Raw genomic sequence first — 56,568 nt, forward strand, 5'->3', positions numbered from 1 at the left:
CGGCTTCCTGATTTTCATCGTCGTACAGTCAACGTAGGAGACAGAGCCTGATGAATGACGATGACGAACATCCCGATTTGCACAGTCGTAGATTCCCTGTCCGCGAAGACATGGCTTACCAGCTAAAGGTCTGGCGCTTTGAACGCTGTGGTTGGTACCTGTTGGTTTTACTGGTTGTGTTAGGGCTGGCGGGGCTGTTTTCCCGTGGGCTGCTCAGTACCAGGGATGTACGCAGCGATGATGGCAGGATCAGAGTGCAATACGAGATGTTTCATCGCAACGGCTCAACCAACTCGATGAAAATCAGCGTGAATGGCGCTCCAGAGTCCACGGTTGAACTGGAACTGGCCGGAGAGATACTGGAGGGGTTCAGCATCGAGACATTGCAACCTGAACCGGCGCGGGCCCGCAGTTCTGCTCAAGGCATTAGGTTATGGGTTCAGACCGATACCCAAGGCCAGGCCGAGTTGTTCGTTACGCTGAGAGGCGATGGACTTGGGTTGTTCCACAGCCGCGTCGTTCTGCCGGGTTCGAACGATGTAAAACTCGCTCAGTTCATATTCCCCTAGGTGACTTATGGATTCGGTATTGCGTGCAGCAGCGATGTACTTGGCGCTCATGGTGCTATTCAAGATTGCCGGCCGACGGTCATTGGCCGAGCTGACGACCTTCGATTTCGTCTTGTTGATGATGATTGGTGAGGCCACTCAGCAAGCGCTGCTGGGCGACGACTTTTCCGTGACCAACGGGATACTGGTCATCGTAACGCTGATCGCGATCGACGTCGGCCTATCCCTGCTCAAACAGCGTTCCGGCTGGGTATCACGGCTGATCGATGGCGAACCAACGATCATCGTCGAGAATGGCAAGCTTTTGCGCCAGCGGTTGCGCCACGCCCGGTTGGTGGAGGCCGACATCATGGAGGCAGCACGATCCAGTCAGGGCATCGAGACGCTGGAAGAAATCAAGTTCGCGATCATTGAGCGCAATGGCAAGATTTCCATCATTGCCCGTGAGGATTAATTTCTGACGCTCGCCTGCGTTTTCGAGATTTTCTTGGAACACCCTGATTGGTCTGAGGCCTAAGAATTAACAATCTGAGGAGGGTTACATCATGTCTGAAGCTACCAGCTATTTCGTGATTGCTATTGCTGTGATCATTCTGCTCGTCGATCTTTGGGCAATTGTCAGCGTGTTTCGCAGCGACAAAACGGTTGGGATAAAAGCCGGTTGGGCTATCGGGCTCATCATCTTCCCAGTCATTGGTTTAATCGTTTGGGGTGTTGCGGGGCCTCGTGGGATCAAAGAAGGCCCTTCGTCGCCAGAACACAGTAAGGGGTAGTCAGCATCCGTCTGTCGCTAGCGCAGAAGGTTTTTGAAATTTACCCAGATGCATTTGCTTCAGATGATTGTGGGTTGGCATTCGGTCTCTTACCGAGTGAATCGCAGCCCGTATTCGCCTGAGGAGAATGTCATGTTTCTACATAACAAACGACTTCAATACACCGTGCGGGTTGCCCAGCCAAATCCTGGGTTAGCAAATTTATTATTGGAGCAGTTTGGGGGAGCTCAGGGCGAGCTTGCAGCCGCCTCACGCTACTTCACCCAAGCCTTGGCAGAAGATGATCCAGGCAGAAAAGATCTGCTTATGGATATCGCCACCGAGGAGCTCAGTCACCTTGAGATCGTCGGGTCGATCATCGTGATGTTAAACAAGGGTGCCAAAGGACAAATGGCTGAAGGTGTGGAGGAAGAAGGAGAGCTGTATCGCGCCATTAATGGTGCCGGCAACGACTCTCACATCACCAGTTTGTTGTACGGCGCGGGTGCTCCGTTGACTAACTCGGCGGGCGTACCTTGGTCGGCAGCTTACGTCGACACCATCGGCGAACCCACAGCAGACATGCGCTCAAATATCGCCGCTGAGGCGAGAGCGAAAATTGTCTATGAACGGTTGATGAATGTTACCGATGATCCGGGTGTGAAAGAGGCCCTAGGATTTCTGATGACGCGTGAAATCGCCCACCAGTTATCTTTCGAAAAAGCACTGCATGCCATCCAGCCAAATTTCCCTCAGGGCAAACTGCCGGGCATGCCAGAGTTCACCAACGTCTACTTCAACATGTCACAGGGCGAAGGCAGCACTCGCGGCCCTTGGAACGAAGGGGACGATTGGGACTTCGTGGAAGATCCGGCGCCTGCAGTGGATGGTGGGGACGGCACCGCCTCTGTGCAATTGAGCGCTGAGGACGAGGCGCTGCTCATGGATATGAAAGCAAGGACGATGTCCGACCCAGACAGCAATCCGATCACAGGGGCGGATTTAGGGGCGGGGGTACAAGGCGAACCTCAACCTTGAAGAGCAGCCGCACGCCCTCTGGCGTGCGGTCTTCCATCTTATTCAGAGGGGAATCACATCATGGTTAACAAAAAATCAGCGCGTCAGAATTTAACTGGCCCTGAGATGCTTTTTGCCACCAGCGTCGCTTACGAACGTGACGCGCAACGCGTATCCAGGCAGTTCCTACGGTCGCTTTCCGTATCTACTGAAAAGTACGATTCAAAAAAATAGGAGGTATCCGTGCCCGATCCGTTGACCTCATCAGGCGCACCGCCTCGCTCCTGGTTCGCCCGGTTCTCAGGAACTGGGTGGGGCGGGCGCGCCTTCTGGTCAATTTTGATTGGCGTAACATTGTTCTTACTCATATGCGGGTATGGCGCCTTTGTCGGCGCCAACAAACAAAATCTGCACTTCGCTTTTCTCGGTGGCATGTCAGGTTTCGCTGCGACGGCAATGGGAGCTGTCGTAGCGATTGCGTTACGAGACATCGCCGCCCGCACACAAGACATCATGTTGGGCTTCGCCGCCGGCATGATGCTGGCCGCCAGTTCCTTCTCGCTCATTCTCCCTGGTATTGAAGCAGCTCAGGCCCTGTGCGAAAACCAGTCGCTCGCAGCTTGCGTAGTTGTTGCGGGATTGGGACTGGGCGTAGCGTTGATGGTTGGCCTTGATCGTTTCGTCCCTCACGAACATGAGAAAAGCGGACGCCGGGGGCCGGACGCGCAGCGTATCAATCGTGTTTGGTTGTTCGTCCTGGCAATCACTCTACATAACCTGCCGGAAGGCATGGCTATTGGAGTGAGCTTCGCCAATGGCGATATGAAGGTCGGACTGCCACTCACCACTGCCATCGCCATTCAAGACATTCCTGAAGGTCTGGCAGTCGCCTTGGCGTTACGCGTGACCGGTATATCCGCACTGCGCGCGGCGCTGATTGCAGTGGGTTCTGGGTTGATGGAGCCGATTGGCGCAGTCGTCGGCTTGGGTATTTCCAGCAGCTTTGCATTGGGCTACCCAATTGCACTCGGTTTGGCAGCGGGCGCCATGATTTTTGTGGTTTCCCATGAGGTCATTCCCGAGACTCACCGCAACGGTCATGAGACCCCCGCTACCTTAGGACTGATGCTCGGTTTTGGGGTAATGACGTTTCTCGATACTGCTTTGGGTTAGCTACCAACCTTTTATCCGTCGCTCTAAAAATTTTCGGAACACCGCTTGACTGCGACTGGTCAGTCTTCATGCACGGCAAGTTTTGCATGCTTGTTGATCCCATGCGGACGCCCATCAGGCGTCGCCAATACTGACCAGAAGGAAGTTTGGAAATGGCTAGAAAAACTGTAGAAGACTTGTTTATCCATGAACTCTCTGATGTTTACAGTGCGGAAAAACAAATCACCAAAGCATTGCCGCGCTTGGCGAAAGCAGCGACTAATCCACTGTTGGCAGACGCGTTTACGTCCCACTTGGAGGAGACCCATGGGCAGATTGAACGCATTGATCAACTGGTCGAGCTGACCGGTATCAAGCTGAAGCGCATGAAGTGCGCGGCCATGGAGGGACTTGTCGAAGAGTCGAAAGAGCTGCTGGAAGAAATTGACAAAGGGGCTGTCCTCGACGCCGCACTAATCGGTGCGGCGCAAAAGGTGGAGCACTACGAAATTGCCGCCTATGGCACGCTGATAGCGATGGCCAAGCATCTCAAACTAGACGATGCAGCGGCTTTATTAGCCGCAACCCTTGCTGAAGAAAAAGGGGCTGATGAGAAGCTGAGCAAGATCGCGGAGCAAGGCGGCAATCAAGCGGCGACCATGGAAGCTAAATAAACAGGCGTAGCAAGTATTCTGGTCGACGAAGACAGGTTCGCCGACCAGATTCTAAAGGAAAATCATGATCGATCCGATCAGATCCGATCCGAATTAATCTCACGCGAGTCTGGTGCGCATGAGCCATGATGCTGAATTTTCCTCGCACGCATTTCTGGAGCAGTCTTGGAGGAGAAGACGATGATCGATGAATCGATAATTCGCGAAAGAGCGTATGCACTCTGGGAAAAGGATGCGTGCCCGGAGGACGCTGATCTTTTCTATTGGTTTCTCGCACGCGAACAGCTAGAGACTGCGCTTAAACGGAGTTCCGTCGAGAAGGCCGCGTGCGAAGGGAGAAGTCTCTTTGTTAGTAAAGTCACCGCAACCGCAGATGAAATAAAACTACGTTTCCGGAAGCGAGATACAGCTTGAGAACGATTTTCCGCGTCTCGCTTTGACCACCATGTGCTATGGCGATGTCCCTTACGTGCCGATGGAAAGGCTCAGATTGAAACGGCGGCCTTCCAATTTATAGGCATCCCTACCTCGACTCCCCGTGATTTGCAGTGCGACACTAAAAAAATGCCCGCAAATAGATGCGGGCAAGTCAGGAGGTACACAGGCAGCCTGGCAAACTTGCTCAGGCGTAACATTATGATTCTTGGCAGGGGACTGGAGTTCGCTTCATTTTTTGCGAATACGGGAAATGCTGATAAACGGTATAGGCCATGTTTCACCTACAAGCTGTAAATTGGGTGCGGCAAAACTTCATACGCAATTTTAGGAACACAATGCTGATTATGACTCTCTATCGGATACCCACTAGGGAGTCATTGCCATGTACGAAGATCGAAAAGACCAAGCATTAACGACTTGGCACAAGCTTTTGGAAAGGCCAGAAATTCGAATGACCGCCCAAGAGCAGTATGAGGAGCTACTCCGACTCGCGGAGGAGTATTTGAATCAAGGCTTCATTGATCGCGACGAGAGAAAGCGCCTGGTCACGGAAGCGGCTCGGCGTTATGCCCGAGCTGTCGATGGAGTGGGAAGTGGCACGTAAAGGCACGGTCAGCTGATATCGGTGAACGCAAAACGACAAGGGATAGGCAGATCAGGCTGCCCCGTTTCGCACTGTCTGACCAAGACTAATCCCACTTTTTCGCGTCGCTAACCGACTGAATAGAAATATCGCTTTTGGACGACTTTCTACCTACGTAGTAAAATCAGTTTCTCTTTTGCGTAGAGCAAGCACTCGGTCATCAGGTATTGGAACCCTGCGCTCAACAGCTACGTGGCCTCATTCACGAAGACTCTCGCTTGCATGCCTCCTCAATGACATCGATGAATTCATCATGGGAAATCGGCTTGCCTACGTGGTAATTGAATCCTGCTGATTTGGTTTTTTTCTGATCAGCCGATGTGTTATAGCCACTTAACGCAATGGCTGGGGTGTACTTCAAATGGGGGATTTGACGAATTGCCTGAATGAATTGATGCCCGTCCATGATGGGCATGCCGATGTCCGAAATGATCACATCGTAGTTGCTATCTTTCGAGACCGTTAACGCCTTCAACGGGTCGGTGAACGCTTCGACAAAGGCATCTTCCATCTCAAGCAACATCTGGAGGATTTCCAGCACGTCTTGAGAATCATCTACCAAAAGCACTTTTTGACCAACCAGACGCCCCGAGTTATCTGATGCTGGATGTGGGTCATCAGGAAGTCGATCAGGCTGGGACAAGGGCAAACGAACGGTGAAAGTACACCCACGACCAATGCCTTCAGAGAAAGCTATAACCGAGCCGCTATGCGCCTCTACCAGCTGTCGCACTAGGGAAAGGCCAATGCCGAGTCCTTCCCGTTGATGGTTCGCATGTTGGTTTTCGGCCTGGCTGAACAAATCAAACACCTTGTGGATACTGTCTTGATCGAGGCCGATGCCGCTGTCTATGACTTCCAGCTGCGCCATATCCTCGTGGCGCGAGGCAATCAACCGGACGCGACCTCCTTTAGGCGTAAACTTCAGTGCGTTGTACACCAGATTCCAAATGATTTGTTCGAGACGAGTGGTATCCGCCTCGATCACCAAGGGTCGCTCCGTTGATTGCGGCAACTGCAAATGGATTTCGCAAAGATGCTGATCATTGCTCACCACGGTGTGAATATCTTGAAGGACTCGACCCAGATCGACGGCCTGCTTTTTCAGTTTGAGCTTGCCGGTGCGTACCCGAGCCACATCCAGCAGATCATCAATAATCCGGGCCTGGCTAGTCACCGCATCACAGATGGTATTCACAGCCTTCATTGCCGGGCCAGCAGTCTTGGCCATTGGTAAGCGACGCAGCAACTCTGCATTAAGTTGGATGAGATTCAGCGGATGTTTAAGCTCGTGTGACATAACCGCGAAGAATTCGTCTTTGAGATGACTGCTGTTTTGAGTCGCTTGCAGATGCTGGCTCTGTTCATCCTGTTTGCGCTTGTGACCAGTCAAATCGCGCGCGATTTTGACGTACCCTTTCAAGCTTTCCCCCTGAAGGCGCGTTACTTCTCCGCTGCAATAAAAACGGCTGCCGTCCTTACGCTGATGCCACCGTTCGTCCTCCCCACGCCCTTGTTCGCGCGCCGCACGCAACTCAGTCTCGGGCACGCCTGTGGCACGATCTTCAGGTAAGAAGATCAGGTCGTAGTAAGCGCCCATAACCTCCTCTTTGGTAAAACCGAAAATAAACTCGGCGCCCGTGTTCCAACCGGTGATCACACCCTGCTCATCGAGAATAATGATGGCAAAATCGTGCGTGCTTTCAGCCACGAGTCGCATCCGTTCTTCGCCCACGCGCAAATCTTCCTCTGCAGCACGGCGTTTAGTGATATCGATAAATGTGAGTATCGTCCCGTCAATATGATCTTCGCTGGAACGGTAAGGCAATAAGCGGACAATGTACCAGCGATGGTCATTGCTGCTGACCTCACGCTCGATCATATTGAGTGATTCGAAGACGGTTGCAGCGTCTTCGGCCATCTCGGGGTAGTCCAGCCTATGGGTGATGTCCAATAACGAGCGCCCCGTATCGACAGGCAACATGCTAAAGATTTCGGCTGATTTTGGTGTAAACCAGCGAATGCGCATGTGGCGGTCGATAAACACCGTAGCAATATCGGATGAGCTGATCAGGTTGGTAAGGTAGTCATTGACCTTGTCAGTTTCCTCGACCTTTATCTTCAGTTCGTGATTGACCGTCAGCAATTCTTCATTGATTGATTGCAACTCTTCCTTGCTGGTTTCCAACTCTTCAGTGGCCGACCGCAGCTCTTCGTTGACGGCTTGCATTTCTTCGTTGGAAGCTTTGAGTTCTTCGCTTGAAACCTCTGATTGCTCGATGGTTTCCTGTAAATGCAGCTTGGTGCGCTGTAGCTCTTCCTCTAGGCTAATGAGTACCTGATTTTCAGTCTGGGTTTGAGCTAAAGGATCTTGCGAGTCGACTTCCTGCTCCTCAAAAAGTACCAGTACAAAGTCATTTTCGGTTTCCTCGTCCTTGTACGGATGGGCGGTCAAATTGATGAGATAACTGCGCTGCTCACGTTCGATACGAACCCTGCGCGAAGTGAAAGCAGCCCCAGACTGCTGCACTTGAAACAGCGTGGTTCGGATTTCTAGCCGCAAGTCCGGATGGGAAATAGCGAGCAAATTTCGCGACATCTCGCCAGCGACATACCGGAGGAAGCGTCCAGCGCCTTCGCTCATATGCAAGATATTGGCATCGCTATCGACGATCACACTCGGTGGCGCGGTTTTACCGAGTGCCCGCAAATGAATATCTGCCAATGCCACCTTGTGTGTGGCGGACGGTTTCAGGGGGAGAGATACGGAAGCCGCAGCGATAGTTCGCCCATAACCCCCTCGGGGAATGGTGGGCGCTCGTCGGGCACTGTTAACGGCGCTTTTGGCACGGAAGATACGGTTGCGTTTGTCGACCGGTGTGAAAAGATCCAGGCAATCGTCAATCGACTCGCTGCTACCCAGAAAGAGGTATCCACCTGGTCGCAATGCAAAATGAAACATTTGCATGATTTCCCGTTGGACTTTGCGATCCAGATAAATCAGCAAGTTTCTGCACACAACCAAGTCGATCTGCGAGAACGGCGGATCCAACAGCAAGCTGTGCTGAGCGAATAGCACCCTTTCGCGTAAATCCTTGCGGATCCGAAACTGCTGGTTTTCCTTAGTGAAATTTTGCCGCAGCCGATTAGGGGGGACGTCCGTCAAGATCGCTTCGGGATACAGCCCAGTGCGCGCAGTCGTGATCGCGCGATCATCAATGTCCGTGGCGAACACCTGTAAATTGGCGGAGCTGGGTTCCTGGGCCATGTATTCAGACAACAAAATGGCAAGGCTGTACGCCTCTTCGCCAGTCGAACAGCCCGCTGACCAGACACGTACCTCTTCGCGATGCGGGAGGGTCTCTTGAAGTGACTGCAAGAGACTGGGAATGACATGCCGCTCCAAGGCCTCAAAAGCTTCCCGGTCGCGAAAGAAGTTGGTAACGCCAATCAGCATGTCGCCCAGCAACGCTCTCGTTTCTTCGGGGTGCGTTTCCAAGTAGTCGTAATAAGCGCTCAGATCGGACTGTGCCGTGACTTGCATCCGTCGTTCGATACGGCGCAGGACAGTGGCACGTTTATAATGTTTGAAATCGTGCCCAGTCCCTGCGCGCAACTGATGCAAGATGTCTTGCAATCGCTGTTCAGCGACGACCGCTTCGCGCTCGGTGGCAGGAGGGGTTGTTCTGATTTCAGGATCATTGGCGGTGGGCAGGATAATCGATCGGGAGTTGCGCCATAGCTCCAGCAACTTTTGTGGCATTTCCACCACGGGCAAAACGATATCGACCATCTGCGTTTCGATAGCTGCGCGGGGCATGCCGTCATATTCGGCATCTTCCGGCGTCTGGACGAGAGTAATCCCGCCTTGCTCCTTAATCCGCGATAATCCCACAGCGCCATCCGAACCGGTGCCCGATAGGACGAGGCAAAAAGCGCGTTCCTTGTGCACGTCTGCCAGATCCCGGAAAAACAGATCTATGGCAATGTGCATGCCTCGCGGCCGCTCCAGAGCGGTCGCCGAGATATAGCCATCATTCATCATCAAATGGTGCGCTGGCGAGATGACATACACTGTATTTTTTTCGATGGGTGTCGTGCTGCTTACCTGAAGCACGGGCATCTTAGTCGCTTGCTGAATGATCTGGTCAGCCAAGCTCTGATGGTCGGGTGAGAGGTGAAGAATGACGACAAACGCCATGCCATTATCACTGGGCATGTGTTCGAAGAATGATTTGACCGCTTGAAGTCCCCCAGCAGAGGCGCCGATACCGACCACAGGAAACGGCAACGTGCTTGGAATCAGTTCGTTGCGCTGTGGAACGCTGGACGATCGTTTGATGGAGGACGTCATAAATAAGGGCCTTTTCTAGCAGCGGCAATAAACTGCCAGTGCTTTCGCATCATAGCTCCTTTTGTCATCAGCCAGTGGTAGAACAATTGCCGGTTAAACCCGCTATCGGAAGTATCATCGCGTGTAGCCAGGCCGAAAGACTGCTAATCAGCCGCCGTTAACCGATGGCGTTCGATTGGACAGAAGATTCGATAGTGCAATGAAGAATGTCGTCCGTTATCAATTCTCCGTCTCTGCTAATACTGTTAGTTCGTAGGAAAATCCGATGACCTCAAGCCTTTTCGATGCAACCGCATCCAAGCTTGATAAGCCTGCGTTCGTAGGGCGTCGGCAGAGAACTTGATTTCGTTGAAGCGACGCCAAAGCACGGCGTCGCGACAGCCGTCAGCAAACAGACCGTAGGCGATATCATCGAGCCTATTCGCTTCGTAAAGAAGCGCATTAATTCTCGCGAGTTCGCCTTCATCTTCCGTTTGATCGAAGTCCTCGCTCATGGCTACGCCTCAGTCCATACCAAGGCGTTTGTTTCGCGCCATTTGACATCCGTCACCCCAAATCTTTCAGCCTGAGGTTTCGACATGACCTTCAAAGGCGGTTTACCAGGTTTAGGAATGGGAGCTAAACCGGCGTCGCAACTCGCCCAGTGCCATGCGTCCACATTACGCATCGCCTTAGCGCGAATGACGAACGACTTTGGCTGCCCATAAAGCTTGTAATCGATTACAAAAATATCTGTTTGGCTCATGAGTTCCTCCGTACGCTCATAGGCAAAAGAGTGGTGCTCACCGAAAAAATTCCAACGTTTTTCAGCGTTACTTTGAGCCCTTTTCTCCTCATGCCGTCCTGAGGTCGAAATCGCCCTATTGTTTGATACGTCTCCCTGAACAGCAGCGCCCTAGAACGGTCAGAGCGAGGCGTATGTTTTTCAACACCGCTCAGCAGCGTGCTCAGGCGGGTGCACCGTTTCAGCTATTAGTCCTGAAATGCCTTGTCGAATAATGCTTTGGCGAATCGTTGACTACTTCCACATTTGAACAACACTAAATGAACACTGCTCCTAGGACGAATACGATGATCTCTGCTCTTGAGCTCCGACATATCATTGAGTGTGGCTTCCTACCATTGTCCTGCTCATGCACGACAAATGCGGATGGCTCGTTGATGATTAAGGTTACCGATCCTTCAACAGGCAGTGTGGAGCTTTTGGTGACGGGGGTTTCGACTGCGGCGCTCACGTCTAGCAGAGCTATTGCCGGTTTAATTGGCGAGCTACGCAGTGAGATGGCAGCACGCAAAACCAGTTTCGAGTCGAGTGAGCGCAGAGCGCAAGAACGTTGAGCAGATTGATGCACAAGGATAGCTGTCAAACGCTGCCTTTGATGTCAAACTGATATCGGCCATACTATGGCTTCATTTTCATGGAGCCCGCCCCGTGTCCTCCGATAGAACACAGCAACTTGAGCAAGCACTTCTAGCCGTTATAGCGGCAGCCACAAAGATCGGTTTGAGCTGTGATGCACTATGTGCAGAAGCGGTTGGCGGCCTGATGGCAGATCGTTACTGGAAGTGGTCGCTCACGGAACATAAACACGGCGCTGCTGATGAGATAGAGGAAGCGCTCACCAAGCTTCTGATGATGGGAGTAACGAAGTCGAGCCCGGCCTACCTCGGATCTCCGATCCCGTGATTCAGGCTTTGTGAATCGCAACGCCAGGCTGCAGTAAAGTCGCCATAGCGATAACGAAATCATCCAGTGACCACGGCTTGTGGAGATAGATGTTAGAGGCTGGAACAGCTTGAGGATCTATCAAATATCCAGAGGTCAGGATTGCTGCAATTGATGGCCATCGACTACTTACCATCTCGATGAACTCGATCCCCTGGATCTGGCCAGGTACGCCGTGGTCTGCGATCACCAAACGACACTGTTCATGAGTTTGAAGCAGATAGGTTAACGCATCATCTGCAGTCGCAAAGGGGATTGCCTTCCCTCCGACCTCCGATACGATTTTTTCCATCAATGCTCGCAAGGTCGGATCGTCTTCGATGACGATCACCGATCCCTCAATAGGCAAAAAACCTTCCCACTGGACGATCAATCAAAGATCCCTTAGCCGAGCGCACTTGCCGGCGTCTGATGAGTCAGTTTCTGAGTTTATTCGCATTTCGGTATTTTGTGACCATTCTTCCGATTGGTTTGATGACACAGATCACATCTAGACTTGAGCACCTGAACGAACTGAATAGGGGAGGCCGACCAGGGTGGAAAACCGTTAACATTTTCGGATCGCCCCCCCAAATGAAAAAAGGACGAGAGTTTTCGGTAAAAAACCGAACCATCTCGTCCTTTTCACTTACCGGTAGACCTTAGGTAGTCAACAGTGTTGCGCTGCTATCGATTTCCGGAATGTCCATGTGGCTATCGCCGGGTGTCAGAATGACTTTTCGGCAGTCCTCTTCTTTTTTATCAAAGATTTTATATCCCTCAGCGGCCTGTTCCAGTGACATGCGATGGCTGATGATGACTTCCGGTGAAAGACGACCAGTCTCGATGTGTTCGAGGAGCTCAGGTAGGAAACGGTGCACATGGGTCTGGCCCATTTTGAAGGTCAGCCCCTTGTCGAATGCGTCTCCGAACAGGAAGCCATGAATGAACCCTGAATAAACGCCAGGAACACTGACGATGCCGCCGCGTCGAACGGCGGCGATGCACTGACGTAAAGCCTTGCCGCTGCTGCCCTCAAGCTTGAGTGTCGCGAGAACTGTTTCCGTGGTACTACCCTTTGCTTCAAACCCGACCGCATCCACGACGCCATCAACTCCGCGCATTCCTTTGGTTTGTCGAATGATCGTATCTGCGGGATCGTCGTCTTCATCGAAGTTGATCGGAATTACACCGTATGTTTTCTGCGCGTATGCCAAGCGGTAAGGATGGTGATCGACCATGAAAATTTGGTCGGCACCGAGCATCCTTGCACAGGCCGCGCTCAACAACCCAACGGGGCCTGCACCATAAATGGCGATGCTGGAGCCATTACCAATCCCCGCGTTCGTTACAGCCTGATAAGCAGTTGGAAGGATGTCTGACAGGAAAAGAACCTTTTCATCCGACAGCGTCCCCGGCACTTTAAACGGCCCGGTGTTGGCTTTCGGTACGCGCACGTATTCGGCCTGCCCGCCAGGCACACCGCCGTACATGTGACTGAAGCCGAACAGCGCGGCTCCTGGTGGTATTGCCTTTTTATTTATGATCGCTCCGCGCCCTGTATTTGTTGTTTCGCAGGCCGCGAACAGATCCATTGCGCAGAAGAAACAGCTGCCGCAGGCGATTACAAAGGGAATTACCACGCGGTCGCCGGGTTGCACGGCGGTCACCGCTGAGCCTGCCTCTTCAACTATCCCCATGAACTCATGGCCGAAGATATCGCCATGCTCGACAGTTGGAATCTTTCCCCGATAGAGATGGAGGTCAGATCCGCATATCGCCGTTGCGGTAACCCGAAGAATGATGTCATCACTTTCCTCGATTATCGGATCGGGAACCGTGTCGACTTTGACGCTGTGCGCGCCGTGATAGGTGAGTGCTCTCATGACGTCTTACCTACTTCAGCTGGATGGTAAGTGGGAGAGGAGGATCGAAGAAAGTAAGTTCAGAGTGATATAGACGCAAATGACTAGCGGTCGCGTATGTCGGCACGCTCGTAATTTTTTAAACCTTATGGAGTCGAAGTAGGTCGACTGCTGGAGTCTGTAGCTTTGGTAGCCGGAGGTGACGTTAATGATCGGTATTGTCATACCTGCCCACAATGAAGAGCACCACATCGCTGCGTGTCTAACATCTGTTCTGTTCGCCGCTGCACATCCTGCATTGGCAGGCCAGCCGGTCTCCGTAGTCGTCGTTTTATACGATTGCTCTGATCAGACCGGGCAGATCGTTTCAGCAAACGGTGTTACCGGGATCGAGGCTTCCTTTCAGAGCGTGGGCAAGGCGAGAGCAACCGATGCAGATCATCTTCTGGCCGCTGGCGCGGAGTGGCTTGCCTTCACCGATGCCGACACCGCCGTGCCACATGATTGGTTGGCGCGTCAGATTGAGTTCAAGCTGATGCAGTCTATGAAACAGTCGAGGTGGGGTGGATAGCTGGAATATCCATGGAGATTTGGTTCGCTCAAAGTACATGGAGCTGTATCAGTTCATCGAGAATCACCCGCACATCCACGGAGCCAATCTTGGCCTGAGTGCCGAGGCCTACCGGAACGCTGGTGGGTTCCAGCATCTCACTGCACACGAAGACGTCCATTTGGTTGCTGACCTCAAAAGGGTTGGTGCTCATATCGTATGGACAGCAACGAATCCGGTCATCCCCAGCGCTCGCAAGGATTACAAATGTCGTGGAGGGTTTGGGGAGTATCTGGCCAATTTGGGTGCGTCATTGGGATTGCCTGCGCTCGATCCACAGGTAAGCGCCGGCGTCTCTCTTTGAAACGCGTTGTGACCAGGAGGTGGAAAGTTGGAGTACATCGATTACCTGCAATGGCCGGCCATGGTGGTAACGGTAGCCTCAGCATGGTTCATCGGTTCGCAACGAGCGCACCGGCGGATGATCGCCTTTTGGGGATTTATCACCAGTAATGCGCTTTGGGTGATCTGGGGGCTTCACGCCGACGCCTACGCGCTGATCCTGCTCGAATGCATACTTTTGGGGATGAATGCCCGAGGCTTCAGGAAGAACCTCAATGCCTCCGAGTCATCAACCTGAGACATGTAGCTCGAATAACTTTCACCCTACGGAGCCCCAAGCGATTACGGATTAGTGTACTGACAGATGATTATTCACGCAGGAACTCGATTATCTCTCTCGCGAGTTCGTCGGGCACTTCCTCCGCCATATGATGCCCACAGTCGAGCCCACGACCACGTTGTTGTGTTGTCCATGGTTCCCACACGCCTAAAACATCGCCGTACAGAAGCTCAAGATCGTCACGTAGCGACCATAAAATCATTGTCGGGCACTCAACCCTGCGACTCTCGCGGCGGTCGACCTCATCGTGGGTACGGTCGATTCCAAGGCCTGCTCGATAATCTTCGACCATGCCATGAACGGTCGCTGGGTCATGGATGGCTGCTTGATAGTCTCTGTAGGCGTCTGCACCCATCGCCTCGGCGGTGCCGCCATACCATCGATCAGGGTCGGCCAGGATTGCCTGCTCCGGTTTTTCGAGTTGCCCGAAGAAGAACCAATGCCACTATTTTGTCGCGAACTGGGCGTTACAGCGCTCGAGAGCTTCAAGTATCGGTACACCGTCCAATATGCCTAGATGTGTGACGGCCTCGGGATGATCCATAGCCGTGCGAAAGGCGGTGTAACTACCTCGATCATGGCCAATCACGGCGAACCGCTGATAACCCAGATGGTGCATTAGGGCGATGCAATCCCGTGCCTTGGCGCGTTTGGAGGAGCCTGCGTGATCGGCTGTGTCCTCAGGCTTTGATGACTGGCCAAAGCCTCTAAGGTCAGGACAGACAACATAATGATTTTTTGCCAAGAGTGGAGCAACGCGATGCCAAGTCGCATGAGTCCTAGGATGCCCATGGAGTAATAAGACGGGAGAGCCGCTCCCACCATGCCTGACTCTGAGGGTTGCCTCTGGGAGTTTTACGATATCGAGCGAAAAGTTATCGAACATTTCAATGTCCTTGGCGGTTTCCACTGCTCTTCGATTAGCAATGACCCTGCTAGCTGACTATGTCTCATGGGGGCTTGAGTTTTTCTTGAGCCCTCGAAGGTTCATCAGGAAAAGACAAACCTGTAATACGATCAATGCATACGCGTCTACGTAGAGTCCCCAGATCACCCACAACACGTTGCTCACACTGAAGCATATAAACCCGATCATCCGCCGGCCTGGCCGCTGCGATCCGATTAGCCATGCGGCGAGAACGGTAACAACCATCGCTGGCCATTGAATCCAATCCAGATAAGCCAAGTTATCCCCCCCCGGTACAGTTCAGCGAAGTAAATCGCTAGGTCGATGCCACCCTAGTCAATCGGGCTTCTGATGGTTGGATGAGGTTTTCGATTTGCCGAGAATGTAGCAAGGATGAAGGTTCCCATTGGGGTGTGTTGTGACGACCACAGATATCAATGACCAGCCCTCTTGAAACTTAAGGTTTGCTTCGTTGGCTGACAGCGCTTCCATGACTTGGATTGTGTCGGAAATATGCATTTCGTCTTTCTCAAATCGTAAGGTTCAATCATTAGGCGTCGAGCATGAATAAGGGTTCCTTTGTCGCTGCCTCGCTAAGCTGGATCATTCGCGATAGCGCCTGGTCTACATTGAGACCATCGCTTGAAGGGTGAACCAGTGAGCAAAATCATCAGCGCACATGACTTACAAATCGACCTTCAAGGTGCGAACGAAGCCGGGTTGTTCAAGTGGCTGCTTGCCAGTTTCCTGATGGGTAAGCGAATCCAGGGGCCGATTGCCGCCAACGCCTATCAAGTGATCGTCGAGAAACACCATCGGGATACGCCGCACAAATTGGCAAGCTGCACTCACCGCCAATTGGTCATGATGCTTGGTGAGGCTCACTACGTGCGTTACGACGAGACCACCGCGTCGCGGTTATTGGCATTGGCTAACAAGATGAATGCTGAATATCACGGCAAGGTCAGCAACATCGTCGCGGCAAGCGCAGATCGTAAGGCCTTCGAAAAACGGCTATCTGAATTTGGAGGAATAGGGCCGAAAACCATCGAGATTTTTATGAGGGAAGCGGGTGCGGTGCTCTTCGGAACTTCCCCCTAACTCTCACCACTACTGCCTCCCAATTGCGAGCAGCAAGGAGAAATCATGACAACGCACAGGCTAATAGCGAAGGGCTTGCAGTTGAATGTTTCGATCTGCGGTCAAGGCTCTCCGTTGCTTTTACTCAATGGTTTGGGTGGGTTGATTCGTACCTTCGATCCGCTGCGCGATGAACTCGACGACTTCATGACCATCACGCCGGATGTGCCAGGAGTCGGCAAGTCGCAAATGCCCCGTTGGCCCATTCGCCTGCCAAGTCATGCCGACGTGATTGCCGAGATGCTCCAGCAATTGGGAATCGACCAAGTGGATGTGTTCGGGGTGAGTTGGGGAGGTGCATTAGCTCAAGAATTCGCTCTTCGTTACCCGAGCATGGTACGCAGGCTGATTCTCGCGGCGACCTCTCCCGGCCCAGTGCTATTGATGAAGCCTGCTGACGTTATGGATTTTTTCCGCAAGAATAAAAACGCCAAAATGCGCAAGCAAGATAGCTCACGCAATTCAATTCACACGCTGCTGCGGTTCGGTGTGATGAAAGGCATGCTCTCTGTTAATCCGCGAACGTACTATTTCCAGCTCGCAGCCTTGATTGGATGGACAAGCCTGCTCCGGTTGTCCCGGCTGCCTCAACGCACGCTGGTTCTTACCGGCGACCGCGATCCTTTAATACAGGCGTACAACGCCTATGTCCTGCGCCGCACAATTCGACGTTCAGAACTCCGCATTCTGAAGGGCGAGGGGCACTTCTTTGTGGTGACCAGCGCTAAACGAACTGCCGTCTTGATCCGCGAATTTCTTAGCCGGCAATATGACGATGAAGAGATGGCACCGAGGATCGCAGAGCGAAACGTTAAGGCGAGCATGGAGCGCACCTAGATTAGTTAATCCGCCCGTTGACGTCGTTGTGAAGGGGAGCCACACACAGTCGTAGGCAGCATCAATTTCATCGCAAATTCTTCCAAACTCTCCGGATCGACAATGGTCAACCTTGTAGCTGTTGTTGATTAATCATGTCGAGGTGACCCATGGATAACTATCACATCACAAAAAAAGAAAATGCTTGGGAGCTTGTCAAAGAGGGTGCGCAACGTGCTTCCAAATCAGCTTCTACTAAAGCTGAAATTACTGAAATGGCCAGCGAATTTCTGCAGGGTAAAACAGCCTCTCTGAAAATTCACAAAGAGGATGGGACGATTCAAGAGGAACGTACTTTTCCTCGAGCCGCCGACCCTAGGAAAACAAAAGGCTGAGTCGAATCCAAAATAATGGGCGGCTACAAAGATGACTTTCGATCCTTATTCGAGAAGTCAGTTTTATCAGGAATTCGCTTTCCGTTCCCGCCTTCGCATGTCTAACCACAGGAACTTTTCAATGGTAATTGCATGTCTAGGATGGGGATCCCTGATATGGAAACCTGGGGCATTACCGCTCGCAAGCAAATGGTTTTTGGATGGGCCCAGTTTGCCCATCGAATTTGCGCGAGTCGGTGATGGTGGAGAGCTCGCGACGGCGATCTGCGCGAATGCGCATCCATGCAGCGTTCTCTGGGCTGAGTTGAATGTAAAAAACCTCGAAGAGGCATGCGTGGCCTTGCGTGTCCGAGAGCAAATTCCAGAGGACAGGGAGGATGGAATCGGTGTTTTTACCACCAGTAGCTCCCCAGTGGGAGTAATCGCCGAATGGGCACTCTTTCACCAATTGGACGCAGTCATTTGGACTGCACTGCCGCCTAGATTCGAAGACATTGAAGGTTTGATCCCAACCGTTGATGACGCTGTTTCATATCTAGCTGGTTTGAGTACAGATGCGCAGGAGCACGCACGGGACTACGTTAGGCAGGTGCCGGCTCAGATCGATACGTCCTATCGAAGGGAGATCTACTCAAGGCTTGGGTGGGATCAATGAGTGCACAGAGCCAAGCTCAAATTGGCACCATCTTTGATCAGCTGTTGTCTCTGCGAGAGAGCGTTAACAGTCTCCAGCAGATGGAGAATGAAAGAGTGGGTACCCTTCGTGGCCACCAGACCGTGGATGTGGACGGCTCTTTTCTATTGGTTTTTCAAAAGCTTCAAAACAACATCGCCGATATGGAGGAGGCTTTGGCCACCATTGCGGAAGCCACAGGCGATGCACCAAAGTTCTAGCGGATCGTCATTGAGGAAAAATTACACGCCATAACGCTTGTTCCCGCCAGAAGTAATGCAGTACCGACCGCCTCATGGCCCGATGCAAATTTCCAGATGAACAAGGGCACGAAGTACCGTATTTTGGCATCTGCCTCCGGGTTGGGTGTACTGGCGAACGCCAGGGTTTCGGTTTAGAGGCGATGTAGCAGTTCGATCCGCTACAAAGGCTGTTCGAAGAAAGCCATTTCGCAGGTTGGCCATCGATGCTGATACGCACCCAATCATCCCGTTTTTCGAAGACCTGAACTTTAGCCCCTCGGCTCAGCTTGGAAATGACTTTTCCGCCGGGCTGATCCCGGATATTGAGCTGGTTCGCGTTTACGTATTGATCAACTGAGGGGGCAGGTGTTGGTGACGGATCCGAGGTAGATGAGACCAGAGTATTCGGAGTGGGAGGGGGGGCTCGGTTGTACCTGAGCGGGAGGCGAGTCTTTTTTGCCTATCGCCCAAAGGACAGCGAAAACAATCGGGAGTGGGACAAACCATGACTGAGATTTCTTGCGCATTTTCATTGCCTCCCAGCAGCCACTAAACAGCCTGTCTTCCCTGACCAACCTGGCTTCATAAACCTATTTCGAGCTTAGCTAAATCTCCATTATCAGCCGCCTACCTAACCCTCAAATCTTCGGGTTTCCCAGATTAAACGTCGCGAGCAATCGCTATCTTTATTCACGGATGGGAACCACCCGGCTAAGCACCTACGACCAGGAAGTCTTTGCTTGATTCCCAATTGCAGTGGCCGGTACCAGTCGGGAAGTAGCAGTACGTCTCCTGAACTGACCTCCAATACATGGCCATCGGGGCAGCCGAGCATCAACCGGGCCTTGCCGCAGGCGATGCCAAGCACTTCATGAGCTTCGGCATGATAGTGGTGATAACTGTAAATCCCGTAGCGCCACTGTGGCGGCCAGCCATTAGCGCTGAAGACTTTCTAGAACGCTGCTGCTGTGTCGCTGTCCTGCACGGGAATGGCTTGAGAGTAAACGAGTACCGGCAAACGAGGATTATTGGGTATCCATTCGTTGCGTTCAAACCGTAGAGTTTGCACGGCACCTGCAATAGCTTGCGACTTGCTCGCTGAAGGATCGCTGAAATTCAACTACGTCCAGCGACGTTCAACATCGATCTGGAATTCCAGACCTCCGTCCTCCAATTTGCGTGCCTGAACCACCGAGCCTGTCAGACGTTCCCTAGGGGAAAGGATTATGGCTAACGACTGAGCCTTATGTAGGTCATCTGGTACTGGAGAAAGTACCTGCACCTGAAAAGCGCCGGGGGTGATAGGCGTGATGATTAGATCGCAATCAACACTTTTTGCTATCGGGCCCAAAAGGGTGTCGTGGAAGTAGTTTAAGCGTGCGGCAGTGGTCGCCATGGCAATCTCCTTGAACATACACGGGACGAAGGATCAGCATCAGCCCCACCTATACGCTAGACGGAGGCTGTGACGATTGAGTTCAATGCCAATGCCCAACGGTGTTTGCCGGGCCCCGTAGCGAGCGTTTGTTCAAACTATTTACTATCAAGACGATGGCTCATGAGCATGACTACATGCTTGATAGGATTCCCGGTAGCTGCCTGAGTACGAATTTTTTATGCTTATTGAAAGTGTGGAGGTCAGCTGTTCACCAAAGCGCGTTGGGAGATCAGATGCACAACTATCTCATCACCAAGACTGACAAGTTCTGGGCGCTCACAATGGAAGACGCGCAAAGGGCGTCCAATACCGCCTCAACCAAGGCAATGAAATCATTGCGCGGGCGGGTGAGTTTCTTCAGGGCGAAACTGCGTCGCTGAAGATTCACAAAGAGGACGGGACTATTCAGGAAGAATGAGCTTTTCCTCGTAGCGCAGACCCACGAAAGTCCAAAAGCTAGCAAGTGGTTTTGATGAATCAGTGACGATGCTCACCCCCAGTCGGATCTTCGATTTGAAAGACATTTCCATTGCGCCAGGCATCAGCACCTGGATCAATATGTGGGGCAGGGATGTCGGCCCGGTCTTTCTTTTTCCGTGTGCTATCGACATCAAATCTTTTGTCCCGTTCGATCACCAGTTGCGGGTCGATCTGACCATCTGCTGTGAATCCCATCATCAGTTGCGGAACGCCTAGCGGTAGCTCTTTGTTGAGGTCGGTGTGCCACGTATGCCAAGTCTTGCCATAGGTATTGATCAGCTTTTCCATCAGCGCATGTTCTGCAATGTCTGGAATACCGGGAGCAATCAATTGGCCCGACTTCACTTCATGAGCATGGCTGTGCCAGAGCGCCTTTTCAGTGATGGGCAATTTGGCGAACAGCTGCTCATTGATGATGTACTCCACCCCCATAAGCTTCGCGTCCTTGCGATTGCCATCGTAGATCACGCACTGGATCACTTGTTCATTGAGGGTGGAGCAATTGTGGTGAGCCTCCATTTGAACGTCGGGACGGCCATTGTAAAAATGGAATCCATCGAGGTAGGCATTGAGAGCATCGATGGGCGGACGTGATTGGAGCAGAGCGGCGCCGGCATCCAATGTGCGGGTAGTGGCTGTCTTTTCCTCACCCGGTGCAACGACATTGGAGGGGGTATTGTTAAAGGCGCATGCAGTCAGCAAGCCGAGGAATGCCAGAATCAAAGATGGTCTGAATCCGGTGAAAAACATCCGCTGGGTATTACCTCCTATCATTGCTGATCCTCCGTCCCGTTAGCTTCCAGGCATCGATGACGAACGACAATCGTCTTGGTTACCAATGCCCATATACCTAGATAGAAAGCGCTTGGAAGCTAGCGTTCAAATCAATAAGGACGGCTGCCTCTTCATGGCATGCGGGATTCATTTAGGAACGGCAACGTCGCTGGTAGCATCAACACTGAACTCGCCAGCGTCACCCATAACGCTGTACTGGTTTCGCAGTTTTCTCAGCTCCCTGTTGCTCATATAGGCGGTGATAGTTGTAAGCACAGAACTGCCCAGTAAAAATCAGCGCCACGGCCACTAGACCAAGCTGCACGTTTGGGAACTTCAATACGCTTGGCACGTGCTTTAACGCAGATGACGGCTCGGGACGGATCGCTGGAAGAAGCCTGACCAGTGCCCACCGCTTGCAGATAATCAATACACCGCGCTCGATACACAGTTGATCAGTTTATGAAATGCGTCAAACTTGGATACATGACACGAGATATTGGGGCTCGCGGCCAGCAATACTCGATGGCAAACCTTAACTCTTGGCATTTCGATCAAAAACCATTTTATGAGTCGAGCCAAACAGGTTGTAGATTCGGTTAATCCGTCGCAATGCGGCTGTAATACGTTGGCCATGAATGTTATTCAAACTAGAAATCAACCCAATGCTCATAATGAGCGAGTTACCCGAGAAACTCAAGCATGGCAAAGTCAACAGAACTACCAAGATCAAATTAAAACTACTTACTGTGATAAAATCGGTACGCGAACTATATGTAACTCCTATTAAAATCGAATGGCGAGCTATGCGAGCCAATGAATGTCTCGCATAGTTCACAAGTTAAGTAATGGGATCAATTCTAGCACCTGTATTTGCTGAGCGATAAAATTTGAAAAGCATACGATTTTCAGTACCAAGCAATATACGACTTTACGAAATCGCACGTTTGGGCTCGAAGAAAAGTGTCAACCCTCCTGGCGTGACAGCATACCTAGCAGACTATCCTGATTAAACTCCTGGCAAGCACGTTCAGCTTCAGCACGCGTCTGATAAACAGTCTTCAAGCGCAGCTTTTCCTGATTGTCATAGAGGTTGAAGCCTAAAGGTGCGGTCTGACAATAAAAGCGAAATCCGTTACGCATCGATCCCGTTTCCGAGGGGGCTGCAGGTACCACAACAAATCTCGAAATCATTTTCGCGTCCTCTCCCAGATCCGCTCACTATCAGCGGCTATTGGCCACCACAGCAAGCACATTTCCGCAGTTTCCGATGAGAAGCACGCGCGGCCTATGGAGATTGGTCGCATCGTAAAAAGGCTTAACTGATTCGCTTCCTCAGCTCTACTTCCTAGAAAGGCATCTATTCCTAAAGCGCCTCCTGCTAAGCTGAACTCTTGCAAGGAGAAGTCGCGATGCCAAATTCAGACCTGCTCCCTTCCCCTACTGTTCAAGATGAATCAAAACCAACTCGCCCTTGAGGCCGCCATTATGGAACCCACCCTTTCGGTCGAGCAGCGTGGTTCCGATGTGGTTGGAGGCAACGTGCGCGGAGCGTTGCATACGATCCACAAAAAAGAAGAGTTCATCAATATGACTCTTGCGGTGCTCATGACGCCTGAGTGGAAGGTCTATGGTTAGGCTGCTAGCTGGGCCCCGCTTGGCCCGAAGCTGCGACCTTCTCCGTTATGTCAATCCACAGCACAGCTCAGCTGTTGGCTAGCGGCGGCTCGAATGCGGAACAACTTGCGCCCAACCTTTCATCTCACCGCTCGCGATGTCTGCCAGATGATGAGGGGCGTCGCGCTGGGTAACCACCCTCTAATGCGCAGCTCCATGCAATCATGGAGTGAGACTATCACTGCCTCATTCCCGTTAAGTTTGATGGTTGGCGACTCACGCTATTCAATGACTGTGAAACCTCGGACTATTGCGAATACTAAACATCGCCTGGCGGTCGAGTCGGGACACTTGAACTCTGGTAGCGCGACGGAGTGGATCCTTTCGACCTATTGTGTGGCTGAGAGCGTGAACAGATGGATCGTGTGTTCGCGGTACATTGAGCCTCCTTGGAAAATGGGAGGTTGGGATCTTATGTCAGACCTCTTTAACGCCGCTTCCAAGATTATAGCTACGCCGCCTTTTCATCAAAAGCGGGTGCCGCCAAGGCTTGGCAGACTTACTAAGATGCAACCATAAATCCCTAAAGACGAACCTTGGGATAGAGATAATTAATTCGCATTGAATATACTCAGACGTCCCCGAAATTGCAGAAGGAAAAATATTTTATTAATTCAAATTATAAATTGCAACAACAAGTTACAAACCGATACTTCTTTGATACCGTCATCAATGAGATAATTGTCTGTTGATTGTTCTGGAGGGTGTACTATGACCACATTTCAATTTATTGCAGGCATGATATTGTGTTTGGTTGCGCTCGGCGTCAGAGCCTACTTGCTTATTCAATATTTGGAAAAAAACAAGCGGGCCGTTCAAAAAAAACAGTGAATAACGACAGCATGAATTTCCGAAGCTTGCCGTTAACAGTTGTGATTGCCGTCACATACGTCCCCCTAATTGGTGTGCTGGTCTATGACTAATTACGATGATTATCGGTTCCAATCTCACCATATTCTGCTTGAGCTTGATGCAGCTACTACTGCGTTGATGATGCTAGTTTCGGGACGTCAGACAGAAGGCCCTCGGTGGTGCGGAGCAGTAGAGCGCCACAAGCTGGCGTATGAAACGTGGGCGGCATTTCTTCGTCCACCAGCTACTGACCCCATGCCTGTTCTCGATGGGAGAGCGACAGGTCAGTACGGGCCATTTACGGAATGACCCACTTCATCGTTACTAAAGCTCACGAGGCTGTCTGGTCTCTGACATTAGCTTTTGAGATCCGCACCTTCACAATAAAAGTGTTGCCTTGCTCCCGGTCAGAAATAACATCGATAGATCCTTTATGTGAGGCGACAATCTCTGAAGCAATGAAAAGTCCTAAACCCAACCCCTCTGTAGGCGGATGGTCGATAACCGAATGCTGCGAGAACCGGCCCATGGGATTGAAGATGAATGGCAAAACATCCTTTGGTATAGGCTCGCCGCCATTATTGACGCTAAAAATCGCGGAAACCTCTGTCGCCACCAGCTCCACCAATATTGGAGTTTGGATTTCCCCGTGATGCACGGCATTGCTGATGTGTTTGAAAAGACTTGTCCCATATGTGCCCCATCGAACCTGCCTACGATTGACGCTTTCGCTGTAACCACCACATTCGCTTCAGGATGAGATAGACGAATTTCATCGACGATGCGTTCACACAAAGGAAACAGGTCTAATTCTGCGGTTTGACGGGAATTCCTAGCCCCATCTGACAACGAGGCGCTCTCGGAATCAATCGCCAGTTATTCAAGGGCAGTTGAGGCCTCTCGCATAATGCAAAGCCGTTGTTGGGAGCATATAATTTGAACTCACAAGTTCTAAAGGTATTTACTGACACTGATATAGTCTAGGCAAGATGAAAGAAATACAGCGGCGAGCCGCTATAGAAACCTGGAACAAACTTATCGCGATGCCTGAGGACAGTATCGAAGCTCAGCAAAGGTATGACGAGCTCTTGACGTCAGCCGACTCTATGGAGCAGGAAGGGAGCAACTGATCAGCAGCCAAGAATGGCGCAGGCTCGCTCAGCAAGCGGGGCCATTGTTCGCTAGCACAGCAGAGTGCAGGCGTGAGACGAATAAAAGATAAGGCGTGCACTCACCCATCCAATGGTGGAATACACCACATGTGCAATCAATGGCTGGGCCAGAAGTAGGCCCCTTCGTAATTAGGAGGTTCTATTACAAAGTCATTGCGCGTTGAGTCAGCCAGAGCTCAAGCGCAGCCCCAGACATGGGGCGACTGTAAAAATATCCCTGTCCCAGATCGCATCCTTGCTCTTTCAAAAATATATGCTGCTCTTCGTTTTCGACGCCTTCAGCAACGATTTTAAAGCCCAACGCTTGGCCAAGGCTTATAATTGCCTTTGTAATAGCTACATCTTTTTCGTCATGAGGAAGATCGGATATGAAATTTCGATCAATCTTCAAGCTGTTTATGGGTAATAATTTCAAGTAGGCTAGCGACGAGTAGCCTGTCCCGAAGTCGTCAATTGCGGTAGATATCCCCATACCTTGCAGATTATGAAGTACGGCTTTGGAATGCTCAGGGCTTGCCAGCATCAAGCTTTCTGTTACTTCCACCTCAAGTGTGTTCGCGGAGATATTGTATTTTTGTAGCGTACTATTCATGAGTTCAACGTAGTCGCTTCGTTCAATTTGAAGAGCCGCAACATTAACCGCTATTACACCTGGCGATATCCCATTTTCACACCATCGCTTGATGTCTTGGCAAACTATATCGATTACTTGCTCGCCAATTTGAATGATCAACCCGGTACTTTCTGCTAACGGTATGAAATCTGCGGGCGGGATTAAGCCATTGATTGGGTCTCGCCATCGAACCAAGGCTTCCGCACCAACGAACTCATTCGTTTTAATGTCGATTTTGGGCTGGTACCAGACTTCAAACTCTTGGCCCAGCACTGCTCTTCGTAAAAATCTTTCACCGTCCATTCTTTCTTGCGCTCGCAAGGTCATCTCGGCTTGATAGAATCGGTAACCGTTACGACCATTTTCTTTCTTTCCGTTCATCGCTGTATCAGCTTGTCTCAGCAATTGCTCAGGGCTTGCAGATTCGTTCGATGCGATCGCGATCCCCAAGCTGGCGGTTATCAGGGTCGACGCTCCCTTTAAATCAAAGGGTTGCTCTAGTGAAGAAAGAAGTTTTTCAGCAACTAAATTTACTTCGTCTGTGGTTGCCAGATTGCCAAGTATGAATGCAAACTCATCACCACCCAGGCGTGATACTGTGTCACTCGGTCGAATGCAAGTTTGAAATCGGGCTGCAGCTATTTGCAGAAGCATATCGCCCTGTGCATGCCCCAAGCTGTCGTTGACTGTTTTGAAATCATCTAGATCTAATACGATGACGGCCAATATCAAATCGCCGCCCTGCGTTTGTTCGATTGCGCGCTGAAGTCGTTTCTGGAAAAGCGACCTGTTGGGTAATCCGGTAACTGGATCATAATGAGAGATTCGTTCAAGGTCTGATTTAGTTTTATTAATTACCGAAAAGTCAGAGAATACCGCGACATAGTTTGTGATTTTGCCACTGTCGTTATAAACGGTGTTGATGGTCATCCATTGTGGATACATCTCACCGTTTTTTCTCCTGCTCCAGAGCTCACCTTGCCAAAATCCACGCTCTTTCAAGTATCGAATAATTTCTCGATAGAAGGAGTTATCTTGATTCTCGGAAACCAGTATGTTTGGTCTTAAGCCGATAGATTCTTTAGCACTAAATCCGGAAATAGTAGTATAGGCATTGTTTACGGATAAAATATGGCCGCGCTCATTGGTGATAATCACGCCGTCAGCTGTATGGTCTATAACTACGCCCGCGAGTCGAAGCTGCTCTGTATTTTTTTTGATTTTAGTGATGTCAGTCGATATGCCTAATACACCTGTCGCGAATCCACCTCCGTCTTTCAAAACGCATTTCGTAGTTAAGTATGTATGGGTGGCGCCATTATGGGTAATGTTTTCTTCAAATCTAAGAATAGCCCCGGCTGAAAGGACTTCATTGTCATTCCCTTGAAATATCCTTGCTTGGATTTCGGGCATGTGGCTAGCTCGCGGCTTTCCTTCGAGTTCTGCAAATGTGAAACCTGTTGCTTTTTCGAACATACGATTGCAAAGTGCTAAATTTCCTTTCGTATCGTACACATATATCAAGGAAGGTGCGTTATTGACGATGTTCAGGAGCAAAGATTTCTGGGTGAATAAAGCTTCCTCAGCTGTCTTACGAACGGTAACGTCGCGTACAACGGCGTAAACCATTGGTTGGCCGGACAGAATCACTGAGCACAACGTCACTTCAGACGGAAACGTTGAGCCGTCAGCTCGGGTATGTAGCCACTCAAAGCGATGAGCACCCTTTGCGAGAGCAATGTCTAGCATCTCTTTAGACTTTACCGAAGACAATTGTCCGTCAGATTGATATTTTGGAGATATGTCCGCTGGGTTGACTCGATATGACTTTTGGTGATTTCGTAAACCAAATGTTTCGATTGCTGCGGCGTTTGCGTCAACACAAATACTTTCTAGACTCACTATCCAGATGGGATCTGGTGAGCGTTCAAACAAAGCTCGAAAACGAGATTCACTTTGCTGCAATGACAATTGTATAATTTTTCGGCTAGTTGTCTCTTCGGTCAAATCTTGCTGTCGCTTCTCTATTAATTGATGGCTTATAATAAGTTTGGCCGAAAAGTAAGTAAAGAATCCCGTGCAGAAGAGCGCGAAAAGAAGCATAGGTGATTCATAAAAAGAATTGGTAATCCAGCCTTCCTTTGGCAGAGCAGCGAGCTGCCAAGTCCCACCCGGTACTTCAACTGTAGTGATTACCGCATCTTCCTTGAATAGCGTCGGATCACCGAATATAATACCTCCTGCCGAGCCCAGCCCATCCTGGCCACGCAGCGCGACCTGTAAATCATTTATGCTAGATATGCCCCCTACGAGCAGTAATTTCTGATAATCCGCCACCACCGAGACACTGCCCCAATATTGATCTTTTCCTGTGGCATCGGTGACGAACACTGGCCGACGATTAACAAATGCCTTGCCCCCTTGAATTAATTGAACCGGCCCAGCCAATAGTGAAGTTCTATTTTCTCTAGATCGCAGTAATGCGCCATATTGATCGGCCAAGTTCCGATAATCTACGCCGATGAGCTTTTCGTTTGCCTGGATTGGAAAGACGTTATCTACGATGTCATTTGGTGCGAGGACAACGTGTTTTATTTGAGGCTGTAAGGATATTGCTTCTCTTGCTATCCCCTGAAAATGCGCAGCGGTAATGTCGCCATCCAACCTAACGAGCTGAGCAATACCCTCGGTAACGTCAAAAGTAGACCTTATCGCACTTTCCAGGCGCGTCTGTATATTACCTAGTGTCGAGCTCACTTGGGTTTTGGCTAGATACAAATTCTCCTGCTGCTCCAATGAGCCTAGCGCCAGCGATAGCACGATACCAGACAGAAAAATGCTAGCGGGGAGAGCAAAGATCGTCCACGAATTCGAGATCGTTTTTGTGCGGGCCTGTTCGTTCGTATGTGCTGCAGTCGATTTGTCCAAAGCGGCAGCCCTTTTGTTTATTCGAAGGGATGGGCGGATCATGAGGAGGCACCGACCCAATGAATGCGTCTCATTGTGGATGACGAAGATGAGTAAGCGCAGTTGGAAAAATGGTCTCGCAAGAAAGACATGCGTCCGCTCCTCTTGTGACTACAACATTATGAGACGTAGTACGCTATTGAACTTTGGTAGATTTTCGCCTGCGTCGCTGCTTATACCTATTGACAGTCGACAGGCCACCCTCTGCCAGGTTCAGTCAAATTGATCACCTGTTGCATGATTTTCAAAAAAACAGTTGTTAACTGTTGATCGCTTGCGGTTGTAGAAGAGCGTAGATTGAGAATTTAAGTGATCGGCAAAAATTCGGTGCCACCAAGCCCTCACAGCGTCTACAAAGCCGACTATGCTCGTAGACCGTAGCGACACTTTCATTTTATTGCCTTGTCAGTCAGTAGGAGCGAACGAATCCGACTGTTCAAGGATCCAACCTTGCTAACTCAGACGTACGGTGCGCCGGGCGATAGATCTATGCTAAAAAACCTCTGGTATGTCATTTTACCTTCATCTCAGTTGACCAACGATCTGACAGCCATTCGGATCGTTGGACAATCGTTCGTGGCATTCCGCGATGAACATGGTAAGGCGTGTCTGCTTTCCGACGTGTGCGTGCATCGAGGTGGATCGCTCTCCGCTGGCAAAAAGGTTGGAGGGAGCGTTCAGTGTCCTTATCATGGATGGCGTTTTGGTGCTGATGGCAGATGCACCCACATACCCGCTCAGCCAAATCTGAAAATCCCTATCAAGGCTCGAATCGACGCTTATCCAACGATAGAGCGTTATGGTTGGATTTGGGCTTTCCTTGGTGATCTGCCAGAAGATGAGCGACCACCGCTCCCGATTTTAGACTGGCTCAGCGATGACGCCGTGAGAACTGTATCCGGTCATTTTGATTGGGAATCCAGTTGGGATCGCGTTATTGAGAACGGTCTTGACTTCGCCCACGCTCCTTTCGTCCACGGTTCTACCTTCGGAGATGTCAACCACCCTGAGATAGAATCCTTTGATGTCGATAGCAAGGAATGGAGCGGTTCGGCTCGCATGATCATGCGAAGACCGGCACGTAAGGGCTTGCTCAGACGTAAATCACTATCAGAGTCTGTGGAAGTAGTCACTGTTCCTGGTTTTCATCTGTCTGGCCCGTGCACGACTCTGGAGCTTGAATTGCCTAGGGGTTGGAGGATCTACATTGTCTCCGCACATGTACCGCTCGATGCGAACAGAACGCGCACTTGGTGGATGATGGGACGAACTTTCCTCAGGTCTCCGCTCCTTGACCGCAAGTTTATCGTTAGCAACATCCGAATTTTTAAACAAGATCATGCGGTGCTAAAAAACGTCCGTCCCGAACGGGTACCGGACTCATGGCAGCAGGAAGTCTCATTAAAATCCGATGCGCTTCAAATTTCGTTCAGGAAACGCGTACAGGAGCTCGAGCACCGAGGATGGCGGATTGATGAATTACGTCTCGCTCAAGAATTCACAGGACGCAAAGCTTGCGCTGTACCGTGCCCGGAACGCCGACGCATTGATTCTTGGGCGATCGAACAAATCCCGGTTCATCCCCAAGAATGAGTATCATCGATAGCGCATGAGCGCTCATCGGTTCGATATCGTTCTTTCGTTGGAAAATCGAGGGCATACAGCCAATGGCTAATTCCCGACGTGCCAATCGCTGCTGAGCGAGCAGCGTCCGAGCCTCCAGCAAAGGAATTACGTTCGCAAGGACAGGTACTCGGCTTCCATCCTGCCTTTCGACGATCACACGAAAGTTAGTAATAGGTTGTTGAGTGATAAGAATCCGCGCCAGGTGGGCTGGTCATGAGGGCGTACACGCCCTCCGGGGTGGTCTCGCCTCAGATTTCTGCTGTCTTTCGGTAATAGGCAACCAAGATTCCCTGCTCGTCACAGAGATAAACACCGACCGGAAGGTGTTCGATCAACTCGTGGTTCAGCTGGTTGGCGATGGACTAGCCGGCTGGAATGTGCAGTTTGATTGAGCTCTGCAGTGGAAGCATGTTGGGCTCATTGTAAGGTTGGGAAGTGGCAATCGTACGCCACTTATAGAATGGCAAACATCTATTCATTAGAAAACAGCATGGCTTTTCAGCTGGTATTAGACCGTTGCTCGTATGTTTTGATGGCAGGCGGATATCACTTTAAGATAGCTCGCTCAATTCAGCAGCAGCTATTTTTACCACCATATCTAGTCAACGCTTACATCATTTAGAACAAGCCCTCTTGGCCGTCCTCGCCGCTGTTATGCAACGGGGATAGAGCGTTGATCAGGTCTGCTCGCAAGCCGTTGGTAGATTGATGTCGGATCGTTACTAGCAGTGGGCAAATCTAGATTTCAAGCACGGCGCTGCGGACGAAATTGACGAAGCATTGGTGCTGCTGCTTAGCAAGCTCCCGTCGGATTCAATCGTCGGTGATCGAGCGACTCATAGTTTGGTGATGGGTAGACCCGGCTGAATAAGTGCAGCGACGGCTACAACCATATCGTCCAAAGACCAGGGTTTGTGCAAGTAGATCGTGTCTGCCGGTACAGTCTCTGGGCCAATCAGATATCCAGAGGTAAGAATCGCGGCGATGTGAGGCCATCTACCTTTGATCATTTGTATAAATTCGGTGCCCTGAACCTGCCCAGGTACGCCATGATCTGCAATTACGAGGGGACACTCGCCGTTCGCTTGGAGCAGGTAGGTCAAAGCATCGTCAGCCGTATCAAAAGCGACAGTTTCAGCACCTATCTCTTTCATGATGTCGGTCAGCAGCATTTGTAGGGTCGGGTCATCCTCAATAACAATGACTTTCCCTCGAATCGGCAATATCCCTTCCCAATTGACGTTCACACATGCCCTCCTGAGCTGGACAAATACGCCTGAATTCAGTGCAGATGTTCCAAGTGTAAGCGTAAAATTGTGCTTTGGCGCGAACTGCCGTTGACGCTAGGGCGGCCTCTTTAGTTGGAATCGCGGCCTGTTCAAGTCGTCCAAGCATTCGACTCCGCTGTGGCGCACCTGGCAAAGCTGCACGTCCCTGAGCAGGCGGGAAGGTGTGAGTTGCTGATCAAAAGTTCTTATTTTCTCGATCGGAGGCTATGCTTCGGGATGTGCTGCGCAGCTACAATCGCGTGCCTTTTCAGCATTCGGCGCTTTTGGCGATGGTCGCGCCTGGTTTAGTCATACCAAACCTATGAGTCGAAACACCACATGAATGATTTCGCAGATACGTCCCAAGAAGTGCTTTCATTTTTGAGACGCCGGCTAGGCTTCGATCTGTGGATGGTTACCCGCACAGACGGTAATAACTGGACTGTTTTGCATTCGGAAGACCATGGCTACAACATCCCCCCTGGTACTGTTCTTAAGTGGAGCGACTCTTTTTGCAGTGAGATGGTACGCGGGAAGGGGCCAGGTATCGCGCCAGATTGCAAATTGGTGCCCTGTTACGCGGCTGCACCGATCGGACGGCAAATAGCGATCCACTCATATATTGGTGTTCCTCTATTACTGTCAGACGGTTCCCTGTTTGGTACGCTTTGCGCGATTGATCCTGCACCTCAACCTGAAAAAATCAAGGAAGATCAAGAGCTAATCGAGATGGTCGGCAAGGTGCTTAGCAAGATTTTGCAAATGGAATTGAAGGCTGATGAAGAAGCAAGCAGAGCAGAGCGTTTCAAAGCCCAAGCGCTTACCGACGGCCTCACCGGGCTTCTAAACCGTGCAGGGTGGGATCAATTGGCGAGTTCTCGGGATAGTCGAAATCGTCGGTATGGCAACTCTACGGCAATTTTAATAATTGATCTAGACGATCTGAAGCTTGTCAATGATCGCTCTGGCCACGCTGCCGGAGATGACATTATTATGAGGGCCGCCAGTGCCTTGAAACAAGCTTCTCGAGCGGACGATATAGTAGCCAGGTTGGGCGGCGATGAGTTTGGAATCATCGGGGATAACTGCGATATAGCTGCTGGCGAAGCACTCTGTGGAAGAGTTAATATTTTACTTCAACAATTAGGCGTTAGTGCATCTGTGGGATTGGCGATGGCTAACGCTGGCACCAGCATAAGCTCCGCTATGACCTTGGCCGATAAGCAGATGTACGAGCAGAAACGTTCGAAAAAGTTTTAGTAACTGGAGTTGTTAATGACGGTGCTCAAATCTATTCATAACTTGATGAATTATACGTCGCTGGAATCTGGGAAAACCTGTAGACAACCAGCCGGTCATGTTAAATTCTTATAGGTTACTACATACGAAATGATGGCTAGAAAAAGCGTTTTTTGATACGGCATGTAGGGTGAGTTTCCAACTAACAGCAAGTTTTCTGGTGTTCTACGTGTGATAATTATTCATAAAAATATATGCGGACGGATGACGCTACAAGATTTTCGGTAATCTGTATTACAATAATTTCAAAAAACAAAGTTTTTGTATATAAATTTGATCCTTCTACTGAAGGGATAAGTTCTGGCGCTTCATCAGTACGACGAAAAATCGTAGTGTCCGGTACTTCATCGCTCAGACATCAGGTAAAAATGTTCTGTGCCGCCGGTTCTTGTTGTGGTCATGTGTGCGCGGTTCGATTGCGACCGGTACGTTTGGCAGAGTAAAGCGCCGAGTCAGCCTTCGCTAGTAAAAGTTGATAGTCGACAGAATCTGGAATACACGTATGGACACCTAAACTAACAGTGACCACACCGGCAGGATTTTCTTGATGCGGAATTGCTAAATCCATTACCCCGCATCGGATTTTCTCGGCGATAATATAAGCACCGGTTGAATCTGTATCAGGAAGCAGTAATGCAAATTCTTCACCGCCATATCGTACCGCTAAGTCCGATGGCCTGCGTATCAACCGCGCAGCGGTTTGTCCAACCGTAGTGATACATTGATCACCAGCGATGTGGCCGTAATGATCGTTATAGCTTTTGAAAAAGTCAATATCAAGCATTATCAAGCTTAAGGGTGATGTATTCCGAGTAGCACGAAGCCACTCAAGCTGCAGGCTCTTCTCCATATGACGTCGATTTGCAAGTCCTGTAAGAGGATCCTGCAGTACCAGTTTTTCCAATGTTGCTTGCGATTTGGTCAAATCGGTTTCAATTCTAGCGCCATGACGTACTTGTTTAATTAAAAGAAACCCTACGAAAGTATTTACTAAGAGTACTGTGCCGATCATAGCTCCCATTTTAGCTGTTCCAATTCGCCAGGAATTTAGAATAGCGTCTTTGGAGTTTGCAGCCGCTACAACTAAAGGGTATTTCTGGAGTAGTCTATATCCGAATAGTCGATCTACACCATCGATAATAGATTTGATCATCACTGTGTCCGCTGGCGACAGTGGCAAATAAATTGAAAAAATTTCACTTTTTGCGAGCGAAGTGCCGATCAAATTTTCGGTGAAAGGTCTTCTAGCTATTATAGTGCCGTCATTAAGTGCTAAGAAAATTGCTCCGTTATCATCGATCGAAAATTTCGAAAAAAATTGATCAAAGTAGGTCATTTTTATTGTGGCCAGTACTACGCCTTTAAACTGGCCATCCCCGTCGTTCACTCGTCTTGTGAATGGGATGATCCACTCACCGGTCGTTCGGCTTATTATTGCTCTGCCTATCCGTGGTGTGAGCGTGACATTGTTTGCATGGAATATGAAGTAATCCCGATCTGAATTGTTTGCTGCGTCTGGTGTTGTTTCGAACGAAGATAGTAGCCAACGCCCATGTTTATCATAGAAAAATAGACCGTGAAGCTGCTCTGTTGTGAAAACTCTCTTTGTGAGCAATTTTTGGGCGGCTTCGATATTAGTAAGAAAATGATCGTTTGAAACTCTTTCAATTAGTTCGTCTAAAATTATGTTGGCTTCGTCGAAAGTATCTGTCGCTTGCTGCGCGATAGATTGTGTCAAATTTTCTGATACTATATTTGCTTGGGAGATTTCATACGCTTTGTTTTGAATTGACTGGAACCAGTAAATGCTCACAATCGAAATGGCTACCAGAATCATAAAAACAATCGATATAGCTGTGGCGGGTAATCTTCTAGACCAAAAGTATAAACCTTGGGTGGTCTCAGGGGTATCCACAGTTTCTCCTATGATCTTGCCATTAACAGTTTTTTACAGACGAAGCAGCTCAAAACTATGCCGAGTATGTGGGATTTCTCATCTCGAGCGAGGGTGTTTTTATTGACTTAATGTGACAAGCGGAAACTTCGCGGATATGTCTTGCAACAAATGTGCCTGCTAGTTGCGCGAGCATGGTTCGACCGGAACCGTTGCAACCAACCATTACTGGAAGCGTTAACCACATGAAGTGCACCTATCACCTGCTCGCAACGGCGCGAGTATAGACGCAGGCGGACGTGGTCAAGACGTTCAGATTTCAACCTGGAACTTGCTACGCTTCTTAAAAAGCCTCCCCACGCCCCAACAGACTTCCACGTTGACAAACGAACTGCCTCCGCTGGTACTGACGCGGCTCGACTCAAGGCACAGGGGAGCTGAAATTCATATCTACTTTTACAATATCTGGCATGCCTCTCAACATTACGATGGAGTCGCTGCGTTTTTGAGCATCTGAGTCCTGCCAACGCGAGAACTTGGTAAGTCATGGGCCAAGCCTATGGACAAATGCTGATGCCCTTATCTTCGGTTCATCACATTCATAGGTGTGCTTGCCAGACGCTTACATTCGTCCCCTAAGCGTAGGAGAGCAACCGTAGTTGGCTGTTCAGCGCACGCCAATGGCGACGTCCAGCTCGCACGTAGCTGGCTGCGTTTCCATTCCAATACTCCGACCAGTTGCGCTCCGCTGTTGGCTCGTTCATGGCTTGGATGCGCGTCTTAGGCCGAGGGCAGGTCGGTCAAGGCGGTTTAGAGCGGGCGGAGTACAAACACTGAATCGATGCCAGCAACATAAAGCCCACACGCAAGAGCCGAAGCAGTAGATGGGGCACTAGAGCCGAATGATTGAAGCAAGCGGAACGCGCAGGCGAAAGCCGGAGGCGTAAGGATGGAAGCCCGTAAGGGCCGAGACGCTGGCGTTTACGCGAAGGCTTGGTTCACGACAGCCGTCCCCTAAAAGGGGTACGCAACGCACAAACTGCAAGTCGAACTCACGTGCCATCAAAATGCAGAGCTTTGGATGCAGGCTCACAGCGCAGCGAGTAAAACTTCGAGCCTCTGACGTCCCCAAGTACTAAGCAGCTCGACTGGGTCGGTGCCATAGCGTGGCAAGGTTTCTAACCCTGCGCAGCCATCTCGCTAGCTGCGGTATTCGCAGTAGTCCAAGGGTCACAGTCGTTGAAGAGTGTGAGTGCCAGCCATCTATCTCAACGGGCACGAGTCCGTGGCGGATATCGCTCCATAATAGGACGGAGGTCTGATTCATGACCCCTGTGCCTAGTGACACGACCTTCCGTGTTGAGCAGCCAGTCGAGCAAAACAGCGTCGATTCAGAACCCTACTAAGAAATTGATCTCATAAAAAAGGCACCTGCAGAGGAGGTGCCTTTAGCCGGAATAAAGGAGGCAGGGCCCTCTCCGGCCTCACTTAGTGTGAGATGGATTTCGCTCGTTCGTCATATTGAGCGTTGAATAAAGATGGGTTTAAATGCCCGGAAATTTCTCTGAGAGCAGCATTGGCTGCTGATTTGCTGTGAAAATCACCAATTGCACCGTCCACAACCAGCCCCTTAGCGCGCTCTAGAATTTCGTTCTTATCGTGCCTCGCGGCCTTAAGAAGCGCTGCAATTACAACTTCCAACGCAATTTCACGATCAGTCGTCATTTTCGCTTCCTCATCCGGCCCGTATGCCGGTGACCAATCAATACCCCATCCTACCCAAAATTGCCACCTTGCGGCATTTGGTGAAAGAGGGAGTCGCATGAGCATTTTTAACCACTGCTGTCAATCTGCGGTGGGCTCATAAGAAGGGTAGGGAACCTAATTCCCACTGCCTGCGGTGTAAGGCGGTGTGAATGAAATAGAAAATAGGATGCAGATCTTAGCTAATGTTATGCATCGGCCTCGGTTTCGCGAGACCGATACTCAAAAAACAGCGGCTATTTGTAGTTCCCTGCCTTTCGATATCCTACGGCCTGAGCTTCGGATTCAGACGTGAAGGGCAGAACCAGCTCGATTGGCTAGGAAAACGTGGTAGCACTGGCTCGCTAAAAACCACCTTCACGAGTTAATTGGCCTCAATTACTCCATCAGACATTGGTGATTGAGCCATCTCATCTTGGCTCGCGAACTCATTTTTGAAGGTCAGGGGCGGCGGGCCGAAGGCTGCTTTCACCTGCAGGCGAACGTGTGTCGTGAAAATATAGTTCAGGAGCCCCCCTTGAATTCAAAAAATCGCGACGGAGTTCTTATATTTGAAATCAAAAAACAGCAGAGATCTACCTGGCCATTTTTCCCGGAGGTATGACTTGTTAGGGGAATCGGATCGATTGCTTCTACCTCTTTGCCTCTTTTTTGTCTCTGCTTAAAAATTTTGAAAGGACGACTATCTCAGGAAGGGTGTCAGCCCTAGCTGTCTGTAAGTCATGTAGAACTCGCTTCTTCGCGACGAAGGCGCGGCTAGATTTTGCGTTTTCTTTCAAAGGTCTTCGAAGGCCCTCGAAAATTTGGGAAACCTATGAGTAGGAGGCGAATACGAGGACGATTTCAGGCAGCCTGGCTAGGCTCAAAAAACTCGTGAAATCGAGCATTCGAAGCGCTTAGACGCCAAATCCCTCAGTGTTCTTCATCGGAAACTGGCGACGATTACTTGCTGTACTGGCCTATAGCCGCTAATAGGTATGGGGTGATTCACGAGGGCATGAAGATGAATGCGAGATTTGTTGTAATTCCTGCGATCCCTATCGAAACGGGATCTGTGCGCAACGGAACACGCTTCTACTGCGAAACGGCGCCTATAGGTTTCAACATCTACGATAATGACGAGAAGTCGCGTTCCAAGGCTGCATATCAGACGCGGTCAGAAGCTGATGGCGAATGCCAACGTCTCAACCTAGAGCTGGTAAACAGCGTCCTTGCTCAACAACAATCCAAGCCAGTTCAACGAAATTGATACAAGCTTGCGAATGGAGTCCAAAGAACTCGACCTGGGGGCCCTTAGCCTGCCGCAGATGGGTTCTGGCTACTGGTGCGTACGTCCAGCTGAGAGCCCAAATTCAGTGACCCTAGGAAAGCTGACAAAGTCGGAACGATGATGATTAACGCTCTGCGCAGTGGGAAATCAGGATGATGTTGACTAAGCGCCGCAGCTCTATGGTTGGTTTTATTTTTTTTGCTGTTGGCCTGGTTACTTTTTCTGCTTGGCTGCTGTTGAAGTCCGAGACTCAACGCAGAGAACAGCGATTCTCCGAATACGTGCAAAATATTTCCGGCATCGTGCGAAATCAGCTTGATACCAATGAAGCTGTTCTTGCGGGTTTTTCAGCATTCCTCCAGGCCGTGGATCAGAGCGACACGGATGCTGCGGCCCGTTATGCGGCAGCCGTCCTATCAGCATACCCACATATCTACATGCTTGAGGCCGCGCGGGCTGTTCCCCTAGCTGAGCAAGCCGCCTTTGAAGAACTGTTGCGGCGAACATGGCGGCATGACTTCGAGCTGAAAGAGTTCCCGAGCCTCACTCAGCAGCCTAGCCAACCTCAGGCATTTCTCAATGAGACGTGGCCGGTGTTGTTTATGTACCCGCTACTCCCTGAATCCAGCTCAATCTACGGAGTAAGGCTGGAAACCGTGGCCTACCTGTCCTACGCATTGGCACGAACCCACAGCAGCCAGAAACCTGTGGTTTCACCGGTATTCTCCATGTACGAGGGAGGCAATGCTTACATACTGATGCAGTCAGTCAGTCGGCCAAAGCAGGTAAGACAGGACACCCGTCCCAATTTCTTCGGCAGTACGATGGTGACTTTGCTGTTGGTCAAGACGAACTCGCTGCTCGATGCCGTGAACAACGCGAACGTAGACTTCTTGGTTCACATAAGAGCTATCCTGAAAACTGCAGCCGGGTCTGAAAGTGATGTGTTTTCCACGCAGACTCAGCAAGCAAGTTTACTGGATCGCCTGCTATTGCCGCGCCTGGCCAGCCGAGTTGAGATCAGAACCACTTCACAACCGATGACACTGCTGTTTGAGCGTCAGTTGCGTGTAGAGGATTTTTTAACGGCGGAGACATTGATTATCCTCGCGGTTCTGGGAGGTGCACTCGTAATGATGCCGCTTGTTTTAATTCGGCATTTCCAGGCGATTGAAAGGGCTGAGGTCGAGCATGAGCGCTCGGCCTATCTCGCAACCCATGACGTGCTTACTCAATTGCCGAATCGCTACCTTTTCGCCGAACGCTTTCATCAGGTTTATGCCGACTGGCAAGTGAAGGGTGTTCCGTTTGCAGTGCTATTAATCGACTTGGATTACTTCAAGGAAATTAACGATAAGCACGGCCATGAGGTCGGCGACGAGATTCTTCGAGTGGTTGCAGACCGCATGCTCGCGTCCAAGCGCTCGTGTGACACGGTCGCACGCTACGGCGGAGACGAGTTCGTGGCTTTGATCGCAGATCTTAGGAGCCCAGAAAGCGCAGAAATGAAGGCCACGAGGATACTAGAAGCTATCGCGCAGCCGGTCGTCACGACCATAGGCGAGGTACTACTCTCGTGCAGCATCGGAGTTTCGATCTGTCCTCTCCACGGGCAGAGCTTGGATACGTTGCTAAAAGCAGCGGATCAGGCGATGTATGACGTTAAACAACTGGGTCGGATGGGGATTGCAATGACTAAGAAGCGGCCTTTCACTCCACTCGATAATTAACACACACTGCTGATCGATATGGTCGATCAGGGTAGCCCTTGATTTGGACTCCTCGCCGCGAACATGCCGGCGATGATACGGGCATCCAAGAGGGCGTGATGTGGAAGCGGTACCCCATCGTTCATAACCTTCAGAGTGTTAGCATCAATAGGGTGATTTCGGACATTTCTTGGCCATTTCCCATCGTCATACGCTAGTTCACAGAAAAGCTCCCAGTCGTACTGCGGGGCGTCTGTGACAATCTCCAGGGCTTCGTCGAACGACGTGAGGAAGTCGAACAGTGCTGACCTTGCGCCAATGATGGGTAGTGCATAGCTTCCGCCCCAGAGCTGCGGAAGGACGATCTTGATTGCGAAGTCGCTGCAGTCAGCTTCTCGCCATGTGTCGATCAATTCCGCGTAGAATTCGCGTCCATCCTCGGCCACCAACGCCAGCGAAATAAGCTTTTGCTGCCGCCGAGCGCTGGGTAAACTCGCAATCAAGAAAGAGCCTCATGCTGTTAGAACTCCGCAATGACTAGGTTCCGGCTCGATATGTCGCAGGAAGCTCTGCTATGGGAGATGGCCCTTGAGCATTTTGGCTCAGACGGGCTGCTCCAAGTGGTAGTAGAGATGTGGGGTAGCGCAGCCGCGCCGTCTAGATCAGTCGTTGAACACATGTCCACCGATAGGATGAGCCAGGAAGTCCTGAATATACTGAAAATTGCCCAAGAGATATTGGACACTTTCGTATCGGATAGAAGGCCCATTCATGACAAGGTAACGCTATACGCACGTCATGCAAGTGATTTAGCTGACGGGCTTATCACACGACTGCCGAAGGAAAAGCTTTCGCGCGCTTTGAGGGGCTCTCGGATCGAAATCGAACTGGGGATGTGACGCCTAGCAGTCCCCGACGACAACGGTCAGTAACAATCCTAGTAAACTTTGTTTAGCTAATTATCACTCCTTTGAGATGCCCTATGAACTCTGAATTAACTGAAGAAGAAATGCGTCGTGCTCTGTTCGGTACGGATGAGCCCGAAGTGCAGGTTTCAACCACTCCGGTGCAGGAATCTGCGCCCGAGGTTGTCCTTACCAAGCCGGCTGTAGCTCCCACCGTCAAGAAAGCAGTAAAGAATGCGTTTACCCCTAGGCTTAGGGTCACGCTCCGGGTTGGCAATGACTTTGAGGGGAAGATGCACGAGTTGATTCACGAGGCTTATACGTTGAGCTCGTTGCTTGCCGAGCAAGAGGCCGTGAAGGCTGCCAGGAAGAAGTACAAGTATGTGGAAGTAGTTTCGGTCAAGTCGATGTAGAGGCTCTCCTTAGAGAACCACTATACTTTTGCTCAAAGCGATCATTTTGGCTATCGGAAACGCTACCGCAGCGTGACTGCGCGTTCTAAGTCACATGAGTCGCAAATGCGCCCACTGCGTCGACTACACTCTTGGCGCCATCCTGAATCTCAACAATTACCAGGCCAGCCTGTGTGGCAAGTTCAAGGCCTTGCTCTGCTTGGAACTTGCTGTTTGCCATCTCAGCTATGGTCTCATCCACTAGCTTCTTGTTCTGCAAGACAACCGATGCAATTTCTTCAGTAGCAGTGCTGGTACGCCCAGCCAATTGTCGAACCTCATCAGCCACCACCGCAAAGCCTCGACCCTGCTCACCTGCGCGTGCAGCTTCAATCGCAGCATTCAATGCCAACAAGTTGGTTTGTTGGGCAATACTACTTATCGTCTGAATGATGGAGCTGATTAACAATGACTGCTTACCGAGCGCTTCGACCCCGCGAGAGGCAGTCTGCATATCAACAGCAATTTTACGCATGGTATGCATAGTGTCGTTGACTACGAGTGCTCCGCGCTGAGCAATAACATCCGTCTGCTGGGAAATTTCAAATGCAGTTTGCGCGGCTTTACTGACCTCTTGCTCACGGGCCACTTGATCGGTGACTACCGCTGCAAATTTAACGACTTTGCAGAGTGCTCCTTCGGTGTCATAAACCGGATTGTACGTCGCTTCCAGCCATACGGTTTGACCACGACTGTCAATACGTTCAAATCGACCTGCAACAAACTCTCCCTTGTTCAAAGTTAACCAAAAGTCTTTGTATTGTTGGGATGAGGCTTCCTCTGGCTTGCAGAAAATACGATGGTGACTACCTTTAGCTTGGCCCAAACTGTAGCCCATCGCTTTTAAAAATTGGTCATTAGCCATGATAACGTGGCCAGTGAGATCGAACTCGATCACCGCCGTCGAACGAAGCAATGCGTCAATGAAGGAGGCGTTTTCCGATGCTTTTTCCACGCGAGAGGTAATGTTCGTCGCATAGCACGTGATATGACTCAACCGTCCAGTCGCATCCGTTATAGGCTGCCAATGTGCATGAAGCCACACCAATGAACCGTCAGCATGCAGGTACCTGTACTCGTCAGTGATGGACTTGCCTGCGGCGACAGCTGCTCGAAAGTTGTGAAAGCACGGAAGCTTTGATACGTACCGCGGAACAATATCGGCCATGGCAAGACCTCGGAGTCGATCCTGCGGGTAGCCGAGCGCATGATGGCCAGCATTGCCAGACCCTACTGCATCCAGGGTATTGACCTGCATGTGAGTGCAAGCGTCGGCATCACCCTGAGCGATGGCCACATCGAGCAGCCGATGCAACTGATCCAGCAGGCGGACATGGCCATGTACAAAGCCAAGCAGAAAGGGCGCAACAACTTTCAGTGGTACACCAGCGACCTCAATCAACGTGTTTGCGAGCACGCGAGCCTGCGCAATGACCTGCAAAAGGCTATCGAAACTCAATCGTTCCAGTTGCATTACCAACCGCAGATAGACGCACGCACGGGCCGGGTGGTCGGGATCGAAGCACTGCTGCGCTGGAATCATCTGGAAAAAGGATTTATCTCACCGGCGGTGTTTGTGCCGGTGGCAGAGGACAGTGGTCAGATCATCCCGCTGAGCCTTTGGGTACTCGATACCGCCTGCGCGCAGTTGCGGCAGCTGGGCGAGCAGGGCATCACAGGCATCTCGATGGCCGTGAATATTTCGCCGATACATTTCCAGCGTGGGCAGTTCGTCGAGTGTATCCAGGCAGTGCTGAACAGGTACGAACTTAGCGCAGGGCAGTTGGAACTGGAGATTACCGAGTCGCTCTTATTGCATAACGTTGAGCAGGCGATCGACACGTTGCACCAGCTCAAGGCTCTAGGTGTACGCATTGCGCTCGATGATTTCGGCACCGGTTATTCCAGCCTCAGCTACCTCAAACGCTTACCCATCGACAAGATCAAGATTGACCGTTCTTTCATCAGAGATATCGCTACCGACCATCACGATGCAGCGATCACCCAAGGCATTATTTCCATGGCCCATCACCTCAGCCTGAGGGTGGTCGCCGAAGGTGTGGAAACCACATCTCAAATCGATTTCCTGAAGGGCAGTCGCTGCGATATTTTTCAGGGGTATTACTTTGCCAAACCGATGCCCAGTGCAGACCTTGAGGCCTTCATTAGCCTACGCGAATCCCGGTCCCTGACGCCCGGTCTTGTCTGTTCGCAGGTTTGAACAGGCGAATTCGCAGATTTAAACGAGTCCGGTTGCCCTGAACCACACTTCAGTTGCCACTTCGGTCCTGGAGCGTTCCTGTTGAGCGCTTCAGATCTTTTGCCGGGTCCAGAAGCGTTTGGGAAACTGAGCGCTTTAGACCCAAGCTCTGCTCAACACGCCTGGCCGTGGACGCATTAAGCGCGTGACTGTTGTTGGCACTGGAGGGTACCGAAAATTCGTTCAGTTACTACGGTAAGCGTCATCAACGACTATAGTCATTGGTGAGCCAGAGCGAATCCGACCATTCCCCTGCCAACCTGGCCTAATCCAATTCCGCGATTACACGGCGGATCTTCTTGTGTTCCTTGATGCGGAACGTAAACGTTTCGCTGCCGAAATTACTCAGGCTCAGGCTGAGATCGAGGCAGCGTTGTCTTTTTTTTCCCCTTGATGGTGGATGGAGTTATCCCGCCGGGCACGTCGTATCCCACTGAGCACGTCCCAACCACCCATCTATCAAGGTTCAAGCAATGAATACTTCAGAGTTAGATGATGCACAAAAAACCAATGGCGACCTGGTTCAGGGTCCGCTGCCGGCCGGCACTGTCGCGCCCGACTTCACTCTTCACGCAACCCCTGATCAACAGTTGTCGCTGCGTGAGCTAAAGGGAAATCCCGTGATACTGGCGTTTTATCCCGCTGACTGGACTTCGGTGTGTGGTGACCAACTGACCTTGTACAACCAGTTGTTACCCACCTTCAGAGAATATGGTGCGGTGCTATTGGGTATCTCGGTTGACAGCGCCTGGTGTCATCAGGCCTTTGCCAAAGATCGAAATTTCCACTTCAGCCTGCTGGCCGATTTCGAGCCCAAAGGGGCGGTGGCACGACAGTATGGAGCGTACGAGTCCCAGCTCGGAGTTTGTAAGAGGGCACTGTTCGTGATTGACAAGGAGGGGGTGGTCGCCTGGAGCTACGTCTCACCAATGGCAATCAACCCTGGGGCGGACGGCATTCTGGATGCGCTGGATGCTCTGGTGAATTCGCCACAAAGCACGCCAACCAAAAATTAACAGGTGATTACATGGCCACTCTCAAAGTCCCGGTAAGTGCCAACGACCATCGCCAGGGAAGTGCGCATGCCAAGGTCACCTTGGTGGAATTTGGCGACTATGAATGTCCCTATTGCGGTGAAGCTTATTGGATGGTCAAGAATCTGCAACAGCATTTTCGCGATGACTTGCTGTTTGTGTTCCGTAACTTCCCTCTGACCACCGCTCACCCCCATGCATTGGGTGCAGCGGTCACCGCTGAGTATGCCGGGAGTCGAGGATTCTTCTGGGAGGCCCACGACGAATTGTACGAAAATCAGGATCGATTGGGCCTGCCGCTGTATCGCGCCATCGTTCTCAAACACGGCCTTCCCAAGGAGGAATTCGATCTTGCAATGCAAGAGGATACTTACATTCCCAAAATACAAGCCGATTTCAATGGCGGTGTACGCAGTGGCGTGAATGGCACCCCAGCGTTTTACATTGACGGGCTTCGCTATGACGGAGTTCCAGAGTTCATCGGGATGAGTCAGATGATTGAGCTTTTGTTAGTGCGTGGACGAAATCGCTAGAGAGCCAAATCGGCTTGGCATCACCCACATCGGAGCCGAGGAAAAACCAACGTTAGCTTCCTTTTACATTAAAGAGGTGGACACGGAGCCGGCAACTAATGAAATCTTTGAAGTATTATGAAGAAAATCGACACGCCACATGGTTGGAGTTGTTTTTTGACCTGACTTTCGTTGTTACGATAGGCCAGGTTACGCACACTCTCGGACATGTTCATGACGGCCACTTTGAACATAAGCAATTATGGATATTCTTACTGCTTTTTGTACCGTTGTGGTGGATCTGGTCCAGTCACACGATTTACTCCAACAGGTTCGATACAGACAGTAATCTTCACCGTTTGGCAACATTATTCATAATGCTCCTGCTCATTGTGCTATCGGCACGGATTGGGGAAGACCTGGAAGTGAACTACCCGCTTATTATTGCCTGCTATTTTGGTATACGAGCGATCATCAGTGTTATGTACATTTCATCCATTAGTAAACTCGATTCTCGCGGCGAACTTTCCTCAAGGCTTGGTTTCGCCCTATTAGTTAGCGCAGTTATTAGTCTTTCATCCGTTATTTTTGACCCGCCCTTGCGTTACCTTGTTGCTTATATTGGGATTGTTCTTGATATTCTGTTTCCTGTATTTTTCTGGACTAAACTAAAACCGTTGCCAGCACACACGGAACATTTGGTTGAGCGCATAGGCCTACTCACCCTAATCTTATTGGGGGAGTCAATTATTAGCCTTTCCGGAGGCTTGTCTAACATTCAATGGGGTTATTATAATGTGATGGCGGCCATCACCGGATTTATCATGATTTGCAGTATCTGGTGGATCTATTTTGATAGTTTTTACTTATTGAACAAGCATCAAAGCAGTATGAGTGGGCACGCCTTAATCTACTCGCACCTTTTTCTTTTTATGGGGCTGGCACTTCTGGCAAATTTGATTAGGCATGCGATCCTGAACGACATTGCGATACGCGATTTTCAGATTATGTCGATCACCGGCATGGCCTTGTTTTTCCTAGGTAAGCAATATGGCTATTTCATAGCCGTGAGTAGAATAAGGAAATACATACTACAAAACACGTTGATAGTGTTTTCTTTGGGCGGGTTAGTCGTGTTTTTACCCCGCGTCGAGTACATATTGGTCGGCCTGACAGCAACCATGATCTCTTATGTTTTTCTAAATTTCAGATATCGTTGAATCATTATTATCAGACCAGAGGGTGGTACCAAGTGAGCAAGCGGCTGACTTGCGGTTATATGCTGCCCACTACGTCGTTCTCACTGCCCGTGCGCTACTCGCCGCTACCCTTGGTCTATTTGGGGTTGTAATCCTGGTATCGTCGACCATAGTTAAGAGTCTCGGATACCCCTCTTAGCTATCGCGATCTGATAGCGCCAGTCGCATCGTAACAACAGGAGTCACATCATGGTCAAAGTAGCGTTGTTCGTTCGCCTGGAAGCAAAACCCGGGAAAGAAAAGGATGTAGAAAGCTTTCTTTTGGGCGGCCTTCCGTTAGTGGAGGAGGAGCCAGCCACTACAGCCTGGTTTGGAATCCGCTTGGGGCCGTCCACCTTTGGCATCTTTGACGCATTCCCGGATGAAGCGGGCCGGCAGGCGCATCTTTCGGGCAAGGTCGCGGCGGCGCTTATGGCAAACGCTGCCGAGCTGTTTGCCGAACCGCCATCAATCGAGAAGGTTGACGTCCTTGCAGCCAAGCTGCCCGGTTAAGCAAATCCAACAGGAAGTTTCATTCAGTTCGGGGAGGCTCACGATGTCTTGTATGAAAATCAGGATCGCCTGGGCCTGCCGCTGTCCCGGGCGGTGATCAATTAAAACACTTGTATTGAAGATAGATGTCATGGCTAAAGTGCTGTGTCCAGGATTCATGCCATGCTTGCGCGTTCGGTATAAGTGAAAGGATATGCGCGCAAATCGTGTCCATGGACGGCGTGGAAGCCGCACAGAATCTGCAAGGCAATGTGCTCATCACGTGTTTAGGATGGGTAGGGTAGATTGTTTGCCGGGCACCGGTCGCTCATGGCGCGAAGATCTCCATCATTGATATAGAACCGTAGGTCATCCGCGCCGTGACACCTAATGGTTTCGTCAAGTGAGCATTCGTCGGCGTAGCAGTGACCGATGTTCAATGAGCTGCCTGACGCGGCTGCACTCCGAACTGCGCAACGATGTGTGTACCCAATTCCTCAATAACTTCCACCGCAGGGCGCTTGCCGTATTTGAGATTGAGAATGACGTGGTCCACGCCGATTTCCTCAAGCGACTCCAGCAAAAATCGTAGATGGTAACGTCCAAGTCTGAACCCCAAATGGATACGTGTGGGTGGCGTTGACGGATTCTCATCGAGATCGATGTACAGCGACTGAGTAAAGGGCTTATACACAGAACCACATTGTTTCGTGACCTCCAGTCGCCAATCTTCCACGACCAGCCGCTGCATGTTCGGAATGCGTGGATAGTTGATCCATCCGTTGCTCTCACGCGCGATCCAATCCAGTGACTGGCGACTGTTGCCGGTCACGAGCATTGGAATGAATTGGGTGGTAGGTTTCGGAATCAGGTCTGCGCCTTGCATTTCACCAGTGCTCCAGTGGATGGGCTCAAAATTGGTGCTATGGGCACGGCGAATCACTTCGTAGTGTTCTCGAAAGATCTCTCCACGCCTTTCGGGATCGACGCCAAACGCCGAAAACTCCACTGGCCGATCTCCCGAAGCAACCCCCAGAATCAAGCGACCAGTGCTCAACTGATCGACGCTGGCTGACGCCTTGGCCGTGTGCAGGGGATGGTGCAGCGGGATGGCGATGGAGGCGGTGCCAAGTGCAATCTCCGAGGTATGGGCGGCCATATAACCCAGGTAAACCCAGGGGTCGAAGACTTGGCCGACATCCCCGAAGCCAGGGTCGCGAAGCGGCACGTCGCGAAACCAGAGCGCGCAGAAGCCCAGCGCCTCGGCTTGTTTAGCCAGTGTGACCTGGTTGAGCATGCTCGGAGTGTCCCCGTCGAAGGCCTCCATGGGAAAGAACAATCCAAGGCTCAAATGCCCCTGAGTGAAGGTTCGGCTGAACCCTCGATGCTGCTGGTAAGGAATCGTGCTCGGCCGATACATACGGATTGACCTCATGGCAGAACGTGAACAGCGCCCCCGTTTCCAGAGGTGCTGCGACATCGGTCGCTTTTGAACGGCAGGTGGGGGGACTGGGTCTGGCTTTTACCCGTTGCGCCGTACTGCTGGTCGTGTGGACCGGACTCAGGGGCCAGTTGCTGGCGATAGGCGAGGGTTGGTCCGGGTGGGTGTTAAGCGGACGGTCAAAGGAAGTCAGATCTCTCGGCTCTATACCATCAGATGGGCAAGGCGTTCGAGGAATCATTCTATAAGCGTAGGCGGTTTTGCAGCTCTCCGCCATATTCTTACAATCGAGCCGCTTCCGGGCGAAAGTTGCGTATCGAAGACAGTTATCGGTCGTTTCCTACCATTCCAGAACGGCCGCTATTGGCCGATTTCTGCCTCTCGCGACGGGCCGCAAAAACGACCTAAAGCGGACGTATATCAGTTTAATCCCCATTCACAGGGCAACCGGATCTTCTTGCAAATTACCTACCGCTCAGCTGCGGTCGATTTGCTGCATATGCATTTCAGACATGCGCTCACCATGCACCGTCAATCGGAAGAATTGCTGTTCCATGGCCAATAGGTCTTTCCTTATCAGTTGGATATTCAGCGCACCAAGGTTTTCCCCTTGTCGCTCACACAACCGCTTTGGCGCCAGCCTTGACCGCTGATTTACGATAGGTCAGCAAAACGATGCCAGTGACAACTATCACCCCGCCCAGCACCTGGCCCGCGCTCAGCATCTGATCCAGCACCAGCCAGCCCATCAACAACGTCGCCAGCGGCTCGATGTTCATGACCGGCGCATTGCGTGGCATGTCCAGCCGAGGCACCGAAATGAACAGCACGATAAAAGCCGTGCCGTACAACACCACCAACGTGGTGAGGGCCAGCCAGCCAGTGGAGGTCGCGGGCATGTTCAGGCCGCCTGGGAGCGCGCCCGTCAGGCCCGCCAGATTGACGCTGCTGAAGACGATAAAAATGGTCAGCAGACTGCGCACCGAACCGCGCACCTGAGACAATTTGTGGTCGGTAACCCACAGCGCGCAGGCGAACACACTGGCGGCGCAGAACGCCAGGGCGACGCCCTCCAGCCATTCCGGGCCGACGTTGGTAGAGGCAGAAAGACGCCCGGGCACATCCAGCACAAACACCAACCCCAACAAAATCAAACCCATCAGCGCAGTGGTGCGGGCAGTTGGCCGCGGCCCACCCACTGCCCAGGTGAGCAACGCCAGCAGGATGGGAAACACGTTGGCCACCAGAAGCGCCAGGGCCACCGGAATCCGAGCGACGGCGGAGTACAGGCACAGGCTCTGCGCGGCAATCAGCAAGCCCAGCAGCAGTTGCCAGCGCCAGGCACCGGCCGGTAGTCGCAGGCTTTGTCTTTGCCATAGCACCATGATGGCGAGCACCAGCAAGGTCGCGCCAGAACGCATCAATATCGCCAGCAACACGCCCGCGCCGTCATCAAAAGCCACCCGTGCTGCCACATGGTTGCCAGCGAAAGCGCAGCCCATGCACAACAGAATGATCACGGCGAGATGGCGGGGGAAGGGCGGCGGTACGGTTTGCGCAACGGCAACGGTAGGGCGGGACATGGCAGATCTCGAAGAGTGACAGGCCAATCGTGATGGCGTGTGGTTTTTATTATGTTGTCGTACAACTAGGTCTTTTTGTACCGTATTCGCTTAGGCTGGGCAAGTGGGTCTTTGGTTGTGAGGCTTTGATATCTGGATTTAGCGCAGTGTCTGTTCAAAGTTGTTCTGATTAGAGATCGTATGACTTTGGATCTGAGTGCCGAGCCAGTGGACATTCCCCACGCCAAGGCGCTAGCGTCAGCTCCTTCAATCGAGGGCTGCACCATGGATGTTATTGCCGACTACTCAAATGAACACCATCGCCGAGCGTGTCAAAACCTTTTATGAATCGCTGGGTTATTCGACCGAACCCCGCATCAGCATGGGGAAGAAGATCGAGTCGAATGTAGTGATGCCTGATGAGAAGTGCTGGTGAGTGTCTGCTATCGGTCGACTGCACTCCCTCACGACAAGTGGCTATGCGGTCAAAGTTCTGGTCATGCTTCGCGCTGCCAAACCGCGCCTTTGACCACCAGGTACAGCAGCGGCCCCACGGAAACGAATACGGCAGTCAGTATCAGGTAGGGAAGCAGGCCAATGAGGGAGCCGCCGCGCGACCGGTGGTCTTTGGCCATCCAGATGCAGGCCAGCGCTGCCATGAGGTACAGGTCGATGACCACCTGGGCAGTGTCAGGTCGGGTCATCAGCTCATGCCCGAAGGCCAGCAGCGATTGCTCGGCATTCAGCATCGTCCAGCCGGTATATATCGAAAAGAGCACCAGCGATGCCAGCGCAGTGAGGCGAAGTACCATAGCCCTGTCCTTTGATCGGTTTCCTGGCACAGTAGTGACAGGTTTGCTGGCGCTCAATGACCTGAGAGGTCATGGACGCCACGCATAAGGACTCAATCGCCCGAATCGCCCCTGACGGCTACCGATGGCTGGTTGAGCGCGGCGCTTGCCCTTTTCGTCTGCAAACCTGCAGTATCCACACTTGCTCCGTTTCGGTGCCTAATCCACAAAAACCGGACTCTTCAGACCTATGCCCGTTGACCTGGAAGCGCTGTACCCGAAACTCATCCATCTGATGCTGGACACTGTGTTCGTGGTCGACAGTGAAAACCGCATCGTCTTCGTGAGCGATGGGTGCAAGGCGCTGCTCGGGTACCGTGCCGACGAACTGACAGGCACGCCGATCACTAACTATATGCATCCTGACGACTTGGCGATCACCCGGGCTTCCATCGTCCGGGTGATGAGTGGCCAGCCGCACTTTGATTTCCGCAACCGCTACCTGCGCAAGGATGGCAGCATCGTGCACATCCTCTGGGCCGCTTTCTGGTCCGAGGAAGTCGGGGCGCGAATCGGTGTGGCGCGCGACGTAACTGCACTAACTCAGGCCGAAGAGGAATTACGCTTCCTCGCCCATCATGACCCGTTGACCGCGTTGACCAATCGTTCGCTGTTCAATGTTCGGCTGGACTCAGCCCTGCAAGCGGCACGCCGCGATGAGACGAGCCTGGCCCTGATGTTCCTGGACCTTAATGACTTCAAGGGCATCAACGATGTGCATGGGCACGCGGCAGGTGATCGAGTGCTGTGCAAGGTTGCGCGGCGGCTGGAAGCCTGTGTAGGTAAGGCGGGGCTGGTGGCGCGGATGGGCGGCGATGAGTTCACGGTGCTGTTGACCGACATCCAATCCCAGGCGGCAGTCTATGCCAAGGTCGAGCAGATACTCGCAGCGCTGGCCGAGCCGCTGGGCCCGGAGTTCGGCTGGCTGCAGATGCCTTCTTGCAGTATCGGCGTGGCGTTCCACCCCGCGGACGGCGAGGATGCAGATACCTTGCTGAGCCATGCCGATGGCGATATGTACCAGATCAAAAAGCGCCAATGCGCGGTGGACGATGATTGCCAGGTGGTGTCGGGCCAGTGAGCGCAAGCGTTAGTTGGCCCTTACTCGGCTCCTGCCGTCGGCACGACTTGCGGCCGGTTGGCCAGTTTCCGGCGGTCAATGAACATGGCGCGTAGCCAACGGGTCATGGGCAGTTCCACCAGGCGGTAGATAACGATTGCCACGATGCAGCACAGAATGATGCTCACGGGAGTCATCAGGTAGGCCAGGGGGCCGGGTGCGTCGAAGACATGAAACACCTTGTTGAACACCTTCAACACATACGGGTGAAACAGGTAGAGGGAATAACTGGCATCGCCGATCAACACCACCCACCCAGGCAAATCGACCGCGGTCAGCCCATGCACCAATGCGAGGAATACAATGGCGGCCGGTATACCCCAGGCCAACCCACGGCCGAGGGACTCTGCCAGGTGATAGGACAACGGCATGTACACCAGCGCCGCCAGGCCAATCAGTATCAGGACCGCGCGCGCAGCGTTGCCGGGGCCGACGCTGCGCCACTCAGCCGTGCGGGCGTACACGGCGTAGCAGCCCATGCCGAGGGCGAACTCGGCGAGAATCTGCTGGGTGTAGAAGTTGGCCAACAGTGTTTCGAACTTCGCCAGGTGACCCACCACCACCAGCGCCAGCAGCAGGCTTGAGCAAATCAGCAGGCGATAGCGGTGACTGATGGCCATGGAGAGGGCGAACAGTGCATAGAAGAACATTTCATAGTTCAGCGTCCAGCCCAGATACAGCAAGGGCTGAACATAGACACCTTTCTGGTACGGAATGAAGAACAGCGATTTAAGCAGCCCAGGTACATCCGCCGTCGTGTTGTCCAGCAGGCTGGGCAGTAACAGGGCAACGGCGAAAACGCCGAAGGTGCCAAGCCAATATAACGGCACGACACGTATCACTCGTTTGGTAAAAAAGTGGCTCCCTGATTGAGCGGTCACCATGGCCATGATGAAGCCGCTGATGACAAAGAAGATATCCACGCCCCAGTCGCCATTGCGGAACAAGGGGATATGGAAAAAGACCACCGCGAGCGCCGCGATGGCGCGCAGCATCTGGACACTCTCCAGCTTGTCAGCCGGGGCCTGTAGCGACGAATTCATGGCGAGATCCTTATCAGTCAGGCTCGAAGGTGGCGTCAAAGTAAAGGCGAAAGCGATACACCTGCCGCAGACTGATAATAGAGAAATACCTGACATCTATAGGCGCAGCAGTCACACGCAAAAAGACCGCGCTATAACAAAACTTCTATCAACTAAATCGCTCGGCGTGAAGTGACGTTAGCAGCGCTGTTTAAAAGAGCAAGGCGGTTTCTTGCGTTATGACGAATGGACTAATGACTCAAATATGGCGTCAAAAAAGCTCTGATTTTTTACTTCAAAAGTTAGTGGTTGATAGTTGTATCAAGTACAACTCTTGCTGCGCCGGGCGTTGCTGGAACCAAGCCTATCCATAGCGCTCATGCCCAGCAATGGCAGGCCCAGCAGGGTCAAGCCGACGCCTGCTATCGCACTGACGGTCAACGGGTCGCCGAACTGCAGCCAAGCCCAAATCATGGTCACCGGGGGAGCCAGGAAAAGTGCGCCACTGATGCGTTGGATACTGAAGCGTTGCAGGCACAGCCAATAAAAACCGTAACCACCCAAAGTCGCGAACACCACCAGCCAAACCACGCCCGCAGTAAAACCTGCGCTGGGCGGTGGGCGCATTTCTCCTTCGAGCCAGGCCAGCAGCGCAAACACCGGAATCACTGCACACACCTGAATGAACAGCGCCGTCGACGCCGGCATCGATGTACCGGGTGACGCTTTCTGGAAAAGCGTGGCCGCTGCAAGCGAGAGCACTCCCAGCAGTGGCAGGCTGTAGGCCCAGAGGTCTGCGGCATCCCATTTGACGCTGGCGGCGCTGGCCACCAGCATGCCGGTCAGGCACAGCGCCAGGCCCAACCACTGCCAGCCGCGGGTGCGTTGCCCGGGCACGCTCCCGGCCAACACCACCATCGTCAGCGGCAACAGATTGGCGATGAGTGAGGCAGTGCCCGGCTCGACACCCAGTTGAATGGAGGCGGCGATCGGTCCGATGTAACCGCCAATCGCGAACAGCCCCAGCAGGCCTTGATGAGCTACGTCCGTGCCGCGCAATGCGCGCAATCCTGCCCAGGCAAGCGGGAGTAAAACGGCGGCTGCCAGGACAAAGCGCCACAGGGAAGCCAGGTAGACGCTGCCCTGATCGGCGACGTAGCGATACCCGATGAAACCCGAGCTCCAGCTGACGACCATGGCCAACAGCAATGCGCTGCCAGTCAAAAGTGATAAGCGACTGCGTATGACGTTCATCGAATGGCACCTGACAGGGGGGCTGAGTTCGATGGTATGAATGATTGGATGATGCAATCAAACGATACGATCGGCACCACTGATGCAGGATTTCTCAACCATGGCTGAAGCGCTTGATATAGAACTGCTGCGGACTTTCCATGCGATCTTGCGTTTTGGCCAATTCCTGGCGGCTGCCAGTTATCTGAACAAAAGCCCTTCAGCGGTCAGCCTGCATGTTCGTCGCCTCGAAGCCGTGGCCGGCGGCCGTTTGCTGGAGCGCGATAACCAGACCGTCAACCTGACACCCCTGGGCCGACGCTTTGCGCTGCAAAGCGCCGAATTGTTGCGTGTGCACGACGGGCTGCTCGCCAGCTTCACCGCGCCGGTGGCCAGTGGTCGAGTCAGGCTGGGTATTTCCGAGGAGTACGCCGGCGCGGTGCTGGGTTGTACGCTGCCGCACCTGACGGCGGATTTTCCACACATTGAACTGGAGGTGGAGACCGGTGCCAGTGGCCGCCTGAGTAACCGTCTTCAGCGCGGGCAACTGGATATGGCGCTGCTAGTGGCGCCGGCTGAGGTGGCTGCGCCACAATTTCGCTGCATAAAAACGTTCGGCATCACCCAGCCGGTCTGGGTGGCCGCCCACGACTACATTCAGGACCTCGGAAAACCGGTCCCTCTGGCATTGCACGGCAAGGGTTGCCCGTATCGAAACGCGGCAGTCGACGCGTTGACGCAACAAGGTCGGCGCTGGCGAGCAGTGATCATGAGCGCCGGGGTGATCGCCCTGGAGGCGGCCATCGAGGCCGGGTTGGCCATCGGCATCGTCGACCGCGCTCGAGTGGGCCAAGGCATGCGAGTGCTGACGATTGCTGAAGGGTTTCCTGAGCTGCCCGTGCACGAGCTACGCCTGGCGCTGGCGCCGGGGGAGTTGAGCGAGGCGGGGGAGGTGCTGGTCAGATTGATCAGCCATGGGTTTGCCTATTAACGATCGTTTTCGCCAGCGGAAGCGGCCGCGATGATCGTTTTGATCGGAATGAACATCGGCGTTGTCCCGTGAGGACCTGTCTCGTCCAAGATCTCGAACCCGATAGTTTGGTAAAAGTTGATCGCCTTGGGTGCCGCATCAAGATACATACCTTTAACAGGAATGGTCTTGTGCACAGTCATAGCCTGATCGAATGCGATCATCAGCAGTTCAGCTCCAATGCCCTGGCGTTGGTACGGCGCGTCAACGGCAAGCATGCTGAGCTTGACCGCCGGAACTTGGGAGGGTTGATTCCCTTGTTCCAGATAAGCCTGTACCCGGGCTTTGTCCAAAATAAGAAAAGTCAAAGTGCAGAACGCGAACAGTTCTCCTTTGTCGTTTATGGCCCCGATACCGGTGAGATTCTCGCTCTTCAAGGCCCTTTTCAGCTTGGTCTTGAAGTAGTCGTCCAGCATGGGCTCCCCGCAGCTGAAGGACTTGAGGAACGTGTAGGAGGAATAGTTTCGACGCAGGTTTTTATCTACTTCGTAACTGACGATCTCTTGCACGCTCATTTTTCTTCCTCATGAGTTTTACCAGGGCTTGGGGTGGTGTTGCTTCCTCGTCGTTATCGCTAAGAATTTCGTGTAGCCGGGAAAAAGCTTTCTCTGAAAGCTCCAGGCGGTTGTAGTTTTCCATAACGGCTTCGGCTTCTTTAAAGGCAGAAGCCATGATGAAAGAGGTCATATCAAGGCCTGAAATGGTCGCTGCTTTGCGAATGAAATCCTTAGCGAATTCAGTCGTCTTGAGATCAAGTCGCGCAGTTTTCGCCGCGTTCAGGTTTTCAATTAGTGTGGACATAACGTCACCTGCGGTTCGTTTTAGGTAATGTTTCTTCCCTGCGTTGGTTATAAGCTCCAAGGGCGCCTGCGCACCTTTGATGCCTTTCGATTTTTCATTTCGCTCCTGTCATGTTGCTATCGAGGTAGCCTGCAGAATCGATCGATTTTAGTTAGGTACGTACAATAGCCGGGTAAGCTATAGGCGTCAATCGCATACGGTTAATGTACGGATGACTATCCAGACCTCAAATCGAGCGCTGGTTAACCCGCTCCATCAGTTGCTCGGCGGTCTCCTTGCGTTCCGAGTAACGATCCACCAGAACGTCCTGGTGGTCGCGCAGCAGTAAGGTGAATTTCACCAGCTCTTCCATCACGTCGACGACCCGGTCGTAAAATGGCGAAGGTTTCATCCGCCCGGCTTCGTCGAACTCCATGTAGGCCTTCGGTACCGACGACTGATTGGGGATGGTGAACATGCGCATCCAGCGTCCCAGTACGCGCAGCTGGTTGACCACATTGAACGACTGCGAGCCGCCGCAGACTTGCATCACTGCCAGGGTTTTGCCCTGGGTAGGACGAACCGCGCCGAGTTCCAGGGGGATCCAGTCAATCTGCGCCTTGAACACCGCCGACATCGCGCCATGGCGTTCCGGCGAGCACCAGACCTGGCCCTCCGACCACAACACCAGATCGCGCAACTCCTGCACCTTGGGGTGTTCGACCGGAACATCGTCGGGCAGCGGCAGTCCGCTTGGGTTGAAGATGCGTACCTCGGCGCCAAAGTGCTCGAGCAGCCGCGCGGCTTCTTCCACCAGCAGTCGGCTAAAGGAGCGTTGCCGTGTTGATCCGTACAGCAGCAGGATGCGCGGTTTGGCCCTGCCCGAGGTGGATGGTTGCAGGCTTTCGAACAGGCTCGGGTCAAGGTTGGGCAGGTGGTCTGACATGATGAGTCCTCCTTAAAGTGTGCCGATGCGATCGAGTTCGTGTTTGAGTTCATCGCGGCTCAGGCGTTGGAAGGGCAGTTCGATGAAGGCCTTGCAGCGTCGCTCGATGTGCCCCAGCGTGGCGCGGAATGCAGTGTCGATCAGCGCTTCATCACCGCTGACGTCGGATGGGTCTTCCAGCCCCCAATGGGCCTTCAGCGCCGGGCCGAAATAGACTGGGCAGGTTTCACCGGCAGCTTTGTCGCAGACAGTGATGACGATGTCTGGCGGGCTGCCTTCGAAAGCGTCGTTGCCCTTGCTGTGCAAGCCGTCA

Annotated in this window: 56 protein-coding genes and 5 pseudogenes (1 of these 61 only partly in view); 31 read left to right on the top strand and 30 right to left on the bottom strand. The window is 51.9% G+C overall.

The genetic code is table 11. The features are described from left to right. Positions 1-50 precede the first annotated feature (50 nt). The 8 genes from ORL50_RS13185 to ORL50_RS13215 all read left to right on the top strand — a co-directional run bounded on the left by ORL50_RS13185 (position 51) and on the right by ORL50_RS13215 (position 5,206). Complete coding sequence (locus tag ORL50_RS13185) at positions 51-569, top strand: hypothetical protein (protein ID WP_194693060.1); 519 nt, start codon at positions 51-53, stop codon at positions 567-569. A 7-nt stretch (positions 570-576) separates the two neighbouring features. After that, positions 577-1,023: a DUF421 domain-containing protein gene (locus ORL50_RS13190; RefSeq protein ID WP_194693059.1), complete on the top strand. Its 447-nt coding sequence runs from the start codon at positions 577-579 to the stop codon at positions 1,021-1,023. A gap of 91 nt (positions 1,024-1,114) precedes the next feature. Further along, positions 1,115-1,342: a PLD nuclease N-terminal domain-containing protein gene (locus ORL50_RS13195; protein WP_194693058.1), complete on the top strand. Its 228-nt coding sequence runs from the start codon at positions 1,115-1,117 to the stop codon at positions 1,340-1,342. A gap of 132 nt (positions 1,343-1,474) precedes the next feature. Beyond that, a complete protein-coding gene (locus ORL50_RS13200) occupies positions 1,475-2,359 on the top strand; it encodes a manganese catalase family protein (RefSeq protein ID WP_158828913.1) in 885 nt (294 codons plus the stop codon). A gap of 318 nt (positions 2,360-2,677) precedes the next feature. Further along, positions 2,678-3,511 (top strand): ZIP family metal transporter, encoded by an 834-nt coding sequence (locus tag ORL50_RS13205; RefSeq protein WP_416236026.1) that lies wholly within the window; start codon positions 2,678-2,680, stop codon positions 3,509-3,511. Positions 3,512-3,663: 152 nt separating this feature from the next. After that, positions 3,664-4,164 carry a YciE/YciF ferroxidase family protein gene (locus tag ORL50_RS13210; protein WP_194693055.1) on the top strand — a complete coding sequence of 167 codons (501 nt, stop codon included), beginning with the start codon at positions 3,664-3,666 and terminating at the stop codon, positions 4,162-4,164. Positions 4,165-4,344: 180 nt separating this feature from the next. After that, positions 4,345-4,578: a DUF2934 domain-containing protein gene (locus ORL50_RS29105; protein WP_194693054.1), complete on the top strand. Its 234-nt coding sequence runs from the start codon at positions 4,345-4,347 to the stop codon at positions 4,576-4,578. Positions 4,579-4,984: 406 nt separating this feature from the next. Continuing rightward, positions 4,985-5,206 carry a hypothetical protein gene (locus ORL50_RS13215; RefSeq protein WP_194693053.1) on the top strand — a complete coding sequence of 74 codons (222 nt, stop codon included), beginning with the start codon at positions 4,985-4,987 and terminating at the stop codon, positions 5,204-5,206. Positions 5,207-5,447: 241 nt separating this feature from the next. On the opposite strand, the gene ORL50_RS13220 is transcribed toward ORL50_RS13215, so the two are convergent. From ORL50_RS13220 to ORL50_RS13230, 3 genes are all read right to left on the bottom strand, one after another. Next, positions 5,448-9,599: a CheR family methyltransferase gene (locus tag ORL50_RS13220; protein ID WP_266015437.1), complete on the bottom strand. Its 4,152-nt coding sequence runs from the start codon at positions 9,597-9,599 to the stop codon at positions 5,448-5,450. Between the two features lie 245 nt (positions 9,600-9,844). After that, complete coding sequence (locus ORL50_RS13225) at positions 9,845-10,093, bottom strand: hypothetical protein (protein ID WP_266015440.1); 249 nt, start codon at positions 10,091-10,093, stop codon at positions 9,845-9,847. Positions 10,094-10,095: 2 nt separating this feature from the next. Beyond that, positions 10,096-10,344, bottom strand: a complete 249-nt coding sequence (locus ORL50_RS13230) for a DUF6555 family protein (protein WP_266015443.1) — start codon at positions 10,342-10,344, stop codon at positions 10,096-10,098. Between the two features lie 326 nt (positions 10,345-10,670). Between ORL50_RS13230 and ORL50_RS13235 the strand changes: the two genes are divergently transcribed. Both ORL50_RS13235 and ORL50_RS13240 read left to right on the top strand, forming a co-directional pair. Then, positions 10,671-10,937, top strand: a complete 267-nt coding sequence (locus tag ORL50_RS13235) for a DUF1652 domain-containing protein (RefSeq protein ID WP_266015446.1) — start codon at positions 10,671-10,673, stop codon at positions 10,935-10,937. Between the two features lie 94 nt (positions 10,938-11,031). Further along, a complete protein-coding gene (locus ORL50_RS13240; protein ID WP_266015448.1) occupies positions 11,032-11,286 on the top strand; it encodes a hypothetical protein in 255 nt (84 codons plus the stop codon). Position 11,287: 1 nt separating this feature from the next. On the opposite strand, the gene ORL50_RS13245 is transcribed toward ORL50_RS13240, so the two are convergent. Next, positions 11,288-11,698 (bottom strand): response regulator, encoded by a 411-nt coding sequence (locus tag ORL50_RS13245; RefSeq protein ID WP_266015451.1) that lies wholly within the window; start codon positions 11,696-11,698, stop codon positions 11,288-11,290. Between the two features lie 268 nt (positions 11,699-11,966). After that, positions 11,967-13,190: a zinc-dependent alcohol dehydrogenase gene (locus ORL50_RS13250; protein WP_266015454.1), complete on the bottom strand. Its 1,224-nt coding sequence runs from the start codon at positions 13,188-13,190 to the stop codon at positions 11,967-11,969. A 187-nt stretch (positions 13,191-13,377) separates the two neighbouring features. Between ORL50_RS13250 and ORL50_RS28965 the strand changes: the two genes are divergently transcribed. Genes ORL50_RS28965 through ORL50_RS13260 form a run of 3 tightly spaced genes read left to right on the top strand, consistent with a single transcriptional unit; the run spans position 13,378 to position 14,359 of the window. Continuing rightward, positions 13,378-13,740, top strand: a complete 363-nt coding sequence (locus tag ORL50_RS28965) for a glycosyltransferase family 2 protein (RefSeq protein WP_323055228.1) — start codon at positions 13,378-13,380, stop codon at positions 13,738-13,740. Beyond that, entirely contained in the window at positions 13,733-14,083 is a 351-nt protein-coding gene (locus ORL50_RS28970; RefSeq protein ID WP_323055229.1) for a hypothetical protein, read from the top strand. The genes ORL50_RS28965 and ORL50_RS28970 overlap by 8 nt, the downstream gene beginning before the upstream one ends. Before the next feature lie 60 nt (positions 14,084-14,143). Further along, complete coding sequence (locus tag ORL50_RS13260; protein ID WP_416236027.1) at positions 14,144-14,359, top strand: hypothetical protein; 216 nt, start codon at positions 14,144-14,146, stop codon at positions 14,357-14,359. 70 nt (positions 14,360-14,429) lie between these two features. Here ORL50_RS13260 and ORL50_RS13265 read toward each other — a convergent pair whose 3' ends face one another. The 3 genes from ORL50_RS13265 to ORL50_RS13275 all read right to left on the bottom strand — a co-directional run bounded on the left by ORL50_RS13265 (position 14,430) and on the right by ORL50_RS13275 (position 15,554). Continuing rightward, positions 14,430-14,756: an alpha/beta fold hydrolase gene (locus ORL50_RS13265; protein WP_266015460.1), complete on the bottom strand. Its 327-nt coding sequence runs from the start codon at positions 14,754-14,756 to the stop codon at positions 14,430-14,432. Between the two features lie 90 nt (positions 14,757-14,846). After that, positions 14,847-15,287 carry an alpha/beta fold hydrolase gene (locus tag ORL50_RS13270; RefSeq protein WP_266015788.1) on the bottom strand — a complete coding sequence of 147 codons (441 nt, stop codon included), beginning with the start codon at positions 15,285-15,287 and terminating at the stop codon, positions 14,847-14,849. 57 nt (positions 15,288-15,344) lie between these two features. Continuing rightward, positions 15,345-15,554: a hypothetical protein gene (locus ORL50_RS13275; protein ID WP_416236028.1), complete on the bottom strand. Its 210-nt coding sequence runs from the start codon at positions 15,552-15,554 to the stop codon at positions 15,345-15,347. Between the two features lie 411 nt (positions 15,555-15,965). Between ORL50_RS13275 and ORL50_RS13280 the strand changes: the two genes are divergently transcribed. The 4 genes from ORL50_RS13280 to ORL50_RS13295 all read left to right on the top strand — a co-directional run bounded on the left by ORL50_RS13280 (position 15,966) and on the right by ORL50_RS13295 (position 18,553). Continuing rightward, positions 15,966-16,409, top strand: coding sequence for a DNA methylase (locus ORL50_RS13280; RefSeq protein ID WP_266015466.1), 444 nt, complete (start codon positions 15,966-15,968; stop codon positions 16,407-16,409). A 45-nt stretch (positions 16,410-16,454) separates the two neighbouring features. Further along, positions 16,455-17,285, top strand: coding sequence for an alpha/beta fold hydrolase (locus ORL50_RS13285; protein ID WP_266015469.1), 831 nt, complete (start codon positions 16,455-16,457; stop codon positions 17,283-17,285). A 149-nt stretch (positions 17,286-17,434) separates the two neighbouring features. Further along, positions 17,435-17,659, top strand: a complete 225-nt coding sequence (locus tag ORL50_RS13290) for a DUF2188 domain-containing protein (protein ID WP_266015472.1) — start codon at positions 17,435-17,437, stop codon at positions 17,657-17,659. Positions 17,660-18,310: 651 nt separating this feature from the next. Beyond that, positions 18,311-18,553, top strand: coding sequence for a hypothetical protein (locus tag ORL50_RS13295; RefSeq protein ID WP_266015477.1), 243 nt, complete (start codon positions 18,311-18,313; stop codon positions 18,551-18,553). A gap of 7 nt (positions 18,554-18,560) precedes the next feature. Here the strand turns inward: ORL50_RS13295 and ORL50_RS13300 are convergent, their stop codons facing one another. The 3 genes and pseudogenes from ORL50_RS13300 to ORL50_RS13310 all read right to left on the bottom strand — a co-directional run bounded on the left by ORL50_RS13300 (position 18,561) and on the right by ORL50_RS13310 (position 19,970). Beyond that, the gene (locus ORL50_RS13300; RefSeq protein WP_323055234.1) at positions 18,561-18,974 is read right to left on the bottom strand and encodes an SH3 domain-containing protein; all 414 of its coding nucleotides are present in this window, start codon (positions 18,972-18,974) and stop codon (positions 18,561-18,563) included. Between the two features lie 314 nt (positions 18,975-19,288). After that, positions 19,289-19,655, bottom strand: a pseudogene (locus ORL50_RS13305) (cupin); the annotation flags it as partial. 39 nt (positions 19,656-19,694) lie between these two features. Further along, a complete protein-coding gene (locus tag ORL50_RS13310) occupies positions 19,695-19,970 on the bottom strand; it encodes a hypothetical protein (protein ID WP_266015480.1) in 276 nt (91 codons plus the stop codon). 275 nt (positions 19,971-20,245) lie between these two features. On the opposite strand from ORL50_RS13310, the gene ORL50_RS13315 reads away from it, so the two are divergent. Then, the gene (locus tag ORL50_RS13315; RefSeq protein ID WP_416236024.1) at positions 20,246-20,392 is read left to right on the top strand and encodes a hypothetical protein; all 147 of its coding nucleotides are present in this window, start codon (positions 20,246-20,248) and stop codon (positions 20,390-20,392) included. 97 nt (positions 20,393-20,489) lie between these two features. Here ORL50_RS13315 and ORL50_RS13320 read toward each other — a convergent pair whose 3' ends face one another. Both ORL50_RS13320 and ORL50_RS13325 read right to left on the bottom strand, forming a co-directional pair. Next, on the bottom strand, positions 20,490-21,242 hold the full coding sequence (locus tag ORL50_RS13320; RefSeq protein WP_194693147.1) for an OBAP family protein: 753 nt from the start codon (positions 21,240-21,242) through the stop codon (positions 20,490-20,492). Between the two features lie 990 nt (positions 21,243-22,232). Further along, positions 22,233-22,460 carry a hypothetical protein gene (locus tag ORL50_RS13325; protein WP_266015483.1) on the bottom strand — a complete coding sequence of 76 codons (228 nt, stop codon included), beginning with the start codon at positions 22,458-22,460 and terminating at the stop codon, positions 22,233-22,235. A gap of 218 nt (positions 22,461-22,678) precedes the next feature. Between ORL50_RS13325 and ORL50_RS13330 the strand changes: the two are divergent. Next, a pseudogene (locus ORL50_RS13330) lies at positions 22,679-22,904 on the top strand (hypothetical protein). A gap of 1,222 nt (positions 22,905-24,126) precedes the next feature. Here the strand turns inward: ORL50_RS13330 and ORL50_RS13335 are convergent. Then, positions 24,127-24,411 (bottom strand): ATP-binding protein, encoded by a 285-nt coding sequence (locus ORL50_RS13335; protein ID WP_266015487.1) that lies wholly within the window; start codon positions 24,409-24,411, stop codon positions 24,127-24,129. A 698-nt stretch (positions 24,412-25,109) separates the two neighbouring features. Beyond that, entirely contained in the window at positions 25,110-28,550 is a 3,441-nt protein-coding gene (locus ORL50_RS13340) for an EAL domain-containing protein (protein WP_266015491.1), read from the bottom strand. 447 nt (positions 28,551-28,997) lie between these two features. On the opposite strand from ORL50_RS13340, the gene ORL50_RS13345 reads away from it, so the two are divergent. Further along, a complete protein-coding gene (locus ORL50_RS13345) occupies positions 28,998-30,140 on the top strand; it encodes an aromatic ring-hydroxylating dioxygenase subunit alpha (RefSeq protein WP_266015496.1) in 1,143 nt (380 codons plus the stop codon). An 869-nt stretch (positions 30,141-31,009) separates the two neighbouring features. On the opposite strand, the gene ORL50_RS13350 is transcribed toward ORL50_RS13345, so the two are convergent. After that, positions 31,010-31,420, bottom strand: coding sequence for a response regulator (locus tag ORL50_RS13350; protein ID WP_266015499.1), 411 nt, complete (start codon positions 31,418-31,420; stop codon positions 31,010-31,012). 360 nt (positions 31,421-31,780) lie between these two features. Between ORL50_RS13350 and ORL50_RS13355 the strand changes: the two genes are divergently transcribed. After that, positions 31,781-32,701, top strand: coding sequence for a sensor domain-containing diguanylate cyclase (locus ORL50_RS13355; RefSeq protein ID WP_266015502.1), 921 nt, complete (start codon positions 31,781-31,783; stop codon positions 32,699-32,701). A 436-nt stretch (positions 32,702-33,137) separates the two neighbouring features. Here the strand turns inward: ORL50_RS13355 and ORL50_RS13360 are convergent, their stop codons facing one another. Then, positions 33,138-34,655 (bottom strand): sensor domain-containing diguanylate cyclase, encoded by a 1,518-nt coding sequence (locus ORL50_RS13360; protein ID WP_323055230.1) that lies wholly within the window; start codon positions 34,653-34,655, stop codon positions 33,138-33,140. 1,467 nt (positions 34,656-36,122) lie between these two features. Continuing rightward, complete coding sequence (locus tag ORL50_RS13365) at positions 36,123-36,359, bottom strand: hypothetical protein (protein WP_194693038.1); 237 nt, start codon at positions 36,357-36,359, stop codon at positions 36,123-36,125. Positions 36,360-37,823: 1,464 nt separating this feature from the next. Between ORL50_RS13365 and ORL50_RS13370 the strand changes: the two genes are divergently transcribed. Next, positions 37,824-39,398, top strand: a complete 1,575-nt coding sequence (locus ORL50_RS13370; RefSeq protein WP_266015791.1) for a GGDEF domain-containing protein — start codon at positions 37,824-37,826, stop codon at positions 39,396-39,398. Positions 39,399-39,424: 26 nt separating this feature from the next. On the opposite strand, the pseudogene ORL50_RS13375 reads toward ORL50_RS13370, so the two are convergent. Further along, positions 39,425-39,893, bottom strand: a pseudogene (locus ORL50_RS13375) (hypothetical protein). 466 nt (positions 39,894-40,359) lie between these two features. On the opposite strand from ORL50_RS13375, the gene ORL50_RS13380 reads away from it, so the two are divergent. Continuing rightward, a complete protein-coding gene (locus ORL50_RS13380; RefSeq protein ID WP_266015508.1) occupies positions 40,360-40,695 on the top strand; it encodes a hypothetical protein in 336 nt (111 codons plus the stop codon). Between the two features lie 85 nt (positions 40,696-40,780). On the opposite strand, the gene ORL50_RS29110 is transcribed toward ORL50_RS13380, so the two are convergent. Together ORL50_RS29110 and ORL50_RS29115 are read right to left on the bottom strand one after the other, a co-directional pair. After that, complete coding sequence (locus ORL50_RS29110) at positions 40,781-41,218, bottom strand: methyl-accepting chemotaxis protein (protein ID WP_416236029.1); 438 nt, start codon at positions 41,216-41,218, stop codon at positions 40,781-40,783. A gap of 99 nt (positions 41,219-41,317) precedes the next feature. Beyond that, positions 41,318-41,992: pseudogene (locus tag ORL50_RS29115) on the bottom strand (PAS domain-containing protein); the annotation flags it as partial. Between ORL50_RS29115 and ORL50_RS13390 the strand changes: the two are divergent. The 5 genes and pseudogenes from ORL50_RS13390 to ORL50_RS13415 form a co-directional block, all read left to right on the top strand. Continuing rightward, positions 41,915-42,955, top strand: a pseudogene (locus tag ORL50_RS13390) (putative bifunctional diguanylate cyclase/phosphodiesterase); the annotation flags it as partial. The pseudogenes ORL50_RS29115 and ORL50_RS13390 sit on opposite strands and share 78 nt — an antisense overlap. 512 nt (positions 42,956-43,467) lie before the next feature. Continuing rightward, on the top strand, positions 43,468-44,010 hold the full coding sequence (locus ORL50_RS13400; protein WP_078047885.1) for a redoxin domain-containing protein: 543 nt from the start codon (positions 43,468-43,470) through the stop codon (positions 44,008-44,010). An 11-nt stretch (positions 44,011-44,021) separates the two neighbouring features. After that, entirely contained in the window at positions 44,022-44,561 is a 540-nt protein-coding gene (locus tag ORL50_RS13405) for a DsbA family protein (protein ID WP_078047886.1), read from the top strand. Between the two features lie 98 nt (positions 44,562-44,659). Next, a complete protein-coding gene (locus ORL50_RS13410; protein ID WP_236319084.1) occupies positions 44,660-45,760 on the top strand; it encodes a low temperature requirement protein A in 1,101 nt (366 codons plus the stop codon). Between the two features lie 228 nt (positions 45,761-45,988). Beyond that, on the top strand, positions 45,989-46,291 hold the full coding sequence (locus ORL50_RS13415; protein ID WP_023047152.1) for a putative quinol monooxygenase: 303 nt from the start codon (positions 45,989-45,991) through the stop codon (positions 46,289-46,291). A 415-nt stretch (positions 46,292-46,706) separates the two neighbouring features. Here the strand turns inward: ORL50_RS13415 and ORL50_RS13420 are convergent, their stop codons facing one another. Further along, the gene (locus ORL50_RS13420) at positions 46,707-47,690 is read right to left on the bottom strand and encodes an LLM class oxidoreductase (protein WP_266015533.1); all 984 of its coding nucleotides are present in this window, start codon (positions 47,688-47,690) and stop codon (positions 46,707-46,709) included. A gap of 638 nt (positions 47,691-48,328) precedes the next feature. After that, entirely contained in the window at positions 48,329-49,294 is a 966-nt protein-coding gene (locus tag ORL50_RS13425) for an EamA family transporter (RefSeq protein WP_266015535.1), read from the bottom strand. A gap of 289 nt (positions 49,295-49,583) precedes the next feature. On the opposite strand from ORL50_RS13425, the gene ORL50_RS13430 reads away from it, so the two are divergent. After that, positions 49,584-49,709, top strand: coding sequence for a hypothetical protein (locus tag ORL50_RS13430; RefSeq protein ID WP_266015537.1), 126 nt, complete (start codon positions 49,584-49,586; stop codon positions 49,707-49,709). Positions 49,710-49,770: 61 nt separating this feature from the next. Here the strand turns inward: ORL50_RS13430 and ORL50_RS13435 are convergent, their stop codons facing one another. After that, on the bottom strand, positions 49,771-50,085 hold the full coding sequence (locus ORL50_RS13435; RefSeq protein WP_266015539.1) for a DUF2834 domain-containing protein: 315 nt from the start codon (positions 50,083-50,085) through the stop codon (positions 49,771-49,773). Positions 50,086-50,314: 229 nt separating this feature from the next. Between ORL50_RS13435 and ORL50_RS13440 the strand changes: the two genes are divergently transcribed. Continuing rightward, positions 50,315-51,205, top strand: a complete 891-nt coding sequence (locus ORL50_RS13440; RefSeq protein WP_266015541.1) for a sensor domain-containing diguanylate cyclase — start codon at positions 50,315-50,317, stop codon at positions 51,203-51,205. A gap of 20 nt (positions 51,206-51,225) precedes the next feature. Here ORL50_RS13440 and ORL50_RS13445 read toward each other — a convergent pair whose 3' ends face one another. Further along, complete coding sequence (locus ORL50_RS13445; protein ID WP_266015543.1) at positions 51,226-52,287, bottom strand: acyltransferase family protein; 1,062 nt, start codon at positions 52,285-52,287, stop codon at positions 51,226-51,228. 300 nt (positions 52,288-52,587) lie between these two features. Next, complete coding sequence (locus ORL50_RS13450) at positions 52,588-53,520, bottom strand: DMT family transporter (protein ID WP_266015545.1); 933 nt, start codon at positions 53,518-53,520, stop codon at positions 52,588-52,590. A 100-nt stretch (positions 53,521-53,620) separates the two neighbouring features. Here ORL50_RS13450 and ORL50_RS13455 point away from each other — a divergent pair, with 100 nt between their 5' ends. Next, a complete protein-coding gene (locus tag ORL50_RS13455; RefSeq protein ID WP_266015546.1) occupies positions 53,621-54,490 on the top strand; it encodes a LysR family transcriptional regulator in 870 nt (289 codons plus the stop codon). On the opposite strand, the gene ORL50_RS13460 is transcribed toward ORL50_RS13455, so the two are convergent. The 4 genes from ORL50_RS13460 to ORL50_RS13475 all read right to left on the bottom strand — a co-directional run. Then, positions 54,487-55,044, bottom strand: coding sequence for a GNAT family N-acetyltransferase (locus tag ORL50_RS13460; protein ID WP_266015548.1), 558 nt, complete (start codon positions 55,042-55,044; stop codon positions 54,487-54,489). The genes ORL50_RS13455 and ORL50_RS13460 overlap by 4 nt on opposite strands. After that, on the bottom strand, positions 55,007-55,330 hold the full coding sequence (locus ORL50_RS13465) for a type II toxin-antitoxin system TacA family antitoxin (protein WP_266015550.1): 324 nt from the start codon (positions 55,328-55,330) through the stop codon (positions 55,007-55,009). Before ORL50_RS13465 ends, ORL50_RS13460 begins: the two co-directional genes overlap by 38 nt. Positions 55,331-55,556: 226 nt before the next feature. Further along, positions 55,557-56,255: an arsenical resistance protein ArsH gene (gene arsH / locus ORL50_RS13470; RefSeq protein ID WP_266015552.1), complete on the bottom strand. Its 699-nt coding sequence runs from the start codon at positions 56,253-56,255 to the stop codon at positions 55,557-55,559. A 12-nt stretch (positions 56,256-56,267) separates the two neighbouring features. Then, positions 56,268-56,568, bottom strand: partial view of an arsenate reductase ArsC gene (locus tag ORL50_RS13475; RefSeq protein ID WP_266015554.1) — the 3' portion only. Its footprint extends 170 nt past the window's final position; only the last 301 of its 471 coding nucleotides appear in the window; the start codon falls outside the window, past its right edge — the gene reads right to left on this strand; it ends in the stop codon at positions 56,268-56,270.

This window comes from Pseudomonas sp. RIT-562, assembly GCF_026241895.1.
Lineage (GTDB): Bacteria > Pseudomonadota > Gammaproteobacteria > Pseudomonadales > Pseudomonadaceae > Aquipseudomonas > Aquipseudomonas mandelii_F.

Bases quoted from the DNA above. Each gene is read 5' to 3' on its own strand.
- ORL50_RS13185 (WP_194693060.1), top strand. From the start codon at position 51: ATGAATGACGATGACGAACATCCCGATTTGCACAGTCGTAGATTCCCT.
- ORL50_RS13190 (WP_194693059.1), top strand. From the start codon at position 577: ATGGATTCGGTATTGCGTGCAGCAGCGATGTACTTGGCGCTCATGGTG.
- ORL50_RS13195 (WP_194693058.1), top strand. From the start codon at position 1,115: ATGTCTGAAGCTACCAGCTATTTCGTGATTGCTATTGCTGTGATCATT.
- ORL50_RS13200 (WP_158828913.1), top strand. From the start codon at position 1,475: ATGTTTCTACATAACAAACGACTTCAATACACCGTGCGGGTTGCCCAG.
- ORL50_RS13210 (WP_194693055.1), top strand. From the start codon at position 3,664: ATGGCTAGAAAAACTGTAGAAGACTTGTTTATCCATGAACTCTCTGAT.
- ORL50_RS29105 (WP_194693054.1), top strand. From the start codon at position 4,345: ATGATCGATGAATCGATAATTCGCGAAAGAGCGTATGCACTCTGGGAA.
- ORL50_RS13215 (WP_194693053.1), top strand. From the start codon at position 4,985: ATGTACGAAGATCGAAAAGACCAAGCATTAACGACTTGGCACAAGCTT.
- ORL50_RS13220 (WP_266015437.1), bottom strand. From the start codon at position 9,599: ATGACGTCCTCCATCAAACGATCGTCCAGCGTTCCACAGCGCAACGAA.
- ORL50_RS13225 (WP_266015440.1), bottom strand. From the start codon at position 10,093: ATGAGCGAGGACTTCGATCAAACGGAAGATGAAGGCGAACTCGCGAGA.
- ORL50_RS13230 (WP_266015443.1), bottom strand. From the start codon at position 10,344: ATGAGCCAAACAGATATTTTTGTAATCGATTACAAGCTTTATGGGCAG.
- ORL50_RS13235 (WP_266015446.1), top strand. From the start codon at position 10,671: ATGATCTCTGCTCTTGAGCTCCGACATATCATTGAGTGTGGCTTCCTA.
- ORL50_RS13250 (WP_266015454.1), bottom strand. From the start codon at position 13,190: ATGAGAGCACTCACCTATCACGGCGCGCACAGCGTCAAAGTCGACACG.
- ORL50_RS28965 (WP_323055228.1), top strand. From the start codon at position 13,378: ATGATCGGTATTGTCATACCTGCCCACAATGAAGAGCACCACATCGCT.
- ORL50_RS13260 (WP_416236027.1), top strand. From the start codon at position 14,144: ATGGTGGTAACGGTAGCCTCAGCATGGTTCATCGGTTCGCAACGAGCG.
- ORL50_RS13265 (WP_266015460.1), bottom strand. From the start codon at position 14,756: ATGGGTGCAGACGCCTACAGAGACTATCAAGCAGCCATCCATGACCCA.
- ORL50_RS13270 (WP_266015788.1), bottom strand. From the start codon at position 15,287: ATGTTCGATAACTTTTCGCTCGATATCGTAAAACTCCCAGAGGCAACC.
- ORL50_RS13275 (WP_416236028.1), bottom strand. From the start codon at position 15,554: ATGGTTGTTACCGTTCTCGCCGCATGGCTAATCGGATCGCAGCGGCCA.
- ORL50_RS13285 (WP_266015469.1), top strand. From the start codon at position 16,455: ATGACAACGCACAGGCTAATAGCGAAGGGCTTGCAGTTGAATGTTTCG.
- ORL50_RS13290 (WP_266015472.1), top strand. From the start codon at position 17,435: ATGGATAACTATCACATCACAAAAAAAGAAAATGCTTGGGAGCTTGTC.
- ORL50_RS13295 (WP_266015477.1), top strand. From the start codon at position 18,311: ATGAGTGCACAGAGCCAAGCTCAAATTGGCACCATCTTTGATCAGCTG.
- ORL50_RS13310 (WP_266015480.1), bottom strand. From the start codon at position 19,970: ATGGCGACCACTGCCGCACGCTTAAACTACTTCCACGACACCCTTTTG.
- ORL50_RS13315 (WP_416236024.1), top strand. From the start codon at position 20,246: ATGCACAACTATCTCATCACCAAGACTGACAAGTTCTGGGCGCTCACA.
- ORL50_RS13320 (WP_194693147.1), bottom strand. From the start codon at position 21,242: ATGTTTTTCACCGGATTCAGACCATCTTTGATTCTGGCATTCCTCGGC.
- ORL50_RS13325 (WP_266015483.1), bottom strand. From the start codon at position 22,460: ATGATTTCGAGATTTGTTGTGGTACCTGCAGCCCCCTCGGAAACGGGA.
- ORL50_RS13340 (WP_266015491.1), bottom strand. From the start codon at position 28,550: ATGATCCGCCCATCCCTTCGAATAAACAAAAGGGCTGCCGCTTTGGAC.
- ORL50_RS13355 (WP_266015502.1), top strand. From the start codon at position 31,781: ATGAATGATTTCGCAGATACGTCCCAAGAAGTGCTTTCATTTTTGAGA.
- ORL50_RS13365 (WP_194693038.1), bottom strand. From the start codon at position 36,359: ATGACGACTGATCGTGAAATTGCGTTGGAAGTTGTAATTGCAGCGCTT.
- ORL50_RS13370 (WP_266015791.1), top strand. From the start codon at position 37,824: ATGTTGACTAAGCGCCGCAGCTCTATGGTTGGTTTTATTTTTTTTGCT.
- ORL50_RS13380 (WP_266015508.1), top strand. From the start codon at position 40,360: ATGAACTCTGAATTAACTGAAGAAGAAATGCGTCGTGCTCTGTTCGGT.
- ORL50_RS29110 (WP_416236029.1), bottom strand. From the start codon at position 41,218: ATGCATACCATGCGTAAAATTGCTGTTGATATGCAGACTGCCTCTCGC.
- ORL50_RS13400 (WP_078047885.1), top strand. From the start codon at position 43,468: ATGAATACTTCAGAGTTAGATGATGCACAAAAAACCAATGGCGACCTG.
- ORL50_RS13405 (WP_078047886.1), top strand. From the start codon at position 44,022: ATGGCCACTCTCAAAGTCCCGGTAAGTGCCAACGACCATCGCCAGGGA.
- ORL50_RS13410 (WP_236319084.1), top strand. From the start codon at position 44,660: ATGAAATCTTTGAAGTATTATGAAGAAAATCGACACGCCACATGGTTG.
- ORL50_RS13415 (WP_023047152.1), top strand. From the start codon at position 45,989: ATGGTCAAAGTAGCGTTGTTCGTTCGCCTGGAAGCAAAACCCGGGAAA.
- ORL50_RS13420 (WP_266015533.1), bottom strand. From the start codon at position 47,690: ATGTATCGGCCGAGCACGATTCCTTACCAGCAGCATCGAGGGTTCAGC.
- ORL50_RS13425 (WP_266015535.1), bottom strand. From the start codon at position 49,294: ATGTCCCGCCCTACCGTTGCCGTTGCGCAAACCGTACCGCCGCCCTTC.
- ORL50_RS13430 (WP_266015537.1), top strand. From the start codon at position 49,584: ATGAACACCATCGCCGAGCGTGTCAAAACCTTTTATGAATCGCTGGGT.
- ORL50_RS13435 (WP_266015539.1), bottom strand. From the start codon at position 50,085: ATGGTACTTCGCCTCACTGCGCTGGCATCGCTGGTGCTCTTTTCGATA.
- ORL50_RS13440 (WP_266015541.1), top strand. From the start codon at position 50,315: ATGCCCGTTGACCTGGAAGCGCTGTACCCGAAACTCATCCATCTGATG.
- ORL50_RS13445 (WP_266015543.1), bottom strand. From the start codon at position 52,287: ATGAATTCGTCGCTACAGGCCCCGGCTGACAAGCTGGAGAGTGTCCAG.
- ORL50_RS13450 (WP_266015545.1), bottom strand. From the start codon at position 53,520: ATGAACGTCATACGCAGTCGCTTATCACTTTTGACTGGCAGCGCATTG.
- ORL50_RS13455 (WP_266015546.1), top strand. From the start codon at position 53,621: ATGGCTGAAGCGCTTGATATAGAACTGCTGCGGACTTTCCATGCGATC.
- ORL50_RS13460 (WP_266015548.1), bottom strand. From the start codon at position 55,044: ATGAGCGTGCAAGAGATCGTCAGTTACGAAGTAGATAAAAACCTGCGT.
- ORL50_RS13465 (WP_266015550.1), bottom strand. From the start codon at position 55,330: ATGTCCACACTAATTGAAAACCTGAACGCGGCGAAAACTGCGCGACTT.
- arsH (WP_266015552.1), bottom strand. From the start codon at position 56,255: ATGTCAGACCACCTGCCCAACCTTGACCCGAGCCTGTTCGAAAGCCTG.